A 57008-nucleotide genomic window follows, 5' to 3' on the forward strand; every position below is an offset into this window, starting at 1 on the left:
GCGGGCGACCAGCACGACCGTCACGCCTTTTGCCAGATCGAGCAGCAGCGTCGCCGCCGCCAGCCCCTTGCGACCGGTGCGCAGCACATTGGTCGCCCCCGTGCCGCCCGAACCGATTTCGTGCAGATTGCCCGCCCCCGCCATGCGGGTGAGGATGACGCCAAAGGGGATCGACCCCAGTACATAGCCGAAGACCAGCGCGGACAGCAGATCGATCATGGTCACGCGGGCACACTCCCAAAATGATGAAACCTGCCGTTAGCCGCTTGGCCGGTGCGGCTCAAGCGGCGGAGCGGAACGAAGCCGGGCCGTGCCCTTGCGGTCGCAAAGCGCCGTCTTGCCAGACCGCGCCCGCTATCGCATGGCATGGGGCATGAGCCAGACTGTCCCGACGATCCGCCCCGATGCCCCCGTGCTGGTGTTCGATTCGGGCGTCGGCGGGCTGACCGTGCTGGATGCGCTGCGCCGGATTTTGCCCGAAGCGCCCGTGATTTACGCCGCCGACAATGCCGGCCTGCCCTATGGCGAAAAGAGCGAGGCGGAAATCGCCGCCCGCGTCGCCGGATTGCTGGGCCGCATGACCGAACGGTTCCAGCCGCGCCTTGCCTGCATTGCCTGCAACACGGCCAGCACCATCGCGCTGGGCATGGTGCGCGACGTGCTGCATATCCCCATCGTCGGCACCGTGCCCGCCGTCAAACCCGCCGCCGCCGCCACGAAAACGGGGGTGATCGGGCTGATCGGCACGGGGGCGACGATCCGGCAGGCCTATGTCGACCGGCTTGAGGCGGAATTCGCGCAGGGCAAGACGCTGCTGCGCCTTGCCGCCCCCGGCCTTGTCGCCGCGGCAGAGGCCAAATTGCGCGGGCGCACGCCCGATCCCGCCGTGATCGCGGGCGTTCTGGCCGAATTCCGGGCCATGCCGGGCGGCGACAGGATCGATACGCTGGTTCTTGCCTGCACCCATTTCCCCCTGCTCGCGGAAGAGCTGGGAGAGGCGTTCGGCCCCGATGTCGCGCTGGTCGACGGGGCCGAAGGGATCGCGCGGCGGATCGCCACGCTGACCGGCGGGCAGGAATTCCTGCGCACCGGTCCCGATATCGCGCTGTTCACGCGTGCGGAACAGGGGCTGGCCTCACTGGAACCGGCGCTGGCGGCACGCGCCCTGTCGCGGATCGAGGTGCTATAGCCACGCGATCGCGGCGGCGTTGATGCGAAAAACGGGTCACACTCATCGCCAATCATGCTTTGCATGGCTGTGGACAATGCAGTAGGGGCTGTTCCCTGATTATCCGTTGGCCCTGTCATTTTCGGGGCCATGGGCGAGCGCGGCGCGCGAAATTGATCTGGCGCAATGCGTGCGGGGGTTGACCCTGACAGGACGGCAACCGGCCATCCTGCCAAGCGAAATCCGGCGGATGGGCGGCCACGGAAGAGCAATACGACGTGAACTACGACCAGATTTTCGACCAGGCGATCGACCGGCTTCATGCCGAGGGGCGCTATCGCGTGTTCATCGACATCCTGCGCAACAAGGGCGCCTATCCCAATGCGCGCTGCTTTGCCGGGCACAACGGGCCCAAGCCGATTACCGTGTGGTGTTCGAACGATTATCTGGCGATGGGCCAGCACCCCAAGGTGATCGAGGCGATGGAAACCGCCCTGCACGATGTGGGCGCGGGTTCGGGCGGCACGCGCAATATCGGCGGCAACACCCACTACCACGTCGATCTGGAAGGCGAACTGGCCGACCTGCACGGCAAGGAAGGCGCGCTGCTGTTCACCAGCGGCTATGTCTCGAACGACACCACGCTGACCACTCTGGGCAAGCTGCTGCCGGGCTGCGTGATCTTTTCGGACGAATTAAACCATGCCTCGATGATTGCGGGCATCCGCAATTCGGGCTGCGAAAAGCGGGTGTTCCGCCACAACGATCTGGCCCATCTGGAAGAGCTGCTGGCGGCAGAGGACGAGGCGACGCCCAAGCTGATCGCGTTCGAAAGCGTCTATTCGATGGACGGCGATGTCGCCCCGATCCACGCGATCTGCGATCTGGCCGAGAAATATAACGCGCTTACCTATATCGACGAAGTCCACGCGGTGGGCATGTACGGCGCGCGCGGCGGCGGCATTTCCGAACGCGATGATGCGGCACACCGGATCGACATTATCGAGGGGACGCTGGGCAAGGCGTTCGGCGTGATGGGCGGCTATATCGCGGCGGACAAGCGCATCATCGATTGCGTGCGCAGCTATGCGCCGGGCTTCATCTTTACCACCTCGCTTTCGCCGGTGCTGGTGGCGGGCGTGCTGGCATCGGTCCGCCATCTGAAATCGTCGAGCGTGGAGCGCGACGCGCAGCAGGCATCGGCCGCTTACCTCAAGGCTGCAATGCGCGAGGCGGGGCTGCCGGTGATGGAATCGACCACCCATATCGTTCCGCTGATGGTGGGCGATCCGGTGCGCGCCAAGAAGATCAGCGACATCTTGCTGGCCGAATATGGCGTGTACGTACAGCCGATCAATTTCCCGACCGTACCGCGCGGCACCGAACGCCTGCGCTTTACCCCCGGCCCTGCGCATACCGAGGAAATGATGCGCGATCTGGTCGGCGCTCTGGTCGAAATCTGGGACCGGCTGGAACTGGAACTGCGCGCCGCGGCTTAGCTTGTTCTAGCCCCTCAGACGCCGGGTGGGCCCCATGCGGCGCGTATGAATTCATCGCATATATTAGCACGCGCATTTGCGCTGGCGGGACTTATTTGCTGCCCGCCACAACGCTTTGCCGCGTGAGGGCCTGCGCGCAGCATTCGCCTGCCGGTCAGTCCGCCGATGCGCGCTGCGCGTTGCGGTCGGCTGTCGCTTACCGCTAAGCAGTCTTCGCATGCGCCGCGGCAATTCGCGGACAAATTCGGGAGCATGGCTTGAAACATATGGTGCGCGGGCACTTCCTTTCTGTGGCAGCCTCCGGCCTTGCCGCTGCGCTTGTGCCCGCCGTTGCGCTTGCCCAAAGCGCCCCTGCCGCGCCGAAAGAGCCCGATGTGCCCGCTGCCCCCGTCGAAGATGGCATACAGGAGCCGCAGGACACCCCCGCACCCATTATCGTCACCGGCAAGGGTCTTGATGCCAGCGTCGCCGCGCCCGCCTATGCCACGCGGCAGATCGGGCGCGAGCAGATCGTCGCGGCCGCTTCGGGCAGGATCGAGGATGTGCTGTCGTCGGTCGCGGGGTTCCAGCAATATCGCCGGTCCGACAGCCGCTCCGCCAACCCCAGCGCGCAGGGGGTCACGCTGCGTTCGCTGGGTGGCAATGCCACCAGCCGGGCACTGGTGCTGCTGGACGGGGTGCCGATGGCGGACCCGTTCTTCGGCTATGTCCCGCTATCTGCCATCGCGCCCGAACGGCTGGGCGCGATCCGCGTCACGCGCGGCGGCGGTTCGGGTTCGTTCGGCGCGGGCGCGCTGACCGGCACGATCGAACTGGAAAGCGCCGGTGCCGACATGCTGGGGCCGGTATCGGGCCACGCGCTGGTGAACGACCGGGGAGAGAGCGAGGCCGCCGCCGCCATCGCGCCAAGGCTGGGATCGGGCTTTGTCGAAGTCTCGGGCCGCTGGGACCGCGGGCAAGGCTTCTACACCACCCCTGCCGACCAGCGCGTCGATGCCACGTCGCGCGCTGCCTATGACAGCTGGTCGGCCGGCATTCGCGGTGTCGCCCCGATTGCCCCCGATACCGAAGTGCAGGCCCGCATGCTGGTCTGGCGCGATGATCGCACGCTGCGTTTCGACGGGGCCGACAGCGCGACCGAGGGGCAGGATGCATCGCTGCGCATCGTCGGGCGCGGCGAATGGTCCTTCGATGTCGTCGCCTATGTTCAGGCGCGCAATTTTTCCAACGTGGTGATTTCGTCCACGCGCTTTTCCCCCGTGCTCGACCAGTACAACACCCCCAGCACGGGCATCGGCGGCAAGTTTGAATTGCGACCGCCCGAAACGGCGGGGCACCAGTTGCGGCTGGGCGTCGATTATCGCAGCGCATCGGGCACGATGATGGAAAACGCGATCAGCGCCTTTACCGGCGCGGTCACCGCGCGGCGCATGGCGGGCGGGCGGAACGAGGATATCGGCATTTTTGCCGAGGATGACTGGACGCTGGGCGCGCTGGTGCTGACCGGCGGAGTGCGCGCGGACCGGACCGCGATCACTGGTGGCTATTACACGGCCCGCGATGCCGGTGGCAGCATCGAAACCGCCGAAACCTATGACGATCGCAGCGACTGGACCGTCACATGGCGCGGCGGGGCAGTGTGGCAGGCGGGCGATGGCATTGCGCTGCGCGGCGCGGCCTATCGCGGGATCCGCCTGCCGACCCTGAACGAGCTTTACCGGCCCTTCGTCGTCTTTCCCGTCACGACGCAGGCGAATGCGGCGCTGGGAAACGAGGAATTGCTGGGGTTCGAGGCCGGTATCGACCTGACGCCGCTGGACGGCATCCGCCTGTCGCTGACCGCGTTCGACAACCGGATCGAACACGCCATCGCCAATGTCACCATCGCGGAAAACCTGCGCCAGCGGCAGAACCTGCCCGCCATCGACGCGCAGGGCCTTGAACTCGATGCCGTGCTGGGCAACGGGCCGGTCAGCCTGACGGGCTCGCTTGCCTATACCGACGCGGCGGTCGACGGATCGGGCGATGCGGCTGAACTGGACGGGCTGCGGCCCGCGCAAACCCCGCGCCTGACGGCCAGTGCGACACTGGCCTATGAACCGTCGTCCGCGATGCGTCTGGCCGCGACCCTGCGCCATGTGGGCAAGCAGTACGAGGACGATCTGGAAACCGACGCGCTGCCAGCGGCGACCACATTCGATGCCTTTGCGCGGGTGCGGCTGGTGTCGGGCCTGTCGCTGGTACTGCGGGCCGAGAACCTGCTGGACGAGACCATCGTCACCCGCAATTCGGGCGGTTCGATCGACCTTGGCGTGCCGCGCACCGTGTGGGGCGGCGTGCAATTGGGTTTCTGACGGCGCGCGCGTTTTAATCCGTCAGGCGTTTCAACCCGGCAGGCGCTTTATCCAAGCAGGCGGGCCCTTGCTTCGGCATATTCGCGTTTGAACCGCGCGATCCGGTCTGCTGCGGGGACGACCGCATCGACCGCGCCGATGCCCTGCCCGCTGCCCCAGATGTCCTTCCATGCCTTGCTGCCGCCGAAATCCATCGCGCTGGGGTCCGAAGTCGCCAGATTGTCGGGGTCCATCCCCGCCCGCTCGATCGAACCGCGCAGGTAATTGCCGTGTATGCCGGTGAACAGGTTGGAATAGACGATATCGCCCGCCGCGCTGTCGACGATCATTTGCTTGTATTCGGGCACCGCCACAGCCTCTTCGGTGGCGATGAACGCGCTGCCGATATAGCCGGCATCGGCGCCCATCGCCTGCGCCGCCAGTATCGACTGGCCATTGGCGATCGCACCTGACAGGGCGAGCGGTCCGTCGAACCATTCGCGGATTTCGGACACCAGCGCGAATGGCGAAATCGTGCCCGCATGCCCGCCCGCGCCCGCCGCCACCGCGATCAGCCCGTCGGCACCCTTTTCGATGGCCTTTTTCGCAAAGGCATTTGTGGTGATGTCATGCAGCACCAGCCCGCCATAGGAATGGATCGCCGCATTCACTTCCTCGCGCGCGCCCAGCGAACAGATCACCACGGGAACCTTATACTTCACGCATAAGGCCAGATCGGTTTCCAGCCGCGGATTGCTGCGATGGACGATCAGATTGACCGCGAATGGCGCATCGTCATCGGTCAGTTCGCTGTTCAGCCGTTGCAACCATTCCTCGAACACGCCGTCGGGGCGGGCATTCAGCGACGGAAACGAACCCACGATCCCGCTGCGGCATTGCGCCAGCACCAGTTCGGGCTGCGACACGATGAACATGGGCGCCGCGATGGCGGGCAATTGCAGGCGGTTCTTCAGCCAGTCGGGCAGGCTCATACTCGGTCAAACTCCCATCACTTGTGACGGGCGTTAGCATCGCGATCAGGCCAGGAACAGGGCGACAGAACCGATAAGGTTGAAAGTCATATGCGCTGCCACCGCAGGCAAGAGCCGCCGCCCGCAAATCTGGTAGAGCGCCCCCAGCACCAGCCCGATCAGCCCCGTCACCACCGCGCCCGAGGGGCCATAGCTGTGCGATGCGCCGAATGCGGCGGCGGAGATCAGGACCAACAGCGGCACCGCGCCCTTGCCAAAGATCTTCGCGCCCCAGCCGATCACGAAACCGCGATACAGCACTTCCTCTGCCGCTGCGCTGGCAAGGGCGATCACCAGCGTCACCGCGAACACGGCGACATTGCCCGCCACCGCATCCAGCGCGCCGGTATCGACGCCCTTGCCCAGCAGCCCTTCGACCAGCGGGCGGATCACCTCGGCAATCCCTACCGCAAGTGCACCGCCGACCAGAATGCCCAGCAGCACCGACATCCAGCCTTTCTTCCAGACCATCGCCAGTGTCGCCTGTCGCGACGATTTCATCACCGCCAGCACCGCCACCATGATCGCCAGCGAGAACAGGAAACCCAAAGTCGGAATCAGGATCGCGGGCACCAGCGCGCCAAGGCACAGCAGGGCGGGAATCCACTGGCGGGCGGGCAGCGATGCGGCAGAACTTGTCATGCGCAGGCGATAGCGCGGGTTTGGCTAATGCTTCGTTAGCAGGTCGGATTGCCGGTAATAAGGGCCTGCGGACAATGGCTTGGGCAAGGTCAGCAATGAAAAATGCCTAACTCGATTGAAACGACGCATTCGATCTATAGACTGGTATCAGTGATCATCGGGCGGGGGACAGTTCAGATCACAGCAAAAACGGGGGACGATCGATGAATATCGCATTACGATGCGCCATGATTGCTTTGGCGTCTGGCGCCGTTTTCTTGTCAGGCGGCAGCGCCCGTGCGCAGACAATTGCCATTCCGGGCGACATGTGCGGCAAAGCCGCCGCCAACAGCGCCGAACCGCTGGCGGGAAAATGGCTGGCGGTCAATCGCGATGGCGGCGGCGCGGTAGGGCCATTCGGCTTTGCGCTGAAAAGCAGGCCGACCGAAAACCTGACCCTGCTGCACCCCAGCGGCGGCATATTGACCTTTACCGGCAAGAACGATCTGGGCGACCAGCGGCTGGACATGCAGCCGCTTCCCGTGGCCGAGACCTTGCCCGACGAGTTTGACGTGCAGCTGGAATCGGGCCGGATCGAAACGGTGGATGTCAGCGCGCTGCTGCCCTGCGCGTGGAGCGAGATGCCGGGATACAAGGGTCATATCGATTATCCCCTGCAAGGTCAGGGAGAGATGCGAATGACCGTGATGTTCAACTTCCCCAGCCAGAACGCAGGCTTTGGCCTGTTGCATTTCACCGGCAATATGATGGGCAATCCGATCGATGTGTGGCGCTATGTCACGCTGACGCGCAAGAACAGCAAGGGGATGACACTGGGTTGCAACCCGCTGCAGCCGGTGTGCCGCAAGGCCATCGCCTGTCAGGAGGACGAGGACGGCAACAAGCGCGAGCCGGAAATCTGCGACGCGCCCTGACGCGGACGGCGCGCCATCGAAGCGCCATTGAAAGGGGCGCTTGCCTGTCCTAGATCGGGCCTGCGGCGACCACGTTCCCGCCCTGCCTTCAGGGGATCAAGACCGGGACGGCCCGGCAGCTGACGAAAGGCTGCTGCATGGCGTGGGTAATCCTGATTCTGGCCGGACTGTTCGAAGTGGTCTGGGCCTTTTCGATGAAACTGTCCGAGGGCTTTACGCGGCCCGGTCCGTCGTTGGTGACACTGGGCGCGATGGCGGCCAGCTTTATGCTGCTGGCAACCGCCATGCGCAGCCTGCCCCTTGGCACGGCCTATATGGTGTGGACGGGTATTGGTGCGATCGGTGCATTCGTGCTGGGCATCGCGATGCTGGGCGAAGCGGCCAATCCGCTGCGGATCGTCGCCGCCTTGCTGATCGCAGTCGGGATGGTGCTGATGAAGCTGGCGACGCCGAACTAGCGTGAAAAGGGCGGGTACCGCATGCGGTCCCGCCCTTTGATGTTTTATGCCGCCGCCTTTTAACGCAGCGAGATTACATTATCCGAAACGCGCGGATCGGCGCGGTCGCCGCGATACAGGCTGCTCATCGGCTCGTCCGACACGGTTTCGACCGGTCCGTCGCCAAAGCCGTTGAAGCCGGTGCGCATCGCTGCGCCATAGGCGCCCAGCATGCCCACTTCGATATAGTCGCCGGCGCGCATGTCGGCAGGCAGCGGGAACGGGCCTTCCATGTAATCGGCATCGTCGCAGGTCGGGCCATAGAACGCGAAATCGGCCGTTTCGGCGTCGTTCTCGGGCCCGGCCACGCGGCGGACGGGGAAGCGCCAGCCGATATGCGCCGCATCGAACAGCGCGCCATAGGCACCGTCATTGATGAACAGCTCGTTCTCACGCCGTTTTTCGACGCGCACGATCATCGAGTTATATTCCGCGCATAATGCACGGCCCGGCTCGCACCACAGTTCCGCGTTATAGGCGATGGGCAGTTCATAGAAATGGCGGTGGATCACCTGAAAGTAATCTTCCAGCGGCGGGGGTTCCATGCCGGGATAGACCGACGGAAATCCGCCGCCCACATCGATCATGTCGATCACGACGCTGGCTTCGGCAATCGCCGCGCGCACGCGTTCCAGACCCTGCACATAGGCAAAGGGCGTCATCGCCTGCGATCCGACGTGAAAACACACGCCCAGCCAGTCCGCCTTTTGCCGGACGGCCTGCAGCAGTCCGGGCGCGTCGATCAGATCGACACCGAACTTGGCCGCCAGCGACAGTTCCGAATATTCGGACGAGACGCGCAGGCGCACGCAGAGGCGCAAATCCTTTGCCTCTACCCCGTCGCGGGTGGTGGCGCGCACGATCTTGTCCAGCTCGTCATGGCTGTCGAGGCTGAAGGTCTTGCAGCCGTGATCGAAATAGGCCTCGGCAATCGCGCGCTCGGTCTTGACCGGATGCATGAAGCAAAGCGTCACATCGGGGCCCAAGGTGCTGCGCACAAGGCGCACTTCGGCGATCGAGGCGACGTCGTAATGCGTCACCCCGCCATCGTTCAGCACGCGCAGCAGATCGGGCGAGGGATTCGCCTTAACCGCATAGAGCACCTTGCCGGGGAATTTCTGGACGAAGAACTGCGCAGCACGCCGCGCAGCATGCGGGCGGTTCAGAATAACCGGTTCGTCCGGCGACAGGGCGCGGGCTACAGCAGTTGCGTCGGGATAGATGGACAATTCAAGGGACCCCCAGAGGTAACATTCAACAAGAGCTGCCTTGCGGTTTGGAAGTCCCCCCTAAATGACTAGGGGCGGGCAGCGAGGGGGCGCATATAAGCACCGGACGGAAAAACGCAAGGTAATTTCACGCGTTCCTGCGGGCCAGAGATAGCGCGACAGGCAGGATTCTGTGTTCGACCAGCGGTTTGAAATGCCGGTTTTTTCCGGTCAGAACCGCACTTCGGGCACTTGGTCCACGGTGCCCACTTCCGAATCGTCCAGCCGGTGGAAATCGGCCTGCCGGAACCCCAGCGCGCCCGCGAACATCACGGCGGGGAAGCTTTCGATACCGGTATTGTACCGCGATACCGCCGCATTCAGCGCGCGGCGGGCGGCGGCGATCTTGTCCTCGATATCGGCAAGCTCACCCTGCAACTGCTGGAAATTGCTGTTCGCTTTCAATTCGGGATAGGCTTCCGACAAGGCGAGCAGGCGGTTGAGCGCCATGGCCAGCTGCTCCTCGTTCCCCGAACTGGGCGCGCCCGATGCGGCGCGGTTGCGCGCAGCGATCACTGCCTCCAGCGTTTCCGATTCGTGGGCGGCATACCCCTTTACCGTGCTGACCAGATTGGGCACCAGATCGTGCCTTTGCCGCAGTTGCGCGTCGATATCGGCCACGCCCTGCCGCACCGACTGGCGCAGCGAAACAAGCCTGTTGTAAATGCCGATCACAAGGATCGCGATCGCAACCACCACGATCAGAACGATAATCCAGCCCGTCATCGACCGCATTTCCCCTTGCGAATCCTTGCCGTTGTGCCCAGCCTAGGCATTGTGTGGCTTCATGGGAAGGGTGCGCCGTCGCGGCGCGCCTTTCCCATCCTGTTTCCCGGCCCGGCCGATAATCCGGGCGTCGGAGTGTGCGATGATCGAATTGCCGCAAGCACAAAGCCTGATGGCCGGCCCGCTGGGTGGCTGGCTGCAACAGCAAAAGGACATGCGCAGCGAGGCGCAGGCCGAATCGCATCGCCGCATGTGGAAGGCCGCCATCGTGCTGGGGCCGGTCCTGATTTTCGCATGGATCGCAATACCCGCTCCCATGCAGTTGAAAGCGGTGGTGACGGGCATGGTCTTTATCGCCGCCACCGCATGGACGCGCCGCCCGATTGCCGAGGCGCGCAAATCGGTGAAGGACGGGATCAACCGCGCCATCGCGCAATCGCTGGGCCTCAGCTTTACGATCGACAGCCTGCCGGGCACCGGTTTCCGCCGCGCCAAGGCGCTCGGCATGGTCCCCCGCCACGACCGCGCCCGTTTCGAGGATCACTGGTCAGGCGAAATCGCGGGCCATCATTTCGAACTGCACGAGGCGAAGCTGGAAGAGAAGCGCGGCAGCGGCAAGAACCGCCGCTGGGTCACCGTGTTCCGCGGCGCGATCATCACCATGCAATATGGCCGCGGCATCCATTCGCGCACGCTGCTGCTGCGCGAGGGAAAACATCGCGGCTTTTTCGGCGGGCGCAAGGATGCGGTGAAGCTGGACGGAGAGCGGTTCGAATCGGTCCCCATCGTCCATCCCGAATTCGAGGATGCGTTCGATGCATGGACCACCGATCCGGTAGAGGCGCGATATCTGATCCACCCGTCCTATGTCGAAAGGCTGCTGGAGATCGAGAACAGTTTTGCCGGCAAGGACATCTGCGCGCTGTTCGACGGGCGCCACGAACGCGGCGATCTGGTGATCGCGGTGAAGACGGGCAATATGTTCGAAAGCGGACACATGAATGCCGCGATGGACGAACAGATGGTCGCCCGGACGATCGAACAATTCGGAACGCTGGCACGGCTGGCCGAAACGATGAACGAGTTTCGCTAGGAAGCCCGTTTCAGCAAATAGCCCGTCGGCCCGTCACCCCATCAACCCGGCTTTGGTCGAACCGCGCGACAATGTGCCCGGCGCGATCATGAAAAGCTGTTTTCCGGCCTTCTGCGCCTCGGGCCCAACGTCGCGATAGAGAAAGGCGCGGCGCTTGTCGTCGTCGATGGGGTCGACGGGCTTCGCCTCTTCCTCGGCCATGCGCTTCATCGTCGCATTATCAGCCTCTCTGTCGCCCGACAGATCGCCCAGACGCTCCAGCACGATCGGCAGCGCGGCGGGTGTGCGATTGGCATCCAGCGCCGAAAGCAGCAGCAGCCCTTCCATCGATTCGGCGCGCGGCAGCGGCACGCCCTTCAGCACGACGATCAGCGGGGTGCGGCCCACCGGATCGAACAGGAAGACATAGAGATTGCCCGACATGGGGAACATCCAGCCGGTAAAGCTCAATCCCGCTCCCTCCATGATGACTTCCATCATGCCGTCGGCCGTGCGGCGGAACAGTCCGTAATCGTGGAACGGCTGATCGGGCATCAGGACCGAGGGGCGCGTGGTGCGCCAGAACCCTTCATAGGCCGGCGCACGCGCCGCCAGATCGCTGCCCGAAGCTTCGACAATGCTGGCAAACGGCCCTTCGGCGCGCATTTCGGGGCCGGTCGGGATGCCCGCGCGCATGGCAACGCCCGCCTTTGCCGCAAGTCCCGCCAGATCCTGATACCAGTCGGCCAGGGTCAGATCGGGGAAATTGTCCTGAAACACTGCCGTCAGCCGTGCCAGATTATGTTCGCCAGGATGGACCGTGCCCTTTACCCAGCGGCCGACCAGCGATTTATCCACCCCCACGCGCTGCGCCAGCGCCACGCGGCTAAGGCTGGATGCCTTGAGCAGCAGGTCCAGCTTTTCGGCAAAGGCGTCGACGCGTTGCATCGGGCGCGTTTGCGCCAATCGGGACCGGAATGCAACCGGGTTGCATCGGCATGCAACGCGATGCACCGCTTGGTGCACCTTCAATTTTGAACGATCGCGGCGCAATAGGATTGCGCGTGATCGGGGGCCAATCGGGGGACTGGCGCCTGCGGGATCATACCCGATGTTCGATTATTTCGAAAATATGACGCAAAGGTCCGTAGGGGGCGATTGCTGCCACGGGTCGCATCGGTCCGTTAGGCCTATCGAGTCCGGCTGGCGGCAATGTTGGCAGATGCGGTGTTACGCCCACCGCATGTGGCCGCGGCGATCATCCGTCCATCGCCATGAGCCATCGATTGTCAAACCTGTGGTCGGGCAATCCGTGCGGGGTTCATCCATGGCCCCACGCGGATTGCCCGAAACCCCCTTCAAACCGCTCCGTTCAGCTCAGCCGGTCGCGGAAATCGCGATAGCCGAAGGTCTTCACCTTTTCGAGCAGGCCGCTTTCCGAATCCCACAGCCAGATCGACGGCAGCGGCACGCCGTTGAACGTGGTGGTCTTCACCATCGAATAATGCGCCTGATCCAGAAAGGCGAAACGCGCGCCGACCTCGGGCTCGACCGGCAGGCCGTAATCGCCGATCACATCACCCGCGAGGCAGGATGGACCGCCCAGCCGGATCGGCTCCACATCGTCGCGTTCCCCCAGCATGGCGGGGCGATAGGGCGCTTCCAGCACATCGGGCATGTGGCATGTGGCCGAGATATCGGTGATGCCCAGCGGCATGCCGTTCCAATGCGTGTCGAGCAGCGTGCCGACCAGAATCCCCGCGTCCAGCGCCACCGCTTCGCCCGGTTCCAGATAGATTTCGCAGCCCGTCGTATCGCGCACATCGATCAGGAACTGCACCAGCTCGTCCCGCTGGTAATCGCTGCGGGTGATATGGTGCCCGCCGCCGAAGTTCAGCCATTTGAGGTCGGGGATGACATATTCGATATGCGGCAGCAGCGCGTCCCACGTGCGCTTCAGCGGTTCCAGATCCTGTTCGCACAGGCTGTGGAAGTGCAGCCCGTCGATGCCTTCCAGATGCTCCTCGGTCAGCTGGTCGACCGGAAAGCCCAGCCGCGAATGCGGGGCGCACGGATCATAGCGCGGCACCTCGCCCTCGGCATGAAGCGGATTGACGCGCAGACCGATGTCGAATGTTTCGCCCCGGTTGCGCGCGGCGTCGATGATATCGGCAAAGCGTTCGCGCTGCATCGGCGTGTTAAAGATCACATGATCGGACAGGCGGCAGATTTCCTCCATGTCCTCTTCCTTATAGGCCGCGCAGAAGGTCGCGATCTCGCCATCGTAATGCTCGCCCGCCAGCATCGCTTCCCACAGGCCCGACGTGCACACGCCGTCGAGATATTCGCCGACCATCGGCGCGACCGACCACATCGAAAATGCCTTGAGCGCGGACAGGACCTTGCAGCCCGAACGGTCGCGGATATCGGCCAGCACGCGCAGGTTCGACCGCAATTTCGCGGCATCGACGACAAAGGCGGGGCTGTCGACAAGGTTCAGGTCGAAATCGGCGAAGGCTCCGGGATCGCCGGCGCGGGTTTCCATCAATCAAACTCCTGCATTGGGCTGTGCGTCAATCGACGCAGATCGCGCGCACGGCCTTGCCATCAACTACTTCGGCATAGCAGCCGAACAGCGCGTCGTCGGCCTGACACGTGCCCACGATCTGGCCATCGGGCCCGTCGTCGGGGGCAGTCACGCATTTGCCGGTGCATTGCTGGTTGTCGCGGCAGGCCTTGCCCGCATCGGGATAGGGATGCACGCACATCAGGGTCTGCGCCCTGCCCCGCCGGTCAAGCGCGCCGCCCTGCGCCTTGCAGCTTTGCGCGTCGGGAAGAACCGGCGACGATATGGCGTCAACCGGCGGTTCAGGACCATCGGCAGGCGCGGAATGGCTGTAACAGCCGGTCAGGGCCAGACTGCATGCCAGTGCGATAGCCGACCACGATAGTTTCATTCCCGCTCCTGCCATGACACCGTCCGGCCCATCATTGCGCATCCAGTTCGGCATGGGCCAGCCAGTCGCTGACCAGCCCCGCAAAACGCGCCGGATCGCTTTCGGGCAAAAGATGGCCCGCCCCTTCCACGACTTCAAGACGGCCCCGCGGCGCAAGACCGGCGAGCGCGCGCGTCGGAATGGCGAATGCCGGGCGGGTTTCGGCGCCCATCGCGGCGATCACCGGAATGTCCAGCGCGCGGACTTCATCCGCCGAAATCTTCACCGGCGGTGCGCCTTTGCCCATCAAAAGCGGCATCATGCGCGCATTATCGAGCGCGATGCGGCGGCGTTCCGGCGCCATATTGGCGATAAAGCCCCGTTTGCCGACCTGATCGAACAGCGCATGGGCCGCGGCTTCCTCCCCGCCTTGCGCCAATGCCTCGCCCACCGGGCCGAAGCATGCTGCGGCGTCGGCGCCAAATTCGGCACGGAGTCCCTCATCCTCGATAAAGCTGGCGAATGCGGGTTCGTACAGCACCAGCGCTGCCACCAGATCGGGGCGGCGTTTGGCCAGCAGCAGCGCGGGATGGCAACTGTATGACCATGCGACCACCACCACGGGGGCGTCCATGGTGGCGTCGATGAATTGCTCCAGATCCTGTGTGTGCCGCTCGGTGCCGAAATCGCTGCCATCGCCCGACCATTTTGCCGTTCCGAAAAAAGACAGCGTGATCGCCCGCGCATCCACGTTCCACGGCAATGCGTCGAGCACCGGCCCCCATGTGCGCGCATCGCCCAGCGCGCCATGGACGAACAGGATCGGCGGTCCCTGCATCAACTCCGCTCCGATCAGAAGGGCAGCGGCCCGTCCAGCTCCTCGACCGTCCACGGCAGGCCGTGTTCATTCAGCATGTCCATAAAGGGATCGGGATCGAACTGTTCCATGTTGAACACGCCATCTCCCTTCCATTTGCCGGTCAGGATCATGGCGGCACCGATCATCGCCGGAACGCCGGTGGTATAGGACACGGCCTGGTTACCGGTTTCGGCATAGGCATCCTCGTGATCGCAGATGTTCCTGATATAGAACGTCTTCTCGCCGCTACCGTCCAGCGCCTCGCCCGTGGCGATATCGCCGATATTGGTCTTGCCCTTGGTCGTCTCGCCCAGGCTGGACGGTTCGGGCAGCACGGCTTTCAGGAATTGCAGCGGGATAATTTCCTGCCCGTTGTACATCACCGGATCGATGCGCGTCATGCCCACGTTCTGCAGCACGGTCAGGTGCTTGATATACTCGTCGCCGAACGTCATCCAGAACCGCGCGCGCTCCATCTCGGGCACGAAGCGGGCGAGGCTTTCCAGCTCCTCGTGGTACATCATATACATGTTCTTGGGGCCGACTTCTTCAAAGTCGAACTGCTGCTTCACGCCCATCGCTGGGGTTTCGACGAACTCGCCGTTCTCCCCCGGCCGCTTCTCCCAATGCCGGGCGGGCGCGGTCACTTCGCGGATATTGATTTCGGGATTGAAATTGGTGGCAAAGGCCTGCCCGTGATCGCCGCCATTGCAGTCGAGGATGTCGAGCAGGCGGATGGTCTTCAGCTTGTGTTTCTTGAGCCACATGGCGAACACGCTGGTCACGCCCGGATCGAAACCGCTGCCCAGCAGCGCCATCAGCCCCGCGTCCTTGAACCTGTCCTGATAGGCCCACTGCCAGTGATATTCGAACTTCGCGACGTCCTTGGGTTCGTAATTTGCGGTGTCCATGTAATGCACGCCCGCGTTCAGACAGGCATCCATGATCGACAGATCCTGATAGGGCAGCGCGAGATTCACGACCAGATCGGGCTTCACCTGTTCGATCAGCGCGGTGGTGGCCGCCACATCGTCCGCGTCGATCGCGTGGGTGGGGACGATCACGCCGGTCCGTTCCTTGACGCTGGCGGCGATGGCATCGCATTTGGAAACGGTGCGGCTGGCCAGCACGATCTCGCTGAAAATATCCGCGTTCATGGCCATCTTGTGTACCGCGACCGAACCGACACCGCCCGCGCCGATCACCAGAACCTTGCCCACAACGCATCTCCTTGACTTCGCGGCCCGCGCCGCGGCGGACCAGTACCAGTTGAGTGCGCCGATATAGACCCGCAACGGTGACACGCAAGCGACAGCAGCGCCCCCGCGAAGCCGAATGCAAAGCTTTTGACACCGCGATCAGCGGGCGGCAGTCTCTGGCGCGGCGCGATATTGGGGGAAACCATGGCCGATACAGCAATTCTGGTTCCGGCAGCCGTGCTGCTGGTGTGGACCATGGTGATGTTCGTCTGGATGCTGGTGCATCGAAGCATGCTGTTCCGCCAGCATGGCATCAGGCTGGACAAGATGCCCCCCGGCGCGATCGGGCGCGATATCCCGCGCACCGCGCCCGATGCCAAGGACTGGGTGGCGCAGAATTACAACCATCTGATGGAACAGCCGACGGCGTTCTATGCTGCCTGCGTGATCCTGTCGCTGGGCGGCGCGACGGCATATGATGCGGGGCTGGCGTGGTTCTATGTCGTGATCCGCATCGCCCATTCGATCTGGCAGGCGCGGGTCAATGTCATCACCATCCGTGCGGCGCTGTTCGTGGTGTCCAGCCTTGCGCTGGCGCTATTGTCGGTCCGCGCATTGCTGTCGGTGCTGGGTTAATCCCTGACAAACAGGCTGGCCAACTCCACGTGCGTCGACCAGCGGAACTGTCCCACGGGGCGCAGTTTCGCCAGCCGGTAGCCGCCCGCGACCAGCGCCGCGGCATCCTTGGCCCAGCTCGACGGGTTGCAACTGATATAGCAGATGCGCCCCACCGCGCTTTCGGCCAGCCGCCCAACCTGTTCCTTTGCCCCCGCACGCGGCGGATCGAGCAGTACCGCATCGAACCGCGCCAGCTCGTCCGCCTGAAGCGGATTGCGGAACAGGTCGCGGTGCATGGCAAAGACCTGCCGCTGCGAAATGCCTGCCGCCGCCTTGCACGACAGATGCGCGTCGCGCGCAGCCTCTGCCGCCAGCACTTTCGCTCCGCCTGCCGACAGCGCAAAGGCAAAGGTGCCCAGCCCCGCGAACAGATCGGCAGCGTTTTTCGCCCCCGCCAGCCATTCGCTGGCGGCAGCGACCAGCGCGGCCTCTCCCTCTCTTGTCGGTTGCAGGAAGCTGCCGGGCGGAAGGCCCACGGGCACGCCCGACAGGGTCACGGTGACGGGTTCCGGCTCCCAATGGGTTTCGGGGCCATACCCATCGTTCAGCGTCAGGCGCGCAAGGCCGTTCCCTTGCGCGAAACCGATCATGGCCTCCGTCTCGGCCAGACCTTCGGGCGTATAGCCGCCGATATTGCAGTCGACCCCCTGATCGCACAAGGTCATCTGGATATCGATGGCAAGCCGCTTGCGCCCGAAACCCGCAATCAGCCGGCGCAGCGGCGCGACCATCGCGAAAAGTTCGGGACCCATCACCGCGCATTCGGCCATATCGACGATATTGTGCGAGCGCGCTTCGCGGAAACCGATGCGGACGGACCGACCGCGTGCCTCGGCATGCAGGGTCACGCGGCGACGGCTGGCGGGCGGGGACAGCTCGGCAGGCTCAAGCACATCCGGCGTCAGCCCCTGACCCTCGGCGGCATTGGCGACACGCGCCGTCACGAAATCGCGCCAGCTTTCCTCATCCAGCTGCTGCAACTGGCAGCCGCCGCATTGGGGGAAATGGCGGCAGGCGGGGGCGGCGTGATGCGGGCCGGGGATGATCTTGCCATCGGGTGTGACATCGTCGCCCGGCGCGGTCAGCGCGATAAAGCGCCCGTCTTCGGTCTGGCCATCGCCCTTTGCGGCAATGCGCAGAACCTTGCTGGTTGAATGTGCGGTCATAGGGCCGCGCCCATAGCATCGCGCACCGATTCCGCCAGCATCGCCGCAGTAAAACCGGCACCGGCCTGCCGCGCAGCCTCTTTATGCAGCCAGACTGCCTGTTGCGCGGCGCGGAATGCATCGCCCGTCACCGCCAGCCGCGCCGCGACCAACCCTGCCAGCACATCGCCCGTGCCCGCCACCGACAGCCAGCTCGACGCGCGCGGCGCATAGGCCAGCGCGCCATCGGGCGAAGCGACCAGCGTGTCCGGCCCCTTGGCGATCACCACGGCATTCGCCGCCTTTGCCAGCGCAAGGGCGCGGGCCTGCTTGCCCCCCTCTTCCGGCAATCCGAATGCCTGTTCCAGCCGCGCTAGCTCCCCCTCATGCGGGGTCAGTACCAGCGGGGCCGTGCGGCCCGCGACATTCGCCAGCCGCAACAGCACCAGCGCATCCGCATCCATCACGGCGGGGTGGCCCGATTCCAGCGCGGCCTCCATCCGTTCGCGCGCCTGATGGTCGCGGCCAAGCCCGGGGCCGCACAGCACGGCGGCGATCCGGTCGTCCGACAGGGCCTGCGGCAGGGTCATCATGCCGGGGGACCGCATGACCACCAGATCGGCGGACGCGCTGAACACGCTGTCCTGCGCCAGCATCTTGACATAGCCCGCGCCGCCCAATGCCGCAGAGCGGGAGGCCAGCATCGCCGCCCCCTCCATCGCGCCGCCGACCACGGCGATAAGGCCGCGCGTATATTTATGCGCGTCCGCAGCGGGGGCATGGATCGTGGGCCTGCCGATCAGATGCGCCGCCCCGGGCTCTTGCCCGCATCCGATATCGACCAGCCGCGCCGCGCGCCAATGCTGCATCGCGGGCATCAGGAAATGGGCAGGCTTCCACGCGCCCAGCGCGATGCACAGATCGTAGTGCGGCAAGGCGTCGATCAGCAGCGCCCCGCTGTCGGTCGCAACGCCGCTGGGCAGGTCGATGGCGATACGCTTGCCATGGCGCGCGGCCAGATCGTGCAGCATGTCGCGCAGCATGCCGGTGACTTCGCGGTTCAGGCCGCTACCGAACAGGCAATCGACCAGAACCGCACCCCTCGCTTCCGCCGCATCCACAATGGCACCGCGATAGAGCGCTGCCGCACGCCGCGTCGCATAGGTGGCGGGCGGCAGCGCGGCGACGATCTGCACGGGAAAACCGCGATCGTGCAAAGCCTGCGCGATCACATAGCCGTCGCCGCCATTATTGCCGGGTCCGCACAGCACCGTCACCGGCGCGCCGCTTGCGACACGCCAGACCCATTCCGCCGCTCCGCGCCCCGCCCTTTGCATCAGCGCGTGGACATCGGTGCCCGCATCCATCAGCCTGTGTTCCCCATGCAGCATTTGCGCAGCGGTCAGCACCTGATCGGGTGCGATCGGGTGCGGCTGATGGTGCATGGCGGCCGGCCGGTTAACGGCGGTAAAGCTGGTCGACGTCACGCACCGCGCCGCGCGACGCGCTGGTCGTCATCGCGGCATAGGCGCGCAGGGCTTCGGACACCTTGCGCGGGCGCGGGTGAGCCGGCTTCCACGCCGCATCGCCCTTCGCCTCCATTGCGGTGCGGCGTTTGGCCAGATCGGCATCGCTGATCATCAGATCGATGCTGCGTCCCGGAATGTCGATGGCGATGGTATCGCCCGTTTCGACCAGCCCGATCGCGCCGCCTTCGGCTGCTTCGGGCGACGCATGGCCAATCGATAGCCCGCTGGTGCCGCCCGAAAAACGCCCGTCGGTGATCAGCGCGCAGGCCGCGCCCAGACCCTTCGATTTCAGATAGCTGGTGGGATAGAGCATTTCCTGCATCCCCGGCCCGCCGCGTGGCCCTTCATAGCGGATCACCACGACTTCGCCTGCCTTCACCTCATCGGCCAGAATGCCGACGACGGCGGCTTCCTGGCTTTCGTAAACACGCGCGGGGCCGGTGAATTTCAGAATGCTTTCATCCACGCCCGCCGTTTTCACGATGCAGCCGTCCAGCGCGATATTGCCCGACAGCACCGCCAGCCCGCCATCTTTGGAAAAGGCGTTCTCGGCATTGCGGATCACGCCCGATGTGCGGTTGGTATCCAGCGATTCCCAACGGCGGTTCTGGCTGAAGGCGGTCTGGGTCGGCACGCCGCCCGGCGCCGCGGCATAGAAATTGCGCACGCTGTCCGAATTGGTCTGCGTAATGTCCCAGCGCGCGATCGCCTCGCTCATGCTGCGGCTGTGCACCGTGGGGCATTCGCCATTGATCAGCCCTGCGCGGTCCATCTCGCCAAGGATCGCCATAATGCCGCCCGCGCGGTGGACATCCTCCATGTGCACGTCGGACTTGGCAGGCGCGACTTTCGACAGGCACGGCACCCCGCGCGACAGGCGATCGATATCGGCCATGGTGAAATCGACCTTCGCCTCATGCGCGGCGGCCAGCAGGTGCAGCACCGTATTGGTCGACCCGCCCATCGCGATATCAAGGCTCATCGCGTTTTCGAATGCGGCAAAGCTGGCGATATTGCGCGGCAGGGCGCTTTCGTCGTCCTGCTCGTAATAGCGTTTGCACAGATCGACCACCAGACGGCCGGCTTCGCGGAACAGCGCCTCGCGGTCGGCGTGGGTGGCCAGCATCGACCCGTTGCCGGGCAGCGACAGGCCCAGAGCCTCGGTCAGGCAGTTCATCGAATTGGCGGTGAACATGCCGCTGCACGAACCGCAGGTCGGGCAGGCCGAACGCTCGATCGCGGTCACTTCCTCGTCGGTATAGCTCTCGTCCGCGGCGGCGACCATGGCGTCCACCAGATCGAGCGCATGTTCCTTGCCCTTCAGCACGACCTTGCCGGCCTCCATCGGGCCGCCCGACACGAACACCACCGGCACATTGATCCGCAGCGCCGCCATCAGCATGCCGGGCGTGATCTTGTCGCAATTGGAAATGCACACGATGGCATCGGCGCAATGGGCATTGACCATATATTCGACGCTGTCGGCAATGATGTCGCGGCTGGGCAGCGAATAGAGCATGCCGTCATGCCCCATGGCGATCCCGTCATCGACCGCGATGGTGTTGAATTCCTTGGCCACGCCGCCCGCCGCCTCGATCTCGCGCGCGACAAGCTGGCCCAGATCCTTCAGGTGAACGTGGCCCGGTACGAACTGGGTGAAGCTGTTGGCGATGGCGATGATCGGCTTGCCGAAATCATCGTCCTTCATCCCCGTGGCGCGCCACAGCCCGCGCGCACCCGCCATATTGCGGCCATGGGTAGATGTGCGGGAACGATAGGCAGGCATTGTCAGGGACTCCGGTTCACATAAATTGCGCGAAAATACGCTTTGGCGCGCCCTTAGCGCAGCGGGCACCATAACCGAAGCAAGAATTGCTGTCCCGCATCCCCGTCACAGCTTGTCCGCTGTCGGAAAGGACGGTCAGCCGATCAGTTCCGCCGTGCGTCTGGCCACATCGGCGATCATATCGGCCCAGCGTGCCTGTCCGCGTTCGTTGCGGATCAGATCGTTGCGCACCTCTATCGCCAGATAGGGGCGGTCATATGCTTCTGCATGACGGTTCATCGTCGCATTCAGCAGGCGGCCCGAATAGGGTTCGTTATCGCCCACCGTCAGCCCGTATTCCGCGAAAAGCCGCATCGCATGGCGCGCTGCCGTGCCCTGTTGGTTATACAGCAGGCCGACGTGCCACGGGCGCATGCTGTCGGGGTCGGTCGCCATCGCGGGGGTAAAGCTGTGAAGCGAGACGATCAGCCGCGGCGCCGCGCGGCCAAGCCAGTCCTCCATCGCATCGTGATAGGGGCGGTAAAACCGGTTCAGCCGCCCTTCGCGGTCCGCACCGATATTGCCGGGCACCAGCACGCCGTCGCTTTCCGTGGGGATCAGCCTGTCGTGGTCTTCTTCGCGGTGGAGGTCGACGACAAGGCGGCTGACATTGCCGAGATGGGCGGCAATCCCGTGGCGGCGGGCCATGCGGTCGGCAACGCCCGCGACGCCGATGTCCCAGCCGATGTGATCGTCGAGCTGCGCCTGCGTAATGCCCAGTTCCATATCGTCGGGCACGCGGTTCGATGCGTGGTCGGATACCAGCACGATGCCGCCATGGACGGGCGTGCCGATGCGCCGCCAGCTTTCGGTTTCCTCGATCACCTGAGGGTGCCCTTCATCCGCCACCAGTCCGGATAGCGCATCGCGATTTCGGCATCGGCGGCATCGCGGGCCTCTGCGCTTTCGTACAGGGCAAAACAGCTTGCGCCCGAACCCGACATGCGCGCCAGCCACGGATGGGTGGCTTTCAGCGCGCCGATAATCTGCCCGATGGCGGGGACGAGGGCACGCGCCCCATCCTCAAGATCGTTGCGCGCCTTGGGCACGATATCGCGCAATGTCCCTTCGGCCAATGGCCCCTGATCGATGCCGTTCCACGCCTTGAACACCGGACCCGTCGCCAGCGGTTTGCGCGGATTGACCAGCAGCACGGCCATGCCGGTCAGCTCGCTGTCGATCACGGTAAGTTCGGTGCCGGTGCCGGTGCCACGCGCGGTCTGGCTGATGACGCAGGCGGGCACATCCGCGCCCAGTTTCGCCGCGCGCTCCTGCCAGTCGTCGGGCCAGCCGTGACTGTCGCAGATCAGCCGGATCAGCGCGCCCGCATCGGCACTGCCCCCGCCCAGCCCCGCCGCGACGGGCAGGTTCTTTTCCAGCGTGACATGCCAACCGTCGTGCCCGTTCCCGACCGGGCGGGGGAACGCGCCAAGAACCTGCATCAGGATGTTGTCGCCCACCGGCGAACCGCCCAGCGCATCGGCAAATTCGCCCACCACGGCCAGCCGGTCATCTGCCTGACCGGTGCGTACCGAAAGCACATCGCCCGCGTCGACAAAGGCGAAAATCGTCTCGATATCGTGATAGCCATCGGCCCGCCTGCCCCGCAAATGCAGGGCAAGGTTGATCTTGGCGTAACCGGTGGCCTTCACGTCGCCGCATGCTCCCATGACGGAGTTTTACATATTGGGATAGTTCGGCCCGCCGCCACCTTCGGGCGTTACCCAGTTGATGTTCTGCGTCGGGTCCTTGATGTCGCAGGTCTTGCAGTGGACGCAGTTCTGGGCGTTGATCACGAATTTGGGATCACCCTCTTCCACGCCGACATATTCATAGACGCCCGCGGGGCAGTATCGCGCGGCAGGACCGGCAAAGACCGGCAGGTTGATCTTCAGCGGAACATCGGGGTCCTTCAGCTGAAGATGGCAGGGCTGGTCTTCCTCGTGATTGGTGTTCGACAGGAACACGCTCGACAAACGGTCGAAGCTGATCACCCCGTCGGGCTTGGGATATTCGATCGGCTTGAACAGATCGGCACGCATCAGCATGTCGCAGTCGCGGTGATGTTTCATCGTGACGGGCAGGCCGATTTTCAGTGTGCGCATCCACATGTCGACACCCGCGACCAAAGTGCCCAGCGCACCGCCGAACTTCGCCAGCGCAGGCTCGGCATTCTTCACCTTCTTCAATTCGTCCGCGATCCAGCTCGACCGCAGGGTGGTTTCGTAATCCAGCACCTCGTCGCCCGAACGGTCGGCGGCGATGGCGGCGGCCACGCTTTCGGCGGCCAGCATGCCCGATTTCATCGCGGTATGGCTGCCCTTGATGCGGGGCACGTTGACGAAACCCGCCGAACAGCCGATCAGCGCGCCGCCGGGGAAGGTCAGCTTGGGCACCGACTGCCAGCCGCCTTCGTTGATGGCCCGCGCGCCATAGGATACGCGCTTGCCCCCTTCCAGAATGCTGCGGATTTCGGGGTGCTGTTTCCAGCGCTGGAATTCCTCGAACGGGAACAGGTACGGGTTCGCATAATCCAGCGTGACGACGAAACCCAAAGCGACCTGTCCGTTCGCCTGATGATAGAGGAAACCGCCGCCCGACGCGTCATTTTCGGAAAGCGGCCAGCCCTGCGTATGCAGCACGCGGCCCGGCACATGCTTCTTGGGATCGATGTCCCACAATTCCTTCATGCCAAGGCCGTAGGTCTGCGGCTCGCAATCCGCTTCCAGGTCGAACCGCGATTTCAGCTGCTTTGTCAGATGGCCGCGCGCACCCTCGGCAAACAGCGTGTATTTGCCGTGCAGTTCCATGCCGGGCTGATAATCGGGTTTGTGGCTGCCGTCGGCGGCAACGCCCATGTCGCCGGTCGCCACGCCCTTGACCGAACCGTCCTCGTTCCACAGGATTTCGGATGCGGGAAAGCCGGGGAAAATCTCGATACCCAGTCCCTCGGCCTTTTCGGCCATCCAGCGGGTCAGGCTGCCCAGCGATCCGGTATAATTCCCCTCGTTCGACATAAAGGGCGGCATCATCAGATGCGGCATGGCGAACTTTCCCTTGGCGGTCAGTGCCCAGTGCCAGTTATCGGTCACCGGCGTTTCGGCCATCGGGCAATCGTCGTCGCGCCAGTCGGGCAGCAGTTCGTCCAGCGCCTTGGGGTCCATCACCGCGCCCGACAGGATATGGGCACCGATCTCCGACCCTTTTTCAAGGATGCAGACTTCCAGATCGGCATTGACCTGCTTTAACCGGATGGCGGCGGCCAATCCCGCCACGCCGCCACCGACGATGACGACATCATAAGGCATGGATTCGCGTTCGGACATCAAAGGCTCCCTCAAAATTTCATCCAATAAGGCACTGGCGCAATTAGTGCCTGCTTTTCGCGTCAGGGCTTGATTGCAGAACGCCGCGTGGTCAAGGGTGACAATGAAATATCGGCATTCTGACCGGACAACGACTTGACCCCTTATTCCGATCCTGCGGCCCCGAACGGAGAAGCCATGGCCGACGCCGACGGGCGGGCGCTGGTGGAAAGCTGGGCCGCGTTCTGGGCCGATGCGGGCGTCGATCTGGCATTCGACGACGATCCGCATGACTGGATGGCCGAAGGTGCGCCGCCCGCCGATGCCAAGGACAAGACGGACCGCGATGCGCCGCGCCCCAAGCCGGTGCAACGACCGGCCCCGCCCGCGCCGAAAATCGGCGGACCTGCGCAGTGCTGGCCCGGCAGCCTGCCCGCGTTCCGCGACTGGTGGCTGGCCGAACCGCTGGTCGACCGCGGGCCGCTGGCGGGCCGCGTCGCGCCTGTCGGCGACAAGGGGGCAAGGCTGATGGTGCTGGTCGCCGATCCTGCGCAGGACGATGGCGATGCCTTGCTGTCGGGGCAGGACGGACAGCTTCTGGATGCGATGCTGGCGGCGATGGGGCTGACGCGCGCCGATTGCTATCTTGCCTCTGCCTTGCCGCGCCATACGCCCGCCGCCGACTGGCGCGGCCTCTATGCAGAGGGGCTCGGCCCGTTAATGCGGCATCATATCGCATTGGCCGCGCCGCAAATGCTGGCCGTTTTCGGTGAAGACGTGCTGAAAATGCTGTCCCCCGAACGATTCGACAAGGCATCGGCGCAAGGCGCGATCGCGATGAAAAACGGCGGAATCGACGGGGCCGGGACATATGAGATCCCCTTGCTGGCAAGTTATCCACTGGCGGTCATGCGCAGCAGGCCGCAGGCAAAGGCGGTTTGGTGGCAACGGTGGCTATCGCTCTCGCGCCCGTCTTGACGAAAACCGGCTGCCGATTCACTTTTCCTTGAGTTTCGCCTCTTTACCCTTGCGCCACGGGGATCGCACCCGCTTCGCGCTGGCAGGAACAGGCAAGAAGGAACCGCTGATCCATGACTGTCAAAGTCACCCGCATTGTGTCGGGCACGCTGATTTCATTGCTGGCGATGACCGGCACGCTTGCCGGCGCGCCCGGCGCATGGGCGAATACCGCCAATACAATCGCCGCCGTCGAACAATCGGCCCAGATCCCCGCGCAATTGAGCGACGAGGACCGTGCCTTTTATGCCGAGGTGTTCCGCCAGATCGACGCGGAAAACTGGGCGCAGGTCGATTTCATGCTGGCGCAAAAGCCCGATGGCTTGCTGACGCAGCTGGCGCTGGCCGAATATTACCTTGCCCCCACCTCGCCAAAGATAGAACTGCCCGCGCTGAACGCATGGCTGGCGCGCGGCACCGAATTGCCGCAATCGGGCCAGATCGGGCGGCTGGCGCTGAAACGCGGGCTTGAAACCGCGCCCAGCCTGCCCAGCACGCAGCGGCTTGTATCCATCCGCGCACCGGAAAAACGCACCCGCCCGCGTTCGGTGGGTGACGGTTCGATGCCCGATTCCATCGCCAATGCCATTCTGGAACGGATCACCAATGACGATCCCAATGGCGCGCGCCTGCTGCTCGACGGGGTGGATGCGGGCCTGTCGTCGGGCGCGCGCGCGGAATGGCGCCAGCGCGTGGCGTGGAGCTATTATATCGAGAATGACGACGCCAACGCCCTGACGCTGGCGCGCAATGTGGCCAATGGCGGCTCCGGCCCGTGGGTGGGCGAGGGCTGGTGGGTCGCGGGGCTGGCGGCATGGCGGCTGAACAATTGCGAACTGGCCGCCGACGGCTTTACCCGCGCGGCGCAGACCGCCGATAATCAGGAATTGCGCGCCGCTGCCCATTACTGGGCCTCGCGCAGCTTTACCCGCTGCCGCCAGCCCGAAGAGGCCGCGCCCGCGCTGCGCCGCGCGGCGGGCTATTCCGAAACGCTGTATGGCATGCTGGCCGCCGAACAACTGGGCATGCGCCTGCCGCCGATCCATTCGCAGAACGGCTTTGACCGCGGCGACTGGAACGCGTTGTCGGGCAACAGCAATATCCGCACTGCCATCGCGCTGGTCGAAATCGGGCGCGAGGGGCTGGCCGACGAAGTGCTGCGCCATCAGGCGCAGATCGGCAGCCCGCAGCAATATCAGCCGCTGGCCCGGCTTGCGCGCACATTGGGCCTGCCCGGAACGCAGCTGGCCATGGCCTATAACGCGCCGCCGGGGACGAAGCCCGATTCCGCCACACGCTATCCGCTGACCCGCTGGCAACCGGTCGACGGCTGGCGGGTCGATCCCGCGCTGGCCTTTGCCCACACGCTTCAGGAATCGCGGTTCCAGCCCGAGGCGGTCAGCCCCGCGGGCGCGGTCGGGCTGATGCAGATCATGCCGATCACCGCGCGCCAGCACGCGGGTCTGGGCCTTGGCCAAAGCACGTCGGCGCTGAAAGATCCGGCGACCAATATGAGCTATGGGCAGAAAAACCTTGAAATGCTGCGCGATGCCAGCGGCACGCAGGGCCTGCTGCCCAAGATCATGGCGGCCTATAACGCGGGGCTGTCGCCCGTGCAGCGCTGGAACAGCGAAGTGAACGCACAGGGCGATCCGCTGCTGTGGATGGAGTCGATCCCCTATTGGGAAACGCGCGCCTATGTCGCGATCGTGACGACCAATTACTGGATGTACCAGCGCCAGATGGGCCGCGATTCCGACGCGCGGGAGGCCTATGCCCAGAACCTGTGGCCCCGCTTTCCGGGCGTTACGGGAACGGGCGCGGTGGCGATGCACGGGAAAGAGGTGACGTCCTCTACCGTCGGCAACGGGGGCTGAAGCGATGGCGATTGACGAGACGCGGGCGTTCAAACCCGTCAATATCGCGCTGCTGACCGTGTCGGACACGCGCACCAGGGCCGACGATACCAGCGGCGATATTCTGGCCGACCGAATCACACTGGCAGGGCACAATCTGGCCGACCGCGCGATCATCCGCGACGATGTGGAGCTGATCACGGCCGAACTCCACCGCTGGATCGAGGATGAGGCGATCGATGCCGTCGTCACCACCGGCGGCACCGGCCTGACCGGCCGCGACGTCACGCCAGAGGCGCTGATGCGCGTCAAAACGCGCGAGATCCCCGGCTTTGGCGAATTGTTCCGCTATCTCAGCCTGAAGACCATCGGCACCAGCACGATCCAGTCGCGCGCCTGCGCCGTGGTGGCGCGCGGCACCTATATTTTCGCGCTGCCGGGATCGAACGGCGCGGTGAAGGACGGGTGGGACGGCATATTGGCCGAACAGCTCGACAGCCGGAACCGCCCCTGCAATTTCGTGGAACTGATGCCCCGTTTGCGGGAGCGTTAGGGACGCCTCTGGCGGAGAACCGACATGGCCGCCGGAACGACCAGCAACCGGCATATGCGCAAGGCGATCCGCGACATCGTCGAACCGGCATTGCGCGACATGGGTTTCGACGGCGACTATCCCGTCTTTCACCGGCTGACCGGCACCGAATGGCACGGGCTTGCCATTCGCACCGATAAATATGGCGGCGGCTTTTCGATCGATATGGCGCGCGGGCCGTTCAGCCGGGCGCGCTATCTCCGGCTGCGAAAAACCGATCCGGCGCAGGCCCGCTTGCCCGATATCGCGGACTATGACCGTCGGCAGCGCGCGTCATTGTGGCATGAGGATGCATCGGGCCGGTGGAGCGGCGATTTCCGCTATGACACGATCCGCGACGACCCCGATGCCTGTCGCGCCCTTGCATCCGAACTGGCTGCGCTGTTGCCCGAAGCAGGGCTCTGGCTGGGCGAAGGCCGGGTCGGGCCGCATGTCAGCGCGAATTTCGCCGATCCCCCCGGCCGCCCCGACAACCAGCGCAGCCGCAACGCTGCGCGCACGGTGCGTCGCCTGCTGACCGGATGGCCCCGCCGCGACAAGGACGGGGTTTACCGGCCCTAGTTCCTTTTGACCCCCATCGCGTCAATCCGTGCGATCAGATCGTCCGCGGCCCCGTTCAGCGCGGCCTTGGGAACGATGTTGAAGAACATCTCGGTCTGATAGAGCAGCACGATATTCTCTGTCTCGTCCCAGCGATACAGCTCGGCCATCGGGATTTTCGCATCGCCCCTCTCGCTGGTGAAATGGATCGCGCCGCCGTCCCACGCGATGCCGGATGGCGCGCGCAGCGCCGCGCTCTGGCGGAACTGGCGGCGGCCCATTTGCGGCACCAGCCACAGGTTGATAATCGCCAAAGCCACCGGCACCGCAATCACGAAGGCCAGTGAAACAGGCGAAAGCCGCCCGTAAAACAGCAGATCGAGCGCGACGAGCACCGCCAGCAGCACCAGCACGGCGATGAACAGCTTGCCCACCAGCCCGTGTGTCATGCGGCGGATCATGTGCCGGCGCATGGCCTCTACGACCAAATCCTCTGTCACTTCGAATTGGTGGGGTCCGTGCATCATTCAGGCTGGATAGGCGGGCGCGGTGAACAAATCCATAAGTTCTTGTTTTGTTCTTAATGCGTGGGTAAATTGCGACCATGCCGACTCGCCCTCACCCCGATCCCGCGCTCCATCGCGCGCAAAAGGGTCGCGGCGCGCCCAGCAATGCGGTGCCGCAGCGTTTCGGGCTGGCCGAACGGCTGGATGACGGCGACTGGCTGGACGCGGCGCAGGACATCGACGGCGCCGCCCCGCGCCCGCGCACCACGGTGACGGAGGAGCATCCCCGCTCCATCCTGACGTTCAACACATCGCCCGACATCGGATTCGACCGTTCGATCAATGCCTATCGCGGGTGCGAGCATGGCTGCATCTATTGCTTCGCGCGGCCCAGTCATGCCTATCACGACCTTTCGCCCGGTCTGGATTTCGAAACGAAGCTGTTTGCAAAGCCGAATGCCGCCGATCTGCTGCGCAAGACGCTGGCCAAGCCCGGCTATACGGTCAGGCCCATTGCCATGGGCACCAATACCGACCCCTATCAGCCGATCGAGGGCCGCTATCGCATCACGCGCCGTATATTGGAGCTGTGTCTGGAAGTCGGCCACCCCGTCACCATCACCACCAAGTCCGACCGCGTGCTGCAGGATCTGGACCTGCTGGCCGAACTGGCACGGCGCAATCTGGCGGCAGTGGCTGTTTCGGTCACCAGCCTTGACCCGCGGTTGTCGCAATCGCTGGAGCCGCGTGCGCCTTCGCCCGCAAAACGGCTGGCGGCACTGGCGCAGCTGGCAAAAGCGGGGGTGACTACGCATGGCATGATCGCGCCGGTCGTGCCCGCGATCACCGACGAATTCATCGAACGCACCGTCGCCCATCTGGCAGAGGCGGGCGTGTCCAGCGCGAACTGGATCATGATGCGCCTGCCGCACGAGGTCGCGCCGCTTTTCCGCGAATGGCTGGATGTGCATTACCCCGATCGCGCGGGCAAGGTGATGGCGCTGGTGCAGCATATGCGCGGCGGACGCGATAACGAACACCGCTTCCACGAACGCTTTCGGCCCAAAGGGGCATGGGCGCAAATGCTGCGCGCGCGTTTCGATCTGGCCGTCAGGCGCAGCGCCATTCCGCAGCGGCGGCTGGCGCTCGATTGTCATGCGTTCCGCCCGCCTTCGCTCGACGGGCAGCTGGCCTTGTTCTGATCGCAAATGCCAGACCCGACCGGCATAAAGCGTACGAAAAAGGATTAGGCTGCCCTGCAGCTGCCGATTCCGTTTTGCGTCACCGCGAATCGGGAATAAATCCCGCGCGGGGGCATCTTCCCCCGGGGACCATTAAAACATATGAAATTGAGGATGCTGGCGCTGCTTGCATGCAGCGCATCGCTCTCCGCCTGTGGTGGCGGGGATGGCGGCCAGTCGGGCTCGCCGGTCGTAACCCCTTCGCCGACGCCCACTCCCGGTCCGTCACCGACGCCCTCGCCCAGCTATCCCGCCTATGACGAGCTGACCGGCGACCAGAGCTTTCAGGCGGCATGCCAGACGACCGGACAGGGTAGCGGGGCGTTCATCCTGCTGAACCCCACCCCGTTCTATGCCGATCCGGGCGTCACGCTGGACTACGACGCTTCGGAAAGCACCTATCGCCTGACGGCCTATGGCATCGACGAAAGCTTTGGCCCGGCCGATGTGGACGACACCATCGCCAATGCCGAAGAGGCATATCGCCGCACGGGAACCGACGGTTTCACCACGCGCATGATCCTGTTCGCCCCGCAACCGGGCGGCAGCACGGCCGATTATACGCGCGTCCTCTATGCGTTCGCGCGCAATACGATGACCGGCTATGTCGAAACCTATAATTGCATCTTCGGCGTTCCGACGTTGCTGACCGACCAGCCGTCGCAGACGCAGGTGTCGTTCGCCGATTTCAGCACGGGCGGCAATGCCTATCGCCTGTTCCCCGACAATACGGTCGCGCTTTACCGGCTGACCGGCAGCGCGGAATCGCTGAGCGTCAATCTGACGACGGGTGCGGTCAATCTGTCGGTACGCGTGACGGGCCAGTTGCAGAGCGTTTTCGGAACGGGCACCGCCGTACCGTCGACCTATGACTTTGGCACCTTCACGGGCGAAACCTCGCTGGATGACGAGACGCGCGGCTTTGGCGGCATTCTGAACTACCAGAACCCGACCCTGTTCGCCCCATACGAAGGCTGGTTCTTCGGTCCGCAGGGGGCAGAAGCCGGACTGACGGTCGGGCTGTCCGATCAGGATCAGGACGGGGTTCGCACCATCGGCCAGTTCACCATCGTGGGCGCGCGCTAGGCGAGAAAAGGGGCAGGCGGTCCGGTACGCTTTCGGACCGCCCGCACCCTATTCGCATCACAGGCTGACGCGAAGGCTCAGCTTGAAATTGCGGCCTGCCATGGGCACGAAATCCTTTGTCGCGCTGGCATGGCGGCGGCCTTCGACGTCGAAGATATTGTCCGCCTGCGCGATCACGGTCAGATTGCGGTTTCCGCGCCACGGCTTCCACGCCAGCGAGGCATCGACCATGGTGAAACCGTCGGTCTTGGCCTCGTAATCGGCCACGCGGTCCTGATCGTCGTAAAGACCCAGTTCGACGCGCCCTTCCAGCTGCCGGGTCTGCGCGGTCAGCGCATAGCGCGCCGACAGAGGCGGGATCAGCGGCACGGACGATCCGTCGTCCAGTTCGGCCCGGACATAGCTGGCCGACATTTCGCTGCCGATCGTCACATCGCCCAGCGTCACCAGCGGGAAGCTCGTCTCCGCCTCGAAACCGATGTAGTCGGCATCGTCCTGCATCTGCTGATAGACGGGCAGATCGTCAGCTTCCTCGCCCGTGGCGGCGAGATAGATGTAATCGTCGAATTTCGTCGCAAAGCCGGTCAGCGAGAATGTGGCCGGACCGAAACTGCCGCGCAGATACGCCTCGACCCCCAGTGCCTTTTCGGTGTCGAGAAACGGGTCGCCCACTTCATACTGCTGGGTCGCGATATGCGGCCCGTCGGCGAACAGTTCCTCGCCCGCAGGCGCGCGTTCGACGCGGCTGGCGTTCAGGCCAAAGCGCAAGCCGCCCGATGTTTCGTGCCATACGCCGACTGCGCCTGAGAAACTGTCGAAATTGCGCGATGCAAACCCGTCCGCCGACAGATCGGCATGCTCATAGCGCCCCGCCAGTTCAAGCGTGACGGCATCGAGATCGACTTCCTGCAGCGTAAACAGCGCATATTGGCTGGTTGTGCTGGGCGGCACAAAGGCTTCCTCGCCCGTGGCGTCCAGCTTGCGGCGGTAATATTGTCCGCCGACCGATCCGCCACCCTGCGCGCCCAGCAAGCCGCCGCGCTGGACCAGTTCGACACGGCCTTCCACGCCGGTCACGTCGAACACGGTTCCAGTCTCGCCATTCTCCAACTCGGTATGGGTATAGTTGTTGACGCCCCAGCGGGTCTTTATTTCAGAGAACGGGCCATCGTCGAACGACAGCGAACCGCGCAGATCGCCGCGCCATTGGCGCATGTCGATATCGACGGTTTCGTGTTCGTGACCTTCCTCGTCGTGATCGTGATCGTGGTCCTCGTGATCCTCGCCCTCTTCCTCGTGGTGATGGCCTGCGCCCGGGCGAAGCGGCACGCCATAGAACGTGTCGTACAGCCCGACCGAAACGCCCAGCATGGCGCGATCACCGATCCACGACAGGCCCGCGCCTGCCGACCATGTTTCGGTGCCCGAATTCTCGACGATACCGCGCACATTCGCAGCCTCGACCAGTTCCTCGGCCTCTTCCGGTTCGTCGCCATGCTCTTCTGCTTCGTGCAGCAATTCGGCGCGCAAGGACTTGCTTGCGGCATAGCCGGGAATTTCCAGATCGTCGGTCTTGCGCCATGAACCGTCGACATGGACCACGAATTGCTGGCCCAGCGGCGCATCGATCGATCCGCCCATCTCGCGCAGATCGGTGGCGGTATCGGCAGCCATCGTGCCATCGAAATGGATCGGCTCGTCAGGGATGCGCAGCGGGATGCGGCGGTCGATCACATTGACCGCACCGCCAATGGCCGAGCTGCCATACAGCAGGCTGGCAGGGCCGCGCAGCACCTCGATCCGGTCGGCGGTAAGCGGGTCGATGGTGACGGCATGGTCGGCAGAGGTATTTGATGCGTCGATCGCGCCGATCCCGTCGGTCAGCACGCGCACGCGCTCTCCCTGAAAGCCGCGAAGCACGGGGCGCGAGGCACCGGGCGCAAAGCCGGTGGCCGAAACGCCGGGCAAATCCTCAAGCACTTCGCCAATCTGGCCGGCCATCTTGCGCTGCAATTCGACGCCGGTGACGACCGAAGTCCCCGCCAGAATGTCGAGCTGCCCCACCCCGCCGGCGGTCACGACGATATCGGGACCGTGAAAATCGTCGTCGTCATCATGGGTAGCGGTCGTGGGCGCAGGCGTTTCGGCCTGCTGCGCGCGGGCGGCGACCGGAAAGGCAGCGACCGGCAGGGCAAGGGCGGCAACGCCGAGAAGGAGGGGAAGGTGGCGGGCGGTTCGTGCATGATATAACATATCATCGCCGTTAGCGTCAGCAGCGCGGGCGGGCAAGCGGTTTTTGCGCAGTCGCAGCCGAATTTTCCGCACATGCGAGCAGCGGAGAGGTCACGCCGAATTAACCCTAACGATACTTTCCGCCCGTAAGACCGAACCCGTCAATGCCGATGGGGAGGCAAGATGAAAGACCTATTGATCGGAGGCGGCGCATGCGCCGTGGTGGGGCTGGGCGTGTTCTTTTCGCCGCCCTTTACGTTCGGCACGACCGAAGTGATCGACATCAGGAACGGGCCGGTACTGGTCGCGTCAAATGAAGAAATTGCGGGTCATTTGATGGACGCCGCGCTGGTAGACGGCAATCCGCCGTTTTACCGGCACAAGACCACGCGCGAGCGTGTCGGCACCGACGCCGTCGCATTCAAGACCGAAGCGGGCATCGATTGCGTCGCCCGCATTCACCGGCTCGACGATCAGCGCGCACAGGTGGTGCCGCAATGCACAACGCCGGCCGCAGGCAAAAGCGCGCAGGGTGCGGCGGTGCAGGACATCATGACGCTGACCTTCCGCGAATTCGTGTGGGCCCGGCTGGAAAACCGCCCCTATGACGAAAAGAAGGTCCGCACCCAGATGGGCGGCGCCGCGATGAAGCACCTCCCCGCCATGCGGCAGGAAGCGATCGAAGCCAACATCGAAATGCACGAGATGCAGGCCGAAATGGCCGCGGCAAGAGATGCGCGCGAGGCGGAGAAAGGCTGGTAGCGCGGGGCCTTCAGGCCACCAGTTTCATCTGCGCCACGGCGCGCGCCTTTAGCGCGACCGACGATACGCCATCGATCTCGCTGATCCGGTCGGTCAACTCGCCGTCCAGCGCGAAATTGCGGCCCAGCAGCACGCGGGCGTGGCGCCCCTCACCCAGCAAGAGCGTCGCGACCACCTCGCCATTGGCTTTGGGGTCCTCGGCCAGTGCCAGCGCGAGTTCGGGCAGTGCCGCCTCGTTCGATACCGTCAGCGATAGCTCCATCCGCGCGCTACCGGTCACTTCGGACAGGGGCCGCGCACCGCGCACGGTAATGCGCGGCGGTTCGTCGGGATTGGGGCGGTCCAGTTCCACGTTCAGCAAAACGCATTCGCCTGCCGCCGCCCATTTCTGGAACGGTTCGACCAGGGCTTCCTCGAAACAGGATGCCGAAAAATTGCCGGTCTGGTCGGAGAATTCAGCCATCACGAAATCATTGCCGCGCTTGGTCTTGCGCTTGTTCACGCTTTCGACCAGCGCGGCCATGACGGCGGCGGAACGGCTGCCGCCGCGCTGCCCCTTATGCGGCTGTTCGACGGGCGTTTCGGCCACGCCCCCTTCGATCAGGCTGGCATGGCTGCGCGCACCATTGGCGCTGGCCACCGCGCGCCATTGCGACACGGGATGCGCGGCAAAGTAAAAGCCGAAATTCTCGCGCTCCTTCTCCATCTGCTCCTTGCGCGGCCAGGGCGGGCAATCGGCCAGCCGCAGATCGGCCTCGGCATGGTCCTCTCCGCCGAACAGCCCCGCCTGCCCGCTCGCCTTTTCGCGCACGGCGGCATCGGTCACGGCCAGCAGCAGTTCGGCATTAGCCGTCACTTTGGCGCGGTTGGGCTCCAGCGCGTCGAGCGCGCCCGCCGCAGCCAAAGCCTCCAGCTGGCGGCGGTTCATCGAACCGGCGGGCAGGCGTTCGAACAGATCCTTCAGGCTCTCGAACCGGCCCCTTGCCTCGCGCTCTGCCACGATGGCGTCCATCGCCTTTTCGCCCACATTGCGCAGCCCTGCCAGCGCATAGCGGACCTGATGCCCTTCCTGTGTCGGTTCGACCGTATATTCGGCTTCGGAATGGTTGATGCAGGGGCCTGCCAGCGCGATGCCTGCCCGCCGCATGTCGTCGACGAAAATCGACAGCTTTTCCGACTGGTGCATGTCGAAACACATGGCGGCGGCATAGAATTCATGCGGGTAATGCGCCTTCAGCCACGCGGTCTGATAGGCAAGCAAGGCATAGGCGGCAGCGTGCGACTTGTTGAAGCCATAGCCAGCAAACTTGTCGATCAAGTCGAACAGCTCGTTCGCCTTCTTCGGCTCGATATCGCTGACGGTCTTGCAACCTTCGACAAATCGCGAACGCTGCTTGTCCATCTCGGCCTGCACCTTCTTGCCCATCGCGCGGCGCAAGAGATCCGCGTCACCCAGCGAATATCCGGCAAGGATCTGCGCGGCCTGCATCACCTGTTCCTGATAGACGAATATGCCGTAGGTCTCGGCCAGAATCCCTTCCAGCTTGGGGTGCGGATATTCGATCTCGGCCAGCCCGTTCTTGCGCTGGCCGAACAGCGGGATATTATCCATCGGGCCGGGGCGATAAAGCGAGACGAGGGCGATGATATCCTCGAACTTGGTCGGCTTTACGGCTGACAGCGTGCGCCGCATGCCTTCCGATTCCAGCTGGAACACGCCGACCGTATCGCCGCGCTTCAAAAGCTCGAACACGCCGGCATCGTCCCATGCCAGCCCGTCCAGATCGACCGCGATGCCGCGCCGCGCCAGCAGATCGACTGCCTTGCGCAACACCGACAGGGTTTTGAGGCCGAGGAAGTCGAACTTTACAAGGCCCGAGCTTTCGACATGTTTCATGTCGAACTGCGTCACCGGCATGTCCGAACGCGGATCGCGATAGAGCGGGACAAGCTGCGACAAGGGCCGGTCCCCGATCACCACGCCCGCCGCGTGGGTCGAACTGTTACGCGGCAGCCCTTCCAGCTGCATGGCCAGATCGACCAGACGCTTTACATCGCCGTCGCGCTTATATTCGCCGTGGAAATCCGCCGCCCCGTCCAATGTGCGCTTCAGCGTCCATGGATCGGTGGGATGGTTTGGCACCATCTTGGTCAGCCGGTCCACCTGCCCGTAAGGCATTTGCAGAATGCGTCCGCAATCGCGCAGCACGGCGCGGGCTTTCAGCTTACCGAAGGTGATGATCTGCGCGACGTGATCGTGGCCGTATTTGGCCTGCACGTAACGGATCACCTCGCCCCGCCGCGTTTCGCAGAAGTCGATGTCAAAGTCGGGCATCGACACGCGTTCGGGATTGAGGAAACGTTCGAACAGCAGGCCGAGGCGCAGCGGATCGAGGTCGGTGATCGTCAGCGCCCATGCCACCGCGCTGCCCGCACCCGAACCACGGCCCGGCCCCACCGGAATGCCATTGTCCTTGGCCCATTTGATAAAATCGGCAACGATCAGGAAATAGCCGGGAAAGCCCATCTGCACGATGATGTCGATCTCGAACTCAAGCCGCTTTTCATATTCGGCGCGGGCCTCGTCGGTCAGGTCGTCATAGAGTTCCAGCCGCTTTGCCAGACCAGCGCGCGCCGTTTCGGCCAGTGCCTTGGCCTCACCCTCGAAATCGCCGGCAAGGCTGGGCAGGATCGGCTTGCGATAGGGCGGCGCGACCGCGCAGCGCTGCGCGACGACCAGCGTATTCACCAGCCCCTCGGGCAGGTCGGCGAAAAGCTCCGCCATCTGGTCCGACGGCTTGACCCACGCGTCGCGCGGGGCGCGGGGCCGGTCCTCTGTATCGATATGGGTGCTGTTGGCGATGCACAGCATGGCATCGTGCGCGGCATGGAATCCCGCCTCGTCGAACAGTGCCGGATTGGTGGCGACCAACGGCAAGTCGCGCGCATAGGCCAGATCGATCAGCGCCTCTTCGCTCGCCCGCTCGTGCTCTGCGCCGCTGCGGGCAATCTCTATATAAAGCCGCCCCCTGAAATACGGGATCAGCGCATCGGCATAGCGGTTCGCCGCAGCCGCCTGTCCATGCGCGAACAGGCGGGCCAGCGCGCCATCGCCCGCGCCGGTCAGGCAGATCAGCCCGTCGCTATGGCCGTCAAGATCGGCCAGCGTGACATGCGGATCGAGATGGAGCGGGCGGTCCAGATGCGCCTTGGACACAAGGTGGCACAGATTGTCATAGCCACGCTCGTCCTGCGCATAGAGCGCCAACCAGTCTACCGCCGGATCGCCATTCGTATTCTCACTATCGGGCCGCGCCACGCCCAGCAGCGTGCCGATGATCGGCTGCACGCCCACATCCTTGCACGCGCCCGCGAACGCGATGGAGCCATACAGCCCGTTACGGTCGCAGATCGCGATTGCCGGAAAGCCGCGATCCTTAGCAAGCTTCGCCAGCTTTTTCGGATCGATCGCCCCTTCCAGCATGGAGTAGCTGGAGAAGACGCGCAGCGGAATATATCTTGCCAGAGTCGGACGTGAGGATGCCATCGCCCGAATATGGCAATGCCATCCGCGACGGCCAAGGCACGCGGCGCGCTATGTGTGGATAGGGTCGGGGAAATCAGCCCTAAGCGGGCAGATCGGGACGTGCCGGCAGATCGGGACGGCGGGCCAGGGTCATGATCTCACCCAGTTCGAACAGGCGGTCGCCTGCTTTCTGGATCACCAGCCCCTGCCGGTCCGCTTCGGGAAGCGAGGCGACGAAGCGGATCATTTCGGCAAAGGTCCCATCGCGTATGATCGCGAAACCGCGCAGCATGTCGCTCTTGTCGCCGTCGGCGCGGCGGTGAAGCGTAGCGCGGTCCTGCCAGTCGATGCCGTTGGGCACGTCAGATTCGCCGTGAAAAGTGGTGGGGCGGGTCATAGTCATGGTCTTTCTCACTCGGTCTTGCCGAATCAACGCAAGACCGTGCCGCAAGGTTCCGCCCCATGGACCGGCCCTAGCCCTGTGCCAGCACCCCTTCGTGCAGGCGCACCACACGGTCCATCCTGGCCGCAAGCCGTTCGTTGTGAGTCGCGACCAGCGCCGCGCTGCCCTGCCCGCGCACCAGCCGCAGGAATTCCTCGAGCACGCGGTCGCTCGTCGCCTCGTCCAGATTGCCGGTGGGTTCGTCCGCCAGCACCAGTTGCGGCTTGTTCGCCAGCGCGCGGGCCACGGCCACGCGCTGTTGCTCGCCGCCCGAAAGCTGGCTGGGGCGATGATCCATGCGCGCGCCAAGGCCCAGTGCGGTCAGCAGCTCTTCGGCCCGCGCATTGGCATCGGCGCGCGGCGTGCCCGCGACCAGCTGGGGCAACACCACGTTTTCGCGCGCGTCGAAATCGGGCAGCAGATGATGGAACTGATAGACAAATCCCAGATGCTCGCGCCGCAGCGCCGTGCGCGCATCGCCGTTCGATTTCTCGGCCGATTTGCCGCAGATCGAAATCTCGCCACCGAACCCGCCTTCCAGCAGGCCCACGGCTTGCAACATGGTCGATTTGCCCGACCCCGACGGGCCCAGCAGGGCCACGATCTCGCCCGGCATGATCGACAGGTTCACGCCGCGCAGCACATCGATGGTGACCCCGCCCTGCGTAAAGCTGCGAGTCAGGTTCGACAGGACGACAACCGGATTATTCATAACGAAGCACCTGCACCGGATCGGTGCTCGCCGCCTTGAAAGCGGGATAAAGCGTGGCAAGGAAGGACAGCACCAGCGCCATGATGACGATGGTCGTCACCTCGGCCGGATCGGTCCGCGCGGGCAGCGTGGTCAGAAAGCGGATCGACGGGTCCCACAATTCCTGTCCCGTAATCGCCTCTACCCCCCGCACGGCCGACTGGCGGAATGCCAGGGCCAGAAAGCCCAGCCCCAGCCCCGCCAATGTGCCCAGCGCGCCGATCAGGAAACCGGCGGTGACAAAGATTTTCATGATCGACCGCCGCGTTGCGCCCATGGTGCGCATGATCGCAATGTCGCGGGTCTTGGCGCGCACCAGCATGATCAGGCTGGACAGAATGTTGAACACCGCGACCAGCACGATGATCGACAGCACGACGAACATGGCGACACGCTCTACCGCCAGCGCCTCGAACAGCGAGGAATTGATCGTCTTCCAGTCGGACACCACGGCCTGCCCCTGCAGTCTGCCGCGAATGGGGGCAAGCGTCTCGCCTACCGTGTCGGGATCCTCGGTCGTAATCTCGATCATGCCGATCTGGTCGCCCGTCAGCAGCAGGGTCTGCGCATCCTGCATCGGCATGACGACGAAGGCCTGATCGTAATCATAGATGCCGATTTCGAATATGGCGGAAATCTCGTATCCGATCTCGCGCGGGACGGTGCCGAACGGGGTGGAGCGGCCCTGCGGATTGATGATGGTGATGACATCGCCGATCCGCGCGCCCAGATTCTGCGCCAGCCGCGACCCCACCGCCACGCGCTGCGCACCGGGTTGCAAGGCATCCAGATTGCCCAGCACCTTCTTGTCGCCCAGCCGCGCAATATCCTCGGGCAGATTGCCGCGCACCAGCACCGCTTCTACCCGCCCGTTAAAGGTGGCGAGCAGCGGCTGTTCGATCAGCGGCGAGGCGCGTGTGACGCCCGGCGTCTCGCGCACCTCTTTCAGCACGTCCTGCCATTGCGGCAGCCGCCCGCCATAGCCCTGCACGATGGCATGGCCGTTCAGGCCGACGATCTTGTCCATCAGCTCGGCGCGGAAACCGTTCATCACGCTCATCACAATGACCAGCGCGGCAACGCCCAGCATCACCGCCGCAAGGCTGATGCCCGCCACCATGGCAATAAACGCCTCGCCCTTGCCCGGCAGCATATAGCGTTTGGCGATGGTCCATTCGAAGGGTGAGAGAATCAAGAAGACAGCTCCGGATGGAGTAAGACGGACAGGTCCGACAGCGCCCATGAAGGGGCCTGGATGAGAGGGAGATGAACTAGGGGGCGCGACGGCAGGTGGCAATAGGTGGGTTTGTGTTGCAACACCCGAACTCGGTGCCGGGCGCAGCGACTGCAGGGGGCGATCCGACGCCATAAATCTACAACCGGCCCAACCTCTAACGAAGCGCAAACTTCCAAATACGCAAAACCTCACCTTCCAAGCCCAACACCAAGACTCAGGTTGTAATCATAACGAAACATCGGCAAAGGCCGCGCATGACGTTGGCGCCCACATCTGTTAGGGCGGAACGATGCAGGCCCCAGGCTATACAGCGGAACATTGAAGGCATGATGTCCACGGACTTCGTCCACCATCCCTTTCACGACGAGGATGGAGATTCCCTGCGCGAGGAATGCGGCGTTTTCGGCGTCGTCGGCGCGCGCGACGCGGCGGCGGTCACGGCGCTGGGGCTGCATGCCCTGCAGCACCGCGGACAGGAAGCGGCGGGGATCGTTTCCTATGACGGTCAGGAATTCCACGTCCGGCGCGGCAATGGCCACGTGGCCGAAAATTTCTCGACCGGCGAGGCGATGGCCGAATTGCCCGGCACCATGGCATGCGGGCATGTCCGCTATTCCACCACGGGCGGATCGGGCCTGCGCAATGTGCAGCCGCTTTATGCCGAACTGGCGACCGGCGGTTTCGCCATCGCGCATAACGGCAATATTTCCAACGCGATGCACCTGCGCGGCGATCTGGTGCGGCGCGGCGCGATCTTTCAGGGAACGGCCGATACCGAGGTGATTATCCACCTCGTCGCGACCAGCCGCTATCCCACGCTGCTCGATAAATTCGTCGATGCGCTGCGGATGCTGGAAGGGGCCTATTCGCTGGTCTGCACCACGCCGCAGGGCATGATCGCCTGCCGCGATCCGCTGGGCATCCGCCCTCTGGTCATGGGCCATATCCCCGAGAAGAAGGGGAAAGGCGCGGTCGTCTTCGCATCCGAAACCGTCGCGCTAGACATCGTGGGCGCCATTTTCGACCGCGAAGTCGAACCGGGCGAGCTGATCGAGGTCGACCTCGACGGCAAAACGACCAGCCACCGGCCTTTCACCAAGACCGCCTCGCGCCCCTGCATTTTCGAGCATGTCTATTTCTCGCGCCCCGATTCGATTTCGGCGGGGCAGTCGGTCTATTCGGTGCGCAAGGCAATCGGCCAGCAGCTCGCCATCGAATCGCCGGCAGAGGTGGATCTGGTAATCCCCGTGCCCGATTCGGGGGTGCCCGCCGCCATCGGCTATGCGCAGGAATCGGGCGTGCCGTTCGAACTGGGCATCATCCGGTCGCATTACGTCGGCCGCACCTTTATCCAGCCGTCGGACGGCGCGCGGTCCAGCAGCGTCAGCCGCAAGCATAATGCCAATCGCGCGCTGGTCGCGGGCAAGCGCATCGTGCTGATCGACGATTCGATCGTGCGCGGCACCACCAGCCTGAAAATCGTGCAGATGATGCGCGACGCGGGCGCGACCGAAGTGCACATGCGCATCGCCAGCCCGCCCACCATGCACAGCTGCTTCTATGGCGTCGACACGCCCGAAAGGAACAAGCTGCTCGCCGCGCGGATGGACATGGATGCCATGCGCGAATTCATTCAGGCCGACAGCCTTGCCTTTGTCTCGATCGACGGCCTGTATCGCGCCGTGGGCGAGGAGCAGCGCCAGCCCGCCAGGCCCGCCTATTGCGATGCCTGCTTCACCGGCGATTATCCGACGCGGCTGACCGATCTGGCCGACCGGACCAAGGCGGGACAGCTCGACCTTGTCCCCGGCAAGGCGGAAAAGGTCGCCTGATCCGATGAGCGAACAGACCGACAATCGCCCGCTGGCGGGCAGGCTGGCCCTTGTCACCGGCGCATCGCGCGGCATTGGCGAGGCGACGGCACTGGCGCTGGCATCGGCGGGCATGCATGTGGTGATCACCGCCCGCGACGACCGCGCGCTGGAAGCGGTGGAGGAAAAGATCCACGCCGCCGGCGGCAGCGCGACCATCGCGCCGCTCGACCTGGCCGAACCCGATGCGGTGGCACGGCTGGCAGCGGCGATTTCGGGCCGCTGGGACCGGCTGGACGCGCTGGTCATCAATGCGGCGATCCTGCCCGAGCTGACCCCCGTGACCGATATCAGCGCCAAGCAATTCTCTCAGGCGATGACCGTGAACGTGCTGGCGACGCAGACGTTGCTGTCGGCATTCCACCCGATGCTGAAAGCGGCAGAAGCGGGCAAGGTCATCGGCATCACCAGCTCTGTCGGATCGTCTCCGCGCGCGTTCTGGGGTGCCTATGGCGCGTCCAAGGCAGCGTTCGATGTGCTGCTGTCCTGCTATGCGCAGGAGAACGAGAAGATTTCGCGGATCACCACGGCCATCGTCGATCCCGGCGCGACCCGCACCGCCATGCGCGCCCGCGCATTCCCCGGTGAGGATCCGAATACGGTAAAGACCCCCGATGTCGTGGCGCAGGAAATCCTAGGACTTGTCCGCGACTCGTTCGTAAACGGAGAGAAATTTCGCGTTAAGCAGCCGTCTTAACCGAAAAATAACCTCGAATCTTCTACCCTGTCCCAATCAGGAACGAATCCGTCCGCCTTCGGGCACGACAGTCCGGTTCCTTGTGCAAGAAGGACAGCGGCCATGACCGACTATAGATTGAGGGATCGCTATAACACGACCGACCGCTATTACGCGGCCGCGCAAGAGGATCGCTCCTCGCCGCGCCTTCGTGTCGCCATTCCGGCCAATCTGCGCCCCACGGGCGGGCACGGTTTTACGACCGTCGTGAACGATCTGTCGCTGGGCGGTTTTTCGGCCGAATGCGTCAACCGGCTGGCGATCGGATCGCTGTGCTGGCTGAAACTGCCGGGTCTGGAAGCGCTGCAATGCGAAGTGATCTGGTGGCAAAGCAATCTGGTCGGCTGCGCGTTCCAGAACCTGCTCAGCCCCGTGATCTATGACGATATCGTCTCGCGCTATCGCGAAGGTGCGGTGCGCCGCAGCACGCTCTGAATTCCGACTTCGCTCCGCCGGGTTCACTCCCTCTCCCGGCGGGGCGGACGACCTGTTTCGGGCCCGCGCGTCAGGCGGGCTTTACCAGCGTCACCTGATGCACGTCGATCCCGCCGCCGCGGAACCCGCCCTCGCAATACATCAGGTAAAATCGCCATAGCCGCGTGAATGTGTCGTCAAAGCCCGCGGGCAGGCGCCCCTGTTCCACCGCGCGGTCGAAACGCAGCCGCCAATCGGCCAATGTGCGCGCATAATCCTGCCCGAAACGCGCCTCGTCGCGCCATTCCAGTCCGCGCACTTCGGCCAGACGGCGGAATTCGCTGGTCCGGATCAGCATGCCGCCGGGGAAGATATAGGTCTGGATGAAATCGGCGCTGCGGGCATAATGGTCGAACAATTCGTCGCGGATCGAAATAAACTGGATCGCCGCGCGCCCGCCCGCTTTCAGATTATGCGCGATGCAATCCATAAAGGCGGGCCAGTATTCGCGGCCCAGCGCTTCCACCATTTCGACGCTGACGATGGCGTCGTAACGCCCGTCGACATCGCGGTAATCCTGCTTGCGGAACGCGACATCGGGGGCGGCTTCGCGGGCGAAGGCCAGTTGCTCGTCCGACAGGCTGATCGCCTCTACCTCGTGCCCGCGCGCGGCCAGCAATGCCGATAACGCACCCCAGCCGCAGCCGATTTCCAGCACGCCCGGCCCCGGCGCGCCCGCGATCCGGTTGGCCATGGCGTTCATCTTGGCCTGCTGCGCGGCATCCAGCGTCAGCGCATCGCTCCAGATCGCGCTGGAATAGGCCATCGTCCGCCCCAGCCAGGGCGTATAGAAATCATTGCCCAGATCGTAATGCGCCGCGATATTCTGGCGCGAACCCGCCTTGGTATTGCGCCGCATGCGGTGATAGGCCTGCGACACCATGCGCCACGGCCCCTTGGCCCGCGCGGCATTGCCCAAAGTGTCGGCATTGGCCATGAACAGGGCGAATATCTTCACCGGATCGCTGCTCGACCATTCGCCCTTTTCCCATGCGCGATACCAGCCGACCGATCCGCCCGTCGCCAGCCGCAATATGCAGCGCCAGTCGTGCACGGCGATATCGGCATCGAACCCGCTGCGCTTTCCGCCCAGCGTGATGACATCGCCGTTCGGCAGCCGCGCCGTGATCGATCCGGTGGCCAGACCATGGTCGATGCGGCGCAATATCCTGGCCTGACCGCCCGAAATCAGCCGCGCCAATATGCCGGTCGAATCGCGGCCTTCCCCCGCCGCGCGTGTCAGATGTACGCCCCGCCTCTCCATAAGGATAAGAGATATGCAAGCGCGGCGCAGCGGGCAAGCGAGTGCGGGTTTTATTCCCCCTTGGCCTGCCGGTACGCGGCCAGCGCCCGTTCGCGCGCCTCGCGGTGGCCGATGATCTTCGCGGGGTAATCGGCCGGGCGGTGGCTGTCGTCGGGATCGTGGATCTGCGCATCGGACAGACCCGCCAGTTCGGGGACGAATTCCCGAATATAATCCCCTGCATCGAATTTTTCGGATTGCGACAGCGGGGCCATGATGCGCGGGAACATATTGCTGTCCACCCCCGTGCCCGCCACCCATTGCCAGTTCACGCCATTATTCGCGTAATCGGCATCGACCAGCGTGTCCCAGAACCATTGCTCGCCATGGCGCCAGTCGATCAGCAGGTGCTTGATCAGGAAACTGGCCGCGATCATCCGCACGCGATTGTGCATCCAGCCGGTCTGCCACAATTGCCGCATGCCCGCATCGACGATGGGATATCCGGTGCGCCCCTGCTGCCATGCTTGCAATTCTTCGGCGATCACGTGGCCGCGATTGGGATTGCGCCACAATGCCTCTCCGCCCAGATCGCGATAGGATTCAGAGGGATAGGCAGGAAACTGGCAGATCACGTTTTGCGCATAATCGCGCCACAGCAATTCGCCGCGATAGGTTTCCGCCCCCTCGCCCGTGTGGCGCGAGAGCCGGTCCCAGACCTGCGCGGGCGAAATCTCTCCGAAATGGAGGTGCGGCGACAGGCGGGAGGATCCGTCGATCGAGGGCATGTTGCGATCGTCGTCATAGGCAGCGACGCGGTCGGTGAAGTCGTCCAGCTGCCCGTGCGCCGCAGCCTCACCCACTTGCCATGCCTCACGAAAGCCCCCTGCCCAATCGGGCCTGGTCGGCAACAGGCCCCAATCGTCCGGATCGTCGGAGGCGGGCCATGTATCGGGATTCGTCAGCGCGGGCGCCTCCAGCACCTCGCGCTGCGGCAGGCACTGCCGCGCCGATTTCGCGAAGGGGGTATAGATCTTGTACGGATCGCCCGATCCCGTCGTCACCGTGCCGGGCGGCAGCAGATAATTGCCGTCGTACAAATGCAGGTCGATGCGCTTGGCCAGTTCGCCCTGCGCTTTCCTCCACCACGGTTCGTAATGGCGGATCGCATGGACGGCGGCCGCGCCCGTTTCATTGGCAAGCTTGCAAATCTGGTCCACCGCATCGCCGCGCCGCAGGATCAGCTTTGCCCGGTGCTTGCCCAGTTCGCGGGCCATCGCCGTCAGCGAATGATGCAGCCACCAGCGCGACGCCCCGCCCATGGCACGACTTCCCGCGCGTTCGTCATCCAGCACATAGACGCAGATCACCGGCCCCTGCCGGGCAGCGGAATATAGGGCGGGCTGATCGGCAAGGCGCAGGTCGCGGCGCAGCCATACGATATGCGGGGCGGTCATGCGGGGTGAACGGGCCGGACGGGACGGGGTTCCTTAACGCAGCGGTATGCAGGGCGTATCGGGCAGGTAAACGGAAAATTGCCCTCGGGTGCGTTCGTCGAAAAAGCGGGCATCGTGGATCGTCACCCCGCCATCGGGATTGCGCAAGGCGAAAGGTGCCTGACTCCAAAACAGGAACGCGGCGACGTCGGGGCGGTTCGCGCTGCCTATTCGGGGATCAGGGAACTTGCAAATATGATCGGAGATCGGAGCCAGTAGCGCATCGTCCGGCCCAATGGCCTCCTTCTTGAACCATGCACCATTCCCCCCAACGACTAAATCGCGCCGCCAAAACTCTATCGGCAGCGGGAGGGCGATCACCTCGGATTTCGTCATTTCACGCATTTGCGCATAGAGAGCGCCATCAGCCTCGTTCTTGGCAGTAATCCCCGCATTCACCCCGATATAGGCCAACGCCCCCGCAATCGCCGCCCGAGCCGGAGTTCGCCAGTTGCCACGCCGCTTTTCCCGCAGCAGCGACAGGATCAGCCCCAGCCCCATCATCGCCCACAACCAGACATCGATGATGAACAATATGTCGCCATGGAACCAGCGATGCGAAAACGGCTCCAGCAGGCGGATGCCATAGACGTTCATCCAGTCGAGCGCCGGATGAGTCAGGCACGCCAGAAAGGCCAGAGCGAACAGCCAGCCGAAATGTACCGGCAGGCGCGTATCGGGCCGCGTGCCCCTTCGTGCCTGCCAGCGGTCGAACCACCACAGGAACCCCGCCAGCGCCAGCGGCAATAGCACCAGCGCGATCGGTCCGTGAGTCAGCCCGCGCCGCATCGCAAGGCTTTCGGTGCCCCAGACGACGCAGCCCGCGTCGATATCGGGCAGGTTCGCGCCGAAAATCAGCGCAGGCATGGCAAGGCCGGTCCTGCGCTTCAGTCCGGCCTGCCCGATCAGCGCGCCGACAAGCCCGTGGGTCAGATTATCCATTGTCGCGCAGGTGACAGATCAAATCGGGTCCTGTGCTGTGCCTGAAACCGTCCATGTCTGGCCCTTCGCCAACAGACCCGCCAGATCGCCTTTGCCTTTCGCGCGGGCGGTCTCCATCTGCTCGGCAATGGCCGCGTCATAGGTAGGGCGCGGATCGTCATATATAACCCCCAGCACCATGGGGAACGGGCCGAATTCCAGCTCGACCAGCATATGGGCAAGGCTGCGGTTGGTCTGATCGTGCACCATCACTCCCGCCGCCTGCCAATCGCCATCGGTGATATCGACCACTTTCAGCGCCATGGTCGCGGGATCGAGAGCGAGCCCCTTTGTCGGCACCTTGTCCTTGCCCGCGCCGAACACCAATGGTTGCCCGTGGATCGCCCAGACCTGTGTTTCGGCGGCGACCTTCTTCTGCGTGAAATCGTCGAACACATCCTTGTTATAGACGATGCAGTTCTGGAAAATTTCGACGAAAGCCGCGCCCCGATGCGCATGGGCGGCCACCAGCACATCACCCAGATCCTTGGAAACGTCATAGCCGCGCGCCACGAAACGCGCGCCCGAACCCAGCGCGAATGCGCAGGGGTTGGCGGGCCGGTCGACGCTGCCGCCGGGGCTGGTCGGGCTGGTCGTGCCGCGGCGGCTGGTGGGCGAATATTGCCCTTTGGTCAGGCCATAAATCTCGTTATTGAACAGCAATATCTGGCAATTCAGATTGCGGCGCAGCAAATGCATGGTGTGATTGCCGCCGATCGACATGCCATCGCCGTCGCCCGTCACCATCCAGATATCAAGGTCGGGATTGGCCAGCTTGATACCGGTCACAAAGGCAGGCGCGCGGCCATGGATCGTGTGAAAGCCATAGCTTTCGACGTAATAGGGAAAGCGGCTGGAGCAGCCGATACCGCTGACGAATACGGTGTTCGCCGGGTCCGCACCGATTTGCGGCAGGGTGCGCTGCACCGCCTTCAGGATCGCATAGTCCCCGCAACCGGGACACCAGCGAACTTCCTGATCGGTTTCCCAGTCCTTGAGCGTGGTTTCGATTTTCGTGAATTCGTTCATCGTTCTCGTCCCTTCGCTCTTACTGTTCCACCGATTCCGGCGTCGGAAGCTGGCTGTCGTTCACCGGCACCTCGCCCCCGATGTCGCTGGCACGCGGTTCGCCCAGCGCGTCGCAGATCGCATCCTCGATCTCGGCAATGGCAAAGGGCTGGCCGCTCGTCTTGGTCAACGGCTGGGCATCGACCAGGAACTGGTCGCGCATCACGGTCTTGAACTGGCCGGTGTTCATTTCGGGGACCAGCACCTTGTCGAAACCCTTGAGCAGCGGGCCAAGGTTCTTTGGCAGCGGCCAGACATGGCGGACATGGACATGGCTAACATCCAGCCCGCGTTTTCGCGCACGGCGCACCGCCTGATGGATCGGGCCATAGGTGCTGCCCCAGCCGACCAGCACGAGCTTGCCGCTGTCATTCCCGATGCAAACGTCCTGATCGGGCACCGCGATGCCGTCCACCTTGGCCTTGCGCGCGTCGGTCATCGCCTGATGGTTCGCCGGATCGTAGGAGATATTGCCCGTCTGCGCATCCTTCTCGATCCCGCCTATGCGGTGCATCAGGCCGGGTGTGCCGGGCTTGATCCACGGGCGCTTGCCCGTCTCGTCACGCTTGTAGGGCAGCAGCACCTCGCCATTCTTCTCGGTCAGGAACTGCACCGGAAACGGCTCGAAAGCCGAGGGATCGGGCACTTTCCACGGCTCGGCCGCATTGGCGATATAGCCATCGGTCAGCAACATCACCGGCGTCATATATTGCACCGCGATCCGGCATGCCTCTATCGCGCATTCGAACGCATCGGCGGGGCTGCGCGCGGCGACGACGGGCATGGGCGCATCGCCGTTGCGGCCATAGATCGCCTGATACAGATCCGACTGCTCGGTCTTGGTGGGAAGGCCGGTCGACGGCCCGCCGCGCTGCGAATTGACGATGACCAGCGGTAGTTCGGTCATGATGGCCAGCCCCATCGCCTCGCCCTTGAGGGCGATACCGGGGCCGGACGAGCTGGTCACGCCCAGATGGCCCGCATAGCTCGCGCCGATGGCGGCGCAGATGGCGGCAATCTCGTCCTCTGCCTGAAACGTTGTGACGTCGAATTCGCGAAGTCGTGCCAGATGGTGCAGGATCGCGCTGGCCGGCGTAATCGGATAGCCGCCGAAGAACATCGGCAATTGGGCCAGCTGCGCCCCTGCGACAAGGCCCAGCGACACGCTTTCGGCCCCCGTGATCGTGCGGTACAATCCCGGCTCGCTGGCCACCGGATCGACATGGACCTGTTTGACCGGCCCCGAAATCTCGGCCGTCTCGCCATAGGCGTGCCCCGCGTCCAGAGCGGCGATATTGGCGGCGGCGATATCGGGCGCCTTGGCGAATTTCGCCTTCAGCCAGTCATGGATGGGCCCACGCGGACGGTCGAACATCCACAGCGCCAGACCCAGCGTCCACATGTTCTTGCAGCGCAGCGCTTCCTTGTTGCCAAGGCCGAAGGGCTTCACCGCTTCCAGCGTCTGGGCGCTGATGTCGAAAGCCAGCAGGTCCCATTTGGCAAGGCTGCCATCTTCCAGCGGATTCCCGTCGTATTTCGCCTTTTCCAGATTGCGCTTCGAAAATTCGCCGCTGTCCGCGATGATCAGCCCGCCGGGTTTCAGCGCCGACAGGTTCACCTTCAGCGCGGCGGGGTTCATCGCCACCAGCACGTCGGGCGCGTCTCCCGCGGTTTCGATGGCGGTCGATCCGAAATTGATCTGAAAGGCGGAAACACCGAACAAGGTGCCCTGCGGCGCGCGGATTTCGGCGGGAAAGTCGGGAAAAGTCGCCAGATCGTTGCCCGCCAGTGCCGTGGAAAGGGTGAACTGCCCGCCGGTCAACTGCATCCCGTCGCCGGAATCGCCGGCAAAGCGCACGGTTACGGATTCGGGGACCGGGACGGGATTCGTCGTTTCTGCCATCGCGTTCACTCTTCCATCTGCGGACCGCCTCATTCGGCGGGCGGTCGTCCTGTCGGGGCATTCCTGCCCGCGCAGTCCACGCGGGAGTGCCCTTTTTTATGCACGCTATGCCCCGATCGTGTGGCGATCGAGAAATGTTTTGCGTCCACCGAAGCTGCGCCATATCTGGGCACTTGCGCAAGGGGGCTTGTGCCCTGCACAGGTGTTTTGTGCTTTTGATGCAAGATTACAGCTTTGATGCAAGATTACAGGCGGACTGCACCCATATGACCTCTGCCCCCGAAACCAGCCGTGACCCCGCCCGGTTCCGCCCCTGCGCGGGTTTGATGATCGTGAACGGGCTGGGCCGCGTGTTCGTGGGCAAAAGGATCGACACCAAGGAAGGCGACTGGTGGCAAATGCCGCAAGGCGGGATCGACAAGGGCGAGGATCTGCACGAGGCGGCATTCCGCGAACTGCACGAGGAAACCGGCATCACCCGCGAAAAGGTGGAAATCGTCGCCACCACGCGCGAGGAACTGTTCTATGAACTGCCGTCCCATCTGCACGGCAAATTATGGGGCGGAAAATATATCGGCCAGCGGCAAAGTTGGTTTCTGCTGCGCTTTTCGGGCGAGGATGCGGATATCGACCTTGCCGCGCACGACCCTGCCGAATTTTCGGAATTCCGCTGGATCGAACCCGAGCTGCTGCCCCAACTGATCATCCCGTTCAAACAGCCGGTTTACGAACAGGTGCTGGCGGAATTCCGCGATCTGATCTGAAGGCTGGCGGTCCGCAGGGCTGGCTTACCCGAAGGCCGGGCGCAGGTCAGTTTTTCTCGGCAGGTTTCTTGCCCCCCGGGCCATTCATCGCATCATGCGCACCGGCATCGGCCGATTTCACTTCCGGCAGCGGGCCGCGCGCGATCACGGCGGCGAGTTCCCCCGCCTCTGCGCAATTGCTGCCGCACAGGCTTTGCAGCTTGGCAAGGTTCTGCTCCGCCTTGGCGGTCGCGCCCTTTTCGGCCATGGCCGCCCCTTCACCCGCGATGGCCTGCAGATTGCCGGGGTCGCGGGCCTGCGCCTCGCGGTAATAATGGATTGCCTGCCCCTGCATGCCGCGCGCGCGGGCAGCATCGGCCAGTTCCAGATAGGTCGGCGCAAATCCGGGGTCGAGCACCAGCGCCGCCTCGAACCGGTCGGTCGCGGCATCGGCATCGCCCGATGCAAGGGCAGCGCGGCCCATGGCCAGCAATTCGGTCACGCGCGGATCATCGGTCTGCGGCACTTGCCCGAAACCCGTACTGGCCGTCACCGCAACGGCAAGCGACAAGGCGAGGGCAAGGGGCGAATAACGCATCAAAAGCTCCATCCATGTGGAGCGCCGTTCAACTGGCGCAGTCCCGTAATGGCTGTCCGGAAATTCCGTTCCACCCGCGCCGACCGGCCCGTCAGGACCGAATGTCTGGCCCGAATGGCCGGTGCTTACCGGAACGTCAGCCATAATGTTTAAGGCTATCAGACCTTCGCCGCCCGCGCGAAGAAAAATCCGTCCGTGCCGTCATGATACGGGGTCAGCCGCATGCCTCGCCCCCTTGACCGTCCGGCCGAAAGCGTCAGCGGGGTCGCCGATATTTCCGGATAAGCAGCTGTAAAACGGTCGAAAACCTGTGAACCTTCTTCGTCCAGCAGCGAACAGACGACATAGACCAGCCGACCGCCGGGGCGGAGCAGTCCTGTTGCGATTTCCAGCAGGCGAAATTGCAGGATCGACAGCTTCTCAATCTCTTGCGCGGTGATCCGCCAGCGCGATTCGGGATTGCGCCGCCATGTGCCGGTGCCGCTGCACGGCGCATCGACCAGCACTGCATCGGCTTTGCCGCGCCATTGTTCCAGCGCTTCCATCTCGCGCATCGGGTTCAGCAGCAGTTCCGTGATATTGCCCGCGCCCGCCCGCTCGGCACGGGGGCGCAGCCGGGAAAGGCGCTGGCGATTGGTGTCGCAGGCGATCAGGGTTCCGCTGTTCTGCATGGCTGCGGCCAGTGCCAATGTCTTGCCCCCCGCGCCCGCGCACAGGTCGACGACGGTCTCGCCCGCCTGTGCATCCAGCGCCAGACAGGCAAGCTGGCTGCCGCCGTCCTGCACCTCGATCAGCCCGTCCCGATAGGCCTCCCATTGCTCGACCGGCGTACCGGCAGGCAGACGCAGGCCATTCGGGGCGAGCAGGGCTTCGCCATCGACCGGCAGGGTCAGCCCGTCGCGCGCGGCTTTCAGCGTATTGACCCGAATATCCAGCGGCGCACGGCCCAACAGAGCCTCTGCCTCCTCGCCCGCGATATCCGATGCGGCCAGCCGCCGGGCCAGCCATTCGGGCGCAACGCCGCCCTGCGCCGCAACCTCTTCCGCAACGACCGGCGCGGGACCATAGGGCGCACCGCTGAACAGTCCGGCGATGTCCGGCTGAACCTGAGCCAGCCGCAGCATCGCCGCGCGACCGTTTTCCGGCACTGGCCCGCAGGCGCGGATCGCACCATAGACCAGTTCGCGGATCGCGCGGCGGTCCTTCGATCCGGCGTAGCGGCGGGCGCGTAGCCCGTCGGCCACGATGCGATCGGCAGGGGCGCCGCCTTCGCGCGCGGCAGTGATGATACCATCCAGCAATTCGATGGCGGCCTGAACGCGGGCTGCAGGGGTCATGGCAGTTCTCCCCCTGCAATCTGGCCGCGCCGCCATTCCGGATGCGCCGCCACCGCGCGGCGATACAGCTTTTCGCAGCGGGCGATGAAGCCGATCTTGGCGAAAAAGCTGGCCAATGCGCCAGAGAAACAGGCGATCACGTCGAACATCACGATTCCATAAATGGCCACCACTGCGCCCAGCCCTGCCAGAACGTTCCAGCCATGAAACTTCCAGACGGCGAGGCCTGCGTCGGCCAGCCCTTCACGCCGGATCCACAATCGCTCGCCCCAGACGGCGCGGCTCATCCACGAACGGTCATCCCGCGCGGGCGGAAAGCTGAGCGGGTTGCGCCACAGCCACAAGGCCGCGACCAGCGCCAGCGGCACGGCCCACCAACCGATCCACAGACGGCTCCACCCCACGGCGATGATCACCGGCCATCCGGTGATCATGCGGCTCCACCCGCTCCACGGATTGGCGTGGCGGTCCCAGCCCGCATTGTCCAGCCCGAAAGCCTGCGCAAGGCGGGCCTCCCAGCGCACCGGCGCCTCAACGGCCCTGATAGTTGGGCGCCTCGCGCGTGATGGTCACGTCGTGGACATGGCTTTCCGACAGGCCCGCATTGGTGATGCGGATGAATTCCGCCCGCTGCCGCAGCGAGGGGATATCGGCGCAGCCGGTATAGCCCATCGCCGCCTTGATCCCGCCGACCAGCTGGTGGACGACATCCTTGGCGGGGCCCTTATAGGGGACCTGACCCTCGATGCCTTCGGGAACCAGCTTCATCTGGTCCTTGATGTCCTGCTGGAAATAGCGGTCGGCGCTGCCGCGCGCCATCGCGCCCACGCTGCCCATGCCGCGATAGCTCTTATAGGCGCGGCCCTGATACAGGAATGTCTCGCCCGGCGCTTCCTCGGTTCCGGCCAGCATCGATCCGACCATGATCGTCGACGCGCCCGCCGCAATCGCCTTGGCCGCATCGCCCGACGACCGGATACCGCCATCGGCAACGACCGGTACGTCGTTCTTGATCGCTTCCTCGGCGCTTTCCATTACGGCGGTCAGTTGCGGCACGCCCACGCCCGCGACGATGCGCGTGGTGCAAATCGAACCCGGGCCGATGCCCACCTTGATCCCGTCCGCGCCCGCGCCGACCAGCGCCTTGGTCGCCTCTGCCGTGGCGACATTGCCGGCAATCACCTGCACGCTGTTCGACAGCTTTTTGACGCGCGTTACGGCGGCGGCGACATCCTTGTTATGGCCATGGGCCGTGTCGATCACCACAACGTCCACGCCTGCATCGACCAGCGCCTCGGTCCGCGCAAAGCCCTTGTCGCCCACGGTCGAGGCGGCAGCCACGCGCAACCGGCCCGCGCTATCCTTGGTGGAATCGGGATAGGTCACGGCCTTCTCGATATCCTTGACCGTGATCAGGCCGGTGCAGTGGTAATTATCGTCCACCACCAGCAGTTTTTCGATGCGGCGCTGGTGCAAAAGGCGGCGTGCCTCTTCCTGCCCGATATCGGCGCGCACGGTCGCCAGATTATCCGCCGTCATCAGCTCTTTCACAGGCTGCGCGTCATTGGCGGCAAAGCGGACGTCGCGGTTGGTCAGGATACCGACCAGCCTGCCCGAAGCCTCGACCACCGGAATGCCGGAGATACGGTTCGCCAGCATGATGGCGCGCGCTTCGCCCAAAGTCGCCTCGGGCGCGATGGTGATGGGGTTCACCACCATGCCGCTTTCGAACCGCTTCACCTGACGCACGGCGGCGCATTGTTCCTCTACCGTCAGGTTCCGGTGCAGGACGCCCATGCCGCCCATCTGCGCCATGACGATCGCCATATCGGCCTCTGTCACCGTGTCCATCGCGCTGGACAGGATCGGGATATTCAGCGCGATATCACGCGTGATACGCGTTTTCGTATCGGCCATGCTGGGCACGATATTCGATTCCGCGGGACGCAGAAGAACATCGTCAAAGGTGAGACCCAGCGGGATTTCGGAAGTGATGCGGTTCGCCACGGGACACCTGCCTGCATGATCTGGAAAGGGAGAATCGTGGCGGCCCATGTAACCAGATGACCCCCCTTTCGCTAGAGGGGGACGATGCATTTATTTCACCCCCGTTTGCCTTTCGCCAAACGGGGGTGCGACTGCCAGATAATTACCCGACCGGCGCTTATTGCGCAGTCCATCCGCCATCGACCGAAATATTGGTGCCGGTGATATTGTCCGCCGCCTTGCCGCACAGGAACATGGCGACCGCCGCGATATCCTCTGCGGTCGAGAATTTCTTGGTCGGCTCGCGTTCCAGCAGCACGTCCTTGATCACCTGATCGCGGGTCATGCCCCGCGCCTTCATCGTATCGGGGATCTGGTTTTCGACCAAAGGCGTCCAGACATAGCCCGGGCTGATGCAATTGGCCGTGACGTTCTGTTCGGCCAGTTCCAGCGCAATGGTCTTGGCCAACCCCGCCAGCGCATGTTTCGCCGAGACATAGGCCGATTTGAACGGAGAAGCCGTCAGCGAATGGGCGCTGGCGGTAAAGATGATGCGGCCCCAGCCCTTTTCCTTCATGCCCGGAATGGCAAGGCGCGAACAGTGAAACGCACTCGACAGGTTCAGCGCGATGATCTGGTCCCATTTTTCGACCGGAAATTCGTCGACCGGCGCGACATATTGCATGCCCGCATTGCAGATCAGAATGTCGACCGTGCCGAACGCGTCCAGCGCCGCCTGCATCAGGCTTTCGCATCCTTCGGTTTTCGTCAGGTCGCCGCCCGCGAAGATCGCCTTTGCGCCGCTGGCGGCTTCCAGCGCTGCGCGCTCCTTTTCGATCTCCGCCTCGTCGCCGAAACCGTTGATCACAAGGTTCGCCCCCTCGGCCGCGAGCGCCTTGGCATAGGCGAGCCCGATGCCCGAGGTGGAACCGGTGACGAGCGCAGTCTTGCCGGAAAGGAACATTTCAGTCTCCACTATGGTTGGGAATTCGTTAGGGTTTTGATCGAGCTGGCCGAATCGCGTGCCGCTTTTACGATATTGGCCAATACGGGGGTAACGATGCGGCTGAATGACATTTCCCGCAATATTCGCGTTCGCGACCAGCGCGGATCGGGCGGCGGCGGTGGTTTCGGCGGCGGGGGGGGGCAAGCTGGGCTGCGGCGCGGTGGTGCTGGCGATCGCGGGCTATCTGATCTTCGGCCTCGACCCGATGACGACATTGGGCACGGTCGGATCGATGGAAACGACAACGGCCCCGCAAGCGGGCGGCCAGACGCTGGAACAAAGCTGCTCGGTCAACGAATACAGCCGCGAGACGTGTGCCGCGCTCTCCTCGCTCGACGCCACATGGCAGCCCCTGTTCGCAGAGGCGGGGATCAAATTCACGCAGCCCACGCTCAATTTCTATGACGGGCGCGGTTCGTCGGGCTGCGGCGCGGCGCAAAGCGCGATGGGGCCGTTCTATTGCCCGTCGGATCAAGGCATCTATATCGACACCAGCTTTTACGACCAGCTCGACCGGCAACTGGGCGCGGGCGGCGATTTCGCGCGCGCCTATGTAATGGCGCATGAATACGGCCACCATATCCAGACGCTGACCGGCACATCGACCCAGGTGCGGCAGGCGCAGCAGCAGAATCCCGGCGCGGCCAACCGCATACAGGTGGCGATGGAACTGCAGGCCGATTGCTATGCCGGCGTATGGGCGGCCAAGAACCGGAACCTTATGGAGCCCGGCGACATTGAAGAGGGTATGACAGCGGCAGCATCCATCGGCGACGACCGTTTGACGCAGGGCCGCGTCAGCCCCGACAATTTCACCCACGGCACCAGTGCCCAGCGCATGGAATGGCTGCAAATTGGGCTGCGAACAGGTGACGAGGATCAATGCGATACATTCGGCGCACTTTTCGGCTGATCCATACCGCTATGGCGGGGGCTGCGATGACGCTGTCCCCCGTTGCCCTGGCTCAACAGGCACAGGGCGTACAAGCCGATCCGGCCCGGTCCGACGTCAGCACGCCTGCCGAAAATGGGCCGGTCGTCAGCGATAATGTGAAGATAGAGGATATTCCGCTGCAACCGCTGCGTGACCTCAACCTCGATCAATCCGAAATTCCGCCGCTGCTGGTCGATATCGGCAACCATCCCTACTCC

General features: G+C 64.1%; 52 protein-coding genes (2 of these 52 only partly in view). 20 read left to right on the forward strand and 32 right to left on the reverse strand.

Features of this window, described 5'->3' with window-relative positions:
- Nucleotides 1-219: the start of a glycerol-3-phosphate 1-O-acyltransferase PlsY gene (gene plsY, locus LOZ77_RS09775; protein ID WP_230281834.1), read on the reverse strand. It extends 363 nt beyond the left edge of the window; only the first 219 of its 582 coding nucleotides appear in the window; it begins with the start codon at nucleotides 217-219; its stop codon lies beyond the left edge, outside the window.
- A 154-nt stretch (nucleotides 220-373) separates the two neighbouring features.
- Here plsY and murI point away from each other — a divergent pair, with 154 nt between their 5' ends.
- The 3 genes from murI to LOZ77_RS09790 all read left to right on the forward strand — a co-directional run bounded on the left by murI (nucleotide 374) and on the right by LOZ77_RS09790 (nucleotide 5021).
- Entirely contained in the window at nucleotides 374-1189 is an 816-nt protein-coding gene (gene murI, locus LOZ77_RS09780; protein ID WP_230278994.1) for a glutamate racemase, read from the forward strand.
- Nucleotides 1190-1446: 257 nt separating this feature from the next.
- A complete protein-coding gene (gene hemA, locus LOZ77_RS09785; RefSeq protein WP_230278995.1) occupies nucleotides 1447-2667 on the forward strand; it encodes a 5-aminolevulinate synthase in 1221 nt (406 codons plus the stop codon).
- 266 nt (nucleotides 2668-2933) lie between these two features.
- Nucleotides 2934-5021: a TonB-dependent siderophore receptor gene (locus tag LOZ77_RS09790; protein WP_230281835.1), complete on the forward strand. Its 2088-nt coding sequence runs from the start codon at nucleotides 2934-2936 to the stop codon at nucleotides 5019-5021.
- Nucleotides 5022-5068: 47 nt separating this feature from the next.
- On the opposite strand, the gene LOZ77_RS09795 is transcribed toward LOZ77_RS09790, so the two are convergent.
- A complete protein-coding gene (locus LOZ77_RS09795) occupies nucleotides 5069-5992 on the reverse strand; it encodes a nitronate monooxygenase family protein (RefSeq protein WP_230278996.1) in 924 nt (307 codons plus the stop codon).
- A 45-nt stretch (nucleotides 5993-6037) separates the two neighbouring features.
- Complete coding sequence (locus LOZ77_RS09800; protein ID WP_230278997.1) at nucleotides 6038-6673, reverse strand: CPBP family intramembrane glutamic endopeptidase; 636 nt, start codon at nucleotides 6671-6673, stop codon at nucleotides 6038-6040.
- Between the two features lie 305 nt (nucleotides 6674-6978).
- Here LOZ77_RS09800 and LOZ77_RS09805 point away from each other — a divergent pair, with 305 nt between their 5' ends.
- Both LOZ77_RS09805 and LOZ77_RS09810 read left to right on the forward strand, forming a co-directional pair.
- Nucleotides 6979-7587: a hypothetical protein gene (locus LOZ77_RS09805; protein ID WP_230278998.1), complete on the forward strand. Its 609-nt coding sequence runs from the start codon at nucleotides 6979-6981 to the stop codon at nucleotides 7585-7587.
- Nucleotides 7588-7724: 137 nt separating this feature from the next.
- The gene (locus LOZ77_RS09810) at nucleotides 7725-8045 is read left to right on the forward strand and encodes a multidrug efflux SMR transporter (protein WP_230278999.1); all 321 of its coding nucleotides are present in this window, start codon (nucleotides 7725-7727) and stop codon (nucleotides 8043-8045) included.
- A gap of 59 nt (nucleotides 8046-8104) precedes the next feature.
- Here LOZ77_RS09810 and LOZ77_RS09815 read toward each other — a convergent pair whose 3' ends face one another.
- Together LOZ77_RS09815 and LOZ77_RS09820 are read right to left on the reverse strand one after the other, a co-directional pair.
- The gene (locus LOZ77_RS09815) at nucleotides 8105-9313 is read right to left on the reverse strand and encodes a type III PLP-dependent enzyme (protein ID WP_230279000.1); all 1209 of its coding nucleotides are present in this window, start codon (nucleotides 9311-9313) and stop codon (nucleotides 8105-8107) included.
- Nucleotides 9314-9523: 210 nt separating this feature from the next.
- Entirely contained in the window at nucleotides 9524-10078 is a 555-nt protein-coding gene (locus LOZ77_RS09820) for a LemA family protein (RefSeq protein ID WP_230279001.1), read from the reverse strand.
- A 142-nt stretch (nucleotides 10079-10220) separates the two neighbouring features.
- Between LOZ77_RS09820 and LOZ77_RS09825 the strand changes: the two genes are divergently transcribed.
- On the forward strand, nucleotides 10221-11171 hold the full coding sequence (locus LOZ77_RS09825; RefSeq protein ID WP_230279002.1) for a DUF3137 domain-containing protein: 951 nt from the start codon (nucleotides 10221-10223) through the stop codon (nucleotides 11169-11171).
- A gap of 33 nt (nucleotides 11172-11204) precedes the next feature.
- Here LOZ77_RS09825 and LOZ77_RS09830 read toward each other — a convergent pair whose 3' ends face one another.
- The 5 genes from LOZ77_RS09830 to LOZ77_RS09850 all read right to left on the reverse strand — a co-directional run bounded on the left by LOZ77_RS09830 (nucleotide 11205) and on the right by LOZ77_RS09850 (nucleotide 16165).
- Nucleotides 11205-12098: a helix-turn-helix transcriptional regulator gene (locus LOZ77_RS09830; RefSeq protein ID WP_230279003.1), complete on the reverse strand. Its 894-nt coding sequence runs from the start codon at nucleotides 12096-12098 to the stop codon at nucleotides 11205-11207.
- Nucleotides 12099-12522: 424 nt separating this feature from the next.
- Nucleotides 12523-13695 (reverse strand): carboxynorspermidine decarboxylase, encoded by a 1173-nt coding sequence (locus tag LOZ77_RS09835; protein ID WP_230279004.1) that lies wholly within the window; start codon nucleotides 13693-13695, stop codon nucleotides 12523-12525.
- Nucleotides 13696-13723: 28 nt separating this feature from the next.
- Complete coding sequence (locus LOZ77_RS09840) at nucleotides 13724-14107, reverse strand: hypothetical protein (protein WP_230279005.1); 384 nt, start codon at nucleotides 14105-14107, stop codon at nucleotides 13724-13726.
- A 31-nt stretch (nucleotides 14108-14138) separates the two neighbouring features.
- Nucleotides 14139-14924 (reverse strand): alpha/beta fold hydrolase, encoded by a 786-nt coding sequence (locus LOZ77_RS09845; RefSeq protein ID WP_230279006.1) that lies wholly within the window; start codon nucleotides 14922-14924, stop codon nucleotides 14139-14141.
- Nucleotides 14925-14938: 14 nt separating this feature from the next.
- Nucleotides 14939-16165, reverse strand: a complete 1227-nt coding sequence (locus LOZ77_RS09850) for a saccharopine dehydrogenase family protein (protein WP_230279007.1) — start codon at nucleotides 16163-16165, stop codon at nucleotides 14939-14941.
- 183 nt (nucleotides 16166-16348) lie between these two features.
- Between LOZ77_RS09850 and LOZ77_RS09855 the strand changes: the two genes are divergently transcribed.
- Nucleotides 16349-16780, forward strand: coding sequence for an MAPEG family protein (locus tag LOZ77_RS09855; RefSeq protein WP_230279008.1), 432 nt, complete (start codon nucleotides 16349-16351; stop codon nucleotides 16778-16780).
- On the opposite strand, the gene LOZ77_RS09860 is transcribed toward LOZ77_RS09855, so the two are convergent.
- The 6 genes from LOZ77_RS09860 to LOZ77_RS09885 all read right to left on the reverse strand — a co-directional run bounded on the left by LOZ77_RS09860 (nucleotide 16777) and on the right by LOZ77_RS09885 (nucleotide 24647).
- Nucleotides 16777-17988 carry a class I SAM-dependent RNA methyltransferase gene (locus LOZ77_RS09860; protein WP_230279009.1) on the reverse strand — a complete coding sequence of 404 codons (1212 nt, stop codon included), beginning with the start codon at nucleotides 17986-17988 and terminating at the stop codon, nucleotides 16777-16779. The two genes, LOZ77_RS09855 and LOZ77_RS09860, sit on opposite strands and share 4 nt — an antisense overlap.
- Nucleotides 17985-19412: an NAD(P)H-hydrate dehydratase gene (locus LOZ77_RS09865; protein WP_230279010.1), complete on the reverse strand. Its 1428-nt coding sequence runs from the start codon at nucleotides 19410-19412 to the stop codon at nucleotides 17985-17987. Before LOZ77_RS09865 ends, LOZ77_RS09860 begins: the two co-directional genes overlap by 4 nt.
- 13 nt (nucleotides 19413-19425) lie before the next feature.
- Nucleotides 19426-21282 carry a dihydroxy-acid dehydratase gene (ilvD, locus tag LOZ77_RS09870; RefSeq protein ID WP_230279011.1) on the reverse strand — a complete coding sequence of 619 codons (1857 nt, stop codon included), beginning with the start codon at nucleotides 21280-21282 and terminating at the stop codon, nucleotides 19426-19428.
- A gap of 135 nt (nucleotides 21283-21417) precedes the next feature.
- Nucleotides 21418-22146 (reverse strand): N-formylglutamate amidohydrolase, encoded by a 729-nt coding sequence (locus LOZ77_RS09875; RefSeq protein ID WP_370637992.1) that lies wholly within the window; start codon nucleotides 22144-22146, stop codon nucleotides 21418-21420.
- Nucleotides 22143-22991: a 4-(cytidine 5'-diphospho)-2-C-methyl-D-erythritol kinase gene (locus LOZ77_RS09880; protein ID WP_370637993.1), complete on the reverse strand. Its 849-nt coding sequence runs from the start codon at nucleotides 22989-22991 to the stop codon at nucleotides 22143-22145. The genes LOZ77_RS09875 and LOZ77_RS09880 overlap by 4 nt, the downstream gene beginning before the upstream one ends.
- Nucleotides 22992-23000: 9 nt before the next feature.
- Nucleotides 23001-24647 carry an electron transfer flavoprotein-ubiquinone oxidoreductase gene (locus LOZ77_RS09885; protein ID WP_230279013.1) on the reverse strand — a complete coding sequence of 549 codons (1647 nt, stop codon included), beginning with the start codon at nucleotides 24645-24647 and terminating at the stop codon, nucleotides 23001-23003.
- A gap of 177 nt (nucleotides 24648-24824) precedes the next feature.
- Between LOZ77_RS09885 and LOZ77_RS09890 the strand changes: the two genes are divergently transcribed.
- The 4 genes from LOZ77_RS09890 to LOZ77_RS09905 all read left to right on the forward strand — a co-directional run bounded on the left by LOZ77_RS09890 (nucleotide 24825) and on the right by LOZ77_RS09905 (nucleotide 28652).
- Complete coding sequence (locus LOZ77_RS09890; protein WP_230279014.1) at nucleotides 24825-25604, forward strand: uracil-DNA glycosylase family protein; 780 nt, start codon at nucleotides 24825-24827, stop codon at nucleotides 25602-25604.
- A 113-nt stretch (nucleotides 25605-25717) separates the two neighbouring features.
- Nucleotides 25718-27520: a lytic transglycosylase domain-containing protein gene (locus LOZ77_RS09895; protein WP_230279015.1), complete on the forward strand. Its 1803-nt coding sequence runs from the start codon at nucleotides 25718-25720 to the stop codon at nucleotides 27518-27520.
- Between the two features lie 4 nt (nucleotides 27521-27524).
- Entirely contained in the window at nucleotides 27525-28052 is a 528-nt protein-coding gene (gene moaB, locus LOZ77_RS09900) for a molybdenum cofactor biosynthesis protein B (protein ID WP_230279016.1), read from the forward strand.
- A gap of 24 nt (nucleotides 28053-28076) precedes the next feature.
- Nucleotides 28077-28652 carry a DUF4304 domain-containing protein gene (locus LOZ77_RS09905; protein WP_230279017.1) on the forward strand — a complete coding sequence of 192 codons (576 nt, stop codon included), beginning with the start codon at nucleotides 28077-28079 and terminating at the stop codon, nucleotides 28650-28652.
- On the opposite strand, the gene LOZ77_RS09910 is transcribed toward LOZ77_RS09905, so the two are convergent.
- Nucleotides 28649-29158, reverse strand: coding sequence for a YcxB family protein (locus tag LOZ77_RS09910; protein WP_230279018.1), 510 nt, complete (start codon nucleotides 29156-29158; stop codon nucleotides 28649-28651). The genes LOZ77_RS09905 and LOZ77_RS09910 overlap by 4 nt on opposite strands.
- 77 nt (nucleotides 29159-29235) lie before the next feature.
- Here LOZ77_RS09910 and LOZ77_RS09915 point away from each other — a divergent pair, with 77 nt between their 5' ends.
- Both LOZ77_RS09915 and LOZ77_RS09920 read left to right on the forward strand, forming a co-directional pair.
- Nucleotides 29236-30339, forward strand: a complete 1104-nt coding sequence (locus tag LOZ77_RS09915; protein WP_230279019.1) for a PA0069 family radical SAM protein — start codon at nucleotides 29236-29238, stop codon at nucleotides 30337-30339.
- A 141-nt stretch (nucleotides 30340-30480) separates the two neighbouring features.
- Nucleotides 30481-31464, forward strand: a complete 984-nt coding sequence (locus LOZ77_RS09920) for a hypothetical protein (protein WP_230279020.1) — start codon at nucleotides 30481-30483, stop codon at nucleotides 31462-31464.
- Between the two features lie 57 nt (nucleotides 31465-31521).
- Here the strand turns inward: LOZ77_RS09920 and LOZ77_RS17840 are convergent, their stop codons facing one another.
- A complete protein-coding gene (locus LOZ77_RS17840; RefSeq protein ID WP_255671119.1) occupies nucleotides 31522-33717 on the reverse strand; it encodes a TonB-dependent receptor in 2196 nt (731 codons plus the stop codon).
- A gap of 162 nt (nucleotides 33718-33879) precedes the next feature.
- Between LOZ77_RS17840 and LOZ77_RS09940 the strand changes: the two genes are divergently transcribed.
- The gene (locus LOZ77_RS09940) at nucleotides 33880-34458 is read left to right on the forward strand and encodes a hypothetical protein (RefSeq protein ID WP_230279021.1); all 579 of its coding nucleotides are present in this window, start codon (nucleotides 33880-33882) and stop codon (nucleotides 34456-34458) included.
- A gap of 10 nt (nucleotides 34459-34468) precedes the next feature.
- Here the strand turns inward: LOZ77_RS09940 and dnaE are convergent, their stop codons facing one another.
- From dnaE to LOZ77_RS09960, 4 genes are all read right to left on the reverse strand, one after another.
- On the reverse strand, nucleotides 34469-38005 hold the full coding sequence (gene dnaE / locus LOZ77_RS09945; RefSeq protein WP_230279022.1) for a DNA polymerase III subunit alpha: 3537 nt from the start codon (nucleotides 38003-38005) through the stop codon (nucleotides 34469-34471).
- Nucleotides 38006-38084: 79 nt separating this feature from the next.
- The gene (locus LOZ77_RS09950) at nucleotides 38085-38387 is read right to left on the reverse strand and encodes a hypothetical protein (RefSeq protein ID WP_230279023.1); all 303 of its coding nucleotides are present in this window, start codon (nucleotides 38385-38387) and stop codon (nucleotides 38085-38087) included.
- Between the two features lie 70 nt (nucleotides 38388-38457).
- Complete coding sequence (locus LOZ77_RS09955; protein ID WP_230279024.1) at nucleotides 38458-39138, reverse strand: ABC transporter ATP-binding protein; 681 nt, start codon at nucleotides 39136-39138, stop codon at nucleotides 38458-38460.
- Nucleotides 39131-40372: a lipoprotein-releasing ABC transporter permease subunit gene (locus tag LOZ77_RS09960; protein WP_230279025.1), complete on the reverse strand. Its 1242-nt coding sequence runs from the start codon at nucleotides 40370-40372 to the stop codon at nucleotides 39131-39133. Before LOZ77_RS09960 ends, LOZ77_RS09955 begins: the two co-directional genes overlap by 8 nt.
- Nucleotides 40373-40740: 368 nt before the next feature.
- Here LOZ77_RS09960 and purF point away from each other — a divergent pair, with 368 nt between their 5' ends.
- From purF to LOZ77_RS09975, 3 genes are all read left to right on the forward strand, one after another.
- A complete protein-coding gene (gene purF / locus LOZ77_RS09965) occupies nucleotides 40741-42246 on the forward strand; it encodes an amidophosphoribosyltransferase (RefSeq protein ID WP_370637994.1) in 1506 nt (501 codons plus the stop codon).
- Nucleotides 42247-42250: 4 nt separating this feature from the next.
- Nucleotides 42251-42982, forward strand: coding sequence for an SDR family NAD(P)-dependent oxidoreductase (locus LOZ77_RS09970; RefSeq protein WP_230279026.1), 732 nt, complete (start codon nucleotides 42251-42253; stop codon nucleotides 42980-42982).
- Between the two features lie 102 nt (nucleotides 42983-43084).
- On the forward strand, nucleotides 43085-43456 hold the full coding sequence (locus LOZ77_RS09975) for a PilZ domain-containing protein (RefSeq protein ID WP_230279027.1): 372 nt from the start codon (nucleotides 43085-43087) through the stop codon (nucleotides 43454-43456).
- Between the two features lie 70 nt (nucleotides 43457-43526).
- On the opposite strand, the gene LOZ77_RS09980 is transcribed toward LOZ77_RS09975, so the two are convergent.
- Genes LOZ77_RS09980 through LOZ77_RS10000 form a run of 5 tightly spaced genes read right to left on the reverse strand, consistent with a single transcriptional unit; the run spans nucleotide 43527 to nucleotide 50186 of the window.
- Nucleotides 43527-44759 (reverse strand): cyclopropane-fatty-acyl-phospholipid synthase family protein, encoded by a 1233-nt coding sequence (locus LOZ77_RS09980; RefSeq protein WP_230279028.1) that lies wholly within the window; start codon nucleotides 44757-44759, stop codon nucleotides 43527-43529.
- A 50-nt stretch (nucleotides 44760-44809) separates the two neighbouring features.
- Nucleotides 44810-46195 (reverse strand): deoxyribodipyrimidine photo-lyase, encoded by a 1386-nt coding sequence (locus tag LOZ77_RS09985; protein WP_230279029.1) that lies wholly within the window; start codon nucleotides 46193-46195, stop codon nucleotides 44810-44812.
- A 33-nt stretch (nucleotides 46196-46228) separates the two neighbouring features.
- Entirely contained in the window at nucleotides 46229-47176 is a 948-nt protein-coding gene (locus LOZ77_RS09990; protein ID WP_230279030.1) for a metal-dependent hydrolase, read from the reverse strand.
- An 18-nt stretch (nucleotides 47177-47194) separates the two neighbouring features.
- Nucleotides 47195-48244: a 2-oxoacid:ferredoxin oxidoreductase subunit beta gene (locus tag LOZ77_RS09995; RefSeq protein WP_230279031.1), complete on the reverse strand. Its 1050-nt coding sequence runs from the start codon at nucleotides 48242-48244 to the stop codon at nucleotides 47195-47197.
- A 19-nt stretch (nucleotides 48245-48263) separates the two neighbouring features.
- Nucleotides 48264-50186, reverse strand: a complete 1923-nt coding sequence (locus LOZ77_RS10000; RefSeq protein ID WP_230279032.1) for a 2-oxoacid:acceptor oxidoreductase subunit alpha — start codon at nucleotides 50184-50186, stop codon at nucleotides 48264-48266.
- A 266-nt stretch (nucleotides 50187-50452) separates the two neighbouring features.
- On the opposite strand from LOZ77_RS10000, the gene LOZ77_RS10005 reads away from it, so the two are divergent.
- The gene (locus LOZ77_RS10005) at nucleotides 50453-50950 is read left to right on the forward strand and encodes an RNA pyrophosphohydrolase (RefSeq protein WP_230281839.1); all 498 of its coding nucleotides are present in this window, start codon (nucleotides 50453-50455) and stop codon (nucleotides 50948-50950) included.
- 46 nt (nucleotides 50951-50996) lie between these two features.
- On the opposite strand, the gene LOZ77_RS10010 is transcribed toward LOZ77_RS10005, so the two are convergent.
- The 5 genes from LOZ77_RS10010 to LOZ77_RS10030 form a co-directional block, all read right to left on the reverse strand.
- Nucleotides 50997-51671 (reverse strand): tetratricopeptide repeat protein, encoded by a 675-nt coding sequence (locus tag LOZ77_RS10010; protein ID WP_370637995.1) that lies wholly within the window; start codon nucleotides 51669-51671, stop codon nucleotides 50997-50999.
- A gap of 14 nt (nucleotides 51672-51685) precedes the next feature.
- The gene (locus LOZ77_RS10015) at nucleotides 51686-52864 is read right to left on the reverse strand and encodes an RsmB/NOP family class I SAM-dependent RNA methyltransferase (protein WP_230279033.1); all 1179 of its coding nucleotides are present in this window, start codon (nucleotides 52862-52864) and stop codon (nucleotides 51686-51688) included.
- A complete protein-coding gene (locus LOZ77_RS10020) occupies nucleotides 52861-53388 on the reverse strand; it encodes a DUF6653 family protein (protein WP_230279034.1) in 528 nt (175 codons plus the stop codon). Before LOZ77_RS10020 ends, LOZ77_RS10015 begins: the two co-directional genes overlap by 4 nt.
- A gap of 7 nt (nucleotides 53389-53395) precedes the next feature.
- Nucleotides 53396-54919 (reverse strand): IMP dehydrogenase, encoded by a 1524-nt coding sequence (guaB, locus tag LOZ77_RS10025; protein ID WP_370637996.1) that lies wholly within the window; start codon nucleotides 54917-54919, stop codon nucleotides 53396-53398.
- A 109-nt stretch (nucleotides 54920-55028) separates the two neighbouring features.
- Complete coding sequence (locus tag LOZ77_RS10030) at nucleotides 55029-55814, reverse strand: 3-hydroxybutyrate dehydrogenase (RefSeq protein ID WP_230279036.1); 786 nt, start codon at nucleotides 55812-55814, stop codon at nucleotides 55029-55031.
- A 106-nt stretch (nucleotides 55815-55920) separates the two neighbouring features.
- On the opposite strand from LOZ77_RS10030, the gene LOZ77_RS10035 reads away from it, so the two are divergent.
- Nucleotides 55921-56769, forward strand: a complete 849-nt coding sequence (locus LOZ77_RS10035; protein ID WP_370637997.1) for a neutral zinc metallopeptidase — start codon at nucleotides 55921-55923, stop codon at nucleotides 56767-56769.
- A 26-nt stretch (nucleotides 56770-56795) separates the two neighbouring features.
- A protein-coding gene (locus LOZ77_RS10040) for a hypothetical protein (RefSeq protein WP_230279037.1) crosses the window boundary here: on the forward strand, nucleotides 56796-57008 show its 5' portion. The gene runs 318 nt beyond the window's last position; 213 of the gene's 531 nt are visible here — the first part of the coding sequence; its start codon is at nucleotides 56796-56798; the stop codon falls past the right edge of the window.

Origin of the sequence: Croceicoccus sp. Ery15, assembly GCF_020985305.1 — a bacterium.
Lineage (GTDB): Bacteria > Pseudomonadota > Alphaproteobacteria > Sphingomonadales > Sphingomonadaceae > Croceicoccus.

Coding starts and splice junctions, on each gene's coding strand:
- murI (WP_230278994.1), top strand. CDS start 374: ATGAGCCAGACTGTCCCGACGATCCGCCCCGATGCCCCCGTGCTGGTG.
- LOZ77_RS09790 (WP_230281835.1), top strand. CDS start 2,934: ATGGTGCGCGGGCACTTCCTTTCTGTGGCAGCCTCCGGCCTTGCCGCT.
- LOZ77_RS09795 (WP_230278996.1), bottom strand. CDS start 5,992: ATGAGCCTGCCCGACTGGCTGAAGAACCGCCTGCAATTGCCCGCCATC.
- LOZ77_RS09800 (WP_230278997.1), bottom strand. CDS start 6,673: ATGACAAGTTCTGCCGCATCGCTGCCCGCCCGCCAGTGGATTCCCGCC.
- LOZ77_RS09805 (WP_230278998.1), top strand. CDS start 6,979: ATGTGCGGCAAAGCCGCCGCCAACAGCGCCGAACCGCTGGCGGGAAAA.
- LOZ77_RS09810 (WP_230278999.1), top strand. CDS start 7,725: ATGGCGTGGGTAATCCTGATTCTGGCCGGACTGTTCGAAGTGGTCTGG.
- LOZ77_RS09820 (WP_230279001.1), bottom strand. CDS start 10,078: ATGACGGGCTGGATTATCGTTCTGATCGTGGTGGTTGCGATCGCGATC.
- LOZ77_RS09825 (WP_230279002.1), top strand. CDS start 10,221: ATGATCGAATTGCCGCAAGCACAAAGCCTGATGGCCGGCCCGCTGGGT.
- LOZ77_RS09830 (WP_230279003.1), bottom strand. CDS start 12,098: ATGCAACGCGTCGACGCCTTTGCCGAAAAGCTGGACCTGCTGCTCAAG.
- LOZ77_RS09835 (WP_230279004.1), bottom strand. CDS start 13,695: ATGGAAACCCGCGCCGGCGATCCCGGAGCCTTCGCCGATTTCGACCTG.
- LOZ77_RS09840 (WP_230279005.1), bottom strand. CDS start 14,107: ATGAAACTATCGTGGTCGGCTATCGCACTGGCATGCAGTCTGGCCCTG.
- LOZ77_RS09845 (WP_230279006.1), bottom strand. CDS start 14,924: ATGCAGGGACCGCCGATCCTGTTCGTCCATGGCGCGCTGGGCGATGCG.
- LOZ77_RS09855 (WP_230279008.1), top strand. CDS start 16,349: ATGGCCGATACAGCAATTCTGGTTCCGGCAGCCGTGCTGCTGGTGTGG.
- LOZ77_RS09860 (WP_230279009.1), bottom strand. CDS start 17,988: ATGACCGCACATTCAACCAGCAAGGTTCTGCGCATTGCCGCAAAGGGC.
- LOZ77_RS09865 (WP_230279010.1), bottom strand. CDS start 19,412: ATGCACCATCAGCCGCACCCGATCGCACCCGATCAGGTGCTGACCGCT.
- ilvD (WP_230279011.1), bottom strand. CDS start 21,282: ATGCCTGCCTATCGTTCCCGCACATCTACCCATGGCCGCAATATGGCG.
- LOZ77_RS09880 (WP_370637993.1), bottom strand. CDS start 22,991: ATGGGAGCATGCGGCGACGTGAAGGCCACCGGTTACGCCAAGATCAAC.
- LOZ77_RS09885 (WP_230279013.1), bottom strand. CDS start 24,647: ATGTCCGAACGCGAATCCATGCCTTATGATGTCGTCATCGTCGGTGGC.
- LOZ77_RS09890 (WP_230279014.1), top strand. CDS start 24,825: ATGGCCGACGCCGACGGGCGGGCGCTGGTGGAAAGCTGGGCCGCGTTC.
- LOZ77_RS09895 (WP_230279015.1), top strand. CDS start 25,718: ATGACTGTCAAAGTCACCCGCATTGTGTCGGGCACGCTGATTTCATTG.
- moaB (WP_230279016.1), top strand. CDS start 27,525: ATGGCGATTGACGAGACGCGGGCGTTCAAACCCGTCAATATCGCGCTG.
- LOZ77_RS09905 (WP_230279017.1), top strand. CDS start 28,077: ATGGCCGCCGGAACGACCAGCAACCGGCATATGCGCAAGGCGATCCGC.
- LOZ77_RS09910 (WP_230279018.1), bottom strand. CDS start 29,158: ATGATGCACGGACCCCACCAATTCGAAGTGACAGAGGATTTGGTCGTA.
- LOZ77_RS09915 (WP_230279019.1), top strand. CDS start 29,236: ATGCCGACTCGCCCTCACCCCGATCCCGCGCTCCATCGCGCGCAAAAG.
- LOZ77_RS09920 (WP_230279020.1), top strand. CDS start 30,481: ATGAAATTGAGGATGCTGGCGCTGCTTGCATGCAGCGCATCGCTCTCC.
- LOZ77_RS17840 (WP_255671119.1), bottom strand. CDS start 33,717: ATGTTATATCATGCACGAACCGCCCGCCACCTTCCCCTCCTTCTCGGC.
- LOZ77_RS09940 (WP_230279021.1), top strand. CDS start 33,880: ATGAAAGACCTATTGATCGGAGGCGGCGCATGCGCCGTGGTGGGGCTG.
- dnaE (WP_230279022.1), bottom strand. CDS start 38,005: ATGGCATCCTCACGTCCGACTCTGGCAAGATATATTCCGCTGCGCGTC.
- LOZ77_RS09950 (WP_230279023.1), bottom strand. CDS start 38,387: ATGACTATGACCCGCCCCACCACTTTTCACGGCGAATCTGACGTGCCC.
- LOZ77_RS09955 (WP_230279024.1), bottom strand. CDS start 39,138: ATGAATAATCCGGTTGTCGTCCTGTCGAACCTGACTCGCAGCTTTACG.
- purF (WP_370637994.1), top strand. CDS start 40,741: ATGATGTCCACGGACTTCGTCCACCATCCCTTTCACGACGAGGATGGA.
- LOZ77_RS09970 (WP_230279026.1), top strand. CDS start 42,251: ATGAGCGAACAGACCGACAATCGCCCGCTGGCGGGCAGGCTGGCCCTT.
- LOZ77_RS09975 (WP_230279027.1), top strand. CDS start 43,085: ATGACCGACTATAGATTGAGGGATCGCTATAACACGACCGACCGCTAT.
- LOZ77_RS09980 (WP_230279028.1), bottom strand. CDS start 44,759: ATGGAGAGGCGGGGCGTACATCTGACACGCGCGGCGGGGGAAGGCCGC.
- LOZ77_RS09985 (WP_230279029.1), bottom strand. CDS start 46,195: ATGACCGCCCCGCATATCGTATGGCTGCGCCGCGACCTGCGCCTTGCC.
- LOZ77_RS09990 (WP_230279030.1), bottom strand. CDS start 47,176: ATGGATAATCTGACCCACGGGCTTGTCGGCGCGCTGATCGGGCAGGCC.
- LOZ77_RS09995 (WP_230279031.1), bottom strand. CDS start 48,244: ATGAACGAATTCACGAAAATCGAAACCACGCTCAAGGACTGGGAAACC.
- LOZ77_RS10000 (WP_230279032.1), bottom strand. CDS start 50,186: ATGGCAGAAACGACGAATCCCGTCCCGGTCCCCGAATCCGTAACCGTG.
- LOZ77_RS10005 (WP_230281839.1), top strand. CDS start 50,453: ATGACCTCTGCCCCCGAAACCAGCCGTGACCCCGCCCGGTTCCGCCCC.
- LOZ77_RS10010 (WP_370637995.1), bottom strand. CDS start 51,671: ATGGCTGACGTTCCGGTAAGCACCGGCCATTCGGGCCAGACATTCGGT.
- LOZ77_RS10015 (WP_230279033.1), bottom strand. CDS start 52,864: ATGACCCCTGCAGCCCGCGTTCAGGCCGCCATCGAATTGCTGGATGGT.
- guaB (WP_370637996.1), bottom strand. CDS start 54,919: ATGGGCCGCCACGATTCTCCCTTTCCAGATCATGCAGGCAGGTGTCCC.
- LOZ77_RS10030 (WP_230279036.1), bottom strand. CDS start 55,814: ATGTTCCTTTCCGGCAAGACTGCGCTCGTCACCGGTTCCACCTCGGGC.
- LOZ77_RS10035 (WP_370637997.1), top strand. CDS start 55,921: ATGACATTTCCCGCAATATTCGCGTTCGCGACCAGCGCGGATCGGGCG.